The sequence below is a fragment of the Streptomyces sp. NPDC002276 genome, from assembly GCF_053891435.1.
This window is the reverse complement of record NZ_JBSFCQ010000009.1, coordinates 114210-169987: the sequence shown is the minus strand read 5'-3', so window position 1 is coordinate 169987 and position 55778 is coordinate 114210. Positions and strand designations below refer to the sequence as shown.

Below are 55778 nucleotides of genomic sequence, written 5' to 3'. Positions count from 1 at the left end.
TGGCGCGGCCACCGCTGCGGCCCGACATACAAGGGCTGCGCGGCCTCGCCGTCACGCTCGTCGTGCTGGCGCACTCCGGAGTCCGGCACGTCGCCGGCGGCTATGTCGGGGTCGACGTCTTCTTCGTGATCTCCGGATTCCTCATCACCTCGGGCCTGTTGCGCGAGACCGAGCGCTCCGGTTCGCTCTCCCTGCGCCGCTTCTACGCCCGCCGTGCCGTGCGCATCCTCCCGCTGGCGACCCTGGTGTCGCTGGCCGCCATCGTGGGCTGCCGGCTCTTCGCCTCGAAGATCCGCTACGCCGAGTTCATGCACGACGCGACGGCGGGCGCGCTGTACTTCGTGAACGTCGACCTCGCGCGGTCGGGCACCGACTACCTCAAGGAAGGCAGCTCGCCGTCGCCCTTCCAGCACCTGTGGTCGCTGTCCGTGGAGGAGCAGTTCTACCTCCTGTGGCCCGTACTCCTGCTCGTCAGCTGGAAGGTGATCCGGCGCCCGTGGCTGCGGGTGCTGCCGCTCGGCGCGTTGTGCGCGGTGTCGTACGTCCTGGGTGTCCGGGCGACCGAAGTCTCGCCGTCCTGGGCGTACTTCGGTCCGCAGGCGCGGCTGTGGGAGCTGGGCGTCGGAGCCCTGCTGGCCTTCGCCGCCGGGTCACTTGACCGTCTCCCGCGCCAACTGGCCGCCGCCGGTGTCTGGTTGGGGCTGGCCGGCATCGCCGCGGCGGCGACGCTGTACGACGCCGACACCCCGTTCCCCGGCCATTTCGCGCTGCTGCCCGTGCTCGGCGCCGCCCTGGTGATAGCGGGCGGCCGCGGCGGCACCGCCCCGTCCGCCGCGTCCCGGCTGGTCGGGGTGCGCCCCATGGCCCGGCTGGGTGACCTCTCCTACGGCTGGTACCTCTGGCACTGGCCGCTGCTGGTGATCGGCCCCATGGCCCTGGAACGGGCGGCCGGGCCCCGGACGAACCTCGCGCTGTGCGCGGTGGCCCTGGTGCTGGCCTGGGTGAGTCTGCGCCTGGTGGAGAACCCGATCCGGTTCAGCGGCGCGCTGCGTCAACGACCCACGGTGGCCGTGGGGTTGGGTCTCGGTCTGTCCGCGACGGTCGTGTCCGTCGCCGTCGTCTCGGCGTCCTTCCCGCCGGCGATCGGCTCCACCGCCCGCGTGCCCGGGCTGGCCGAGACCCTGACGAAGGCACCGGACCCCCAGGCCCGGCTCGCCGACCTCCTCGCCGGCGCCGAGACCGCGCTGCCGGGCAACCTGTCACCGGAACTCACCGCCATCAAGGCGAAGCGCTCCGCCGTATACCTCGACAGCTGCCACCTCAACTACGTTGTCACCCGCTCACCCGCCTGCGTCTACGGCGACCCTTCGTCCACCAAGGTCGTAGTCCTCTACGGCGACTCCCATGCCGCCCAGTGGTTCCCGGCGCTGGAGAAGCTGAGCCGCCGATACGGCTGGAAACTCGTGTCGTTGACGAAGTCGTCCTGCAAGACGGCCGACATCACGATCGTCAACAACCATGGCCCGTACACCTCGTGCGACACCTGGCGGAAGGACGCGCTGGCGCGGATCGCCGACCTGCACCCGATGCTGGTCGTGGCCTCCTCCTCCGAGGTGGCCGCGCCGTTCAAGCCGATGAAGGACCCGTCGGCCGAGTGGACGGCGGGCTACGCACGCGTCTACGACCGCCTGACCCGAGCCGCGGACCATGTGGCCGTCCTGCTCGACACCCCCTGGCCGCAGGGCGACCCCGTCGAATGCGCGTCGGCCCATCCGCTGCGGCTGGAGAAGTGCGAGCAGGACCAGCGCGACGCGACCAAGAACCGCACCCTCCGCGAGGCCAACCGCCAGGGCGCCCTCAGCGCCGGCGCCACGGTGATCGACCCCAAGCCCTGGCTCTGCCCCACGTCGGGCCGCTGCCCCGTGGCGGTCGGCGACATCTTCGTCTACCGCGACGAGAGCCACATGGCGGAGACCTACGCGGAGGCACTGACCCCGGTGCTGTGGCAGGAGTTGGGGAAGCTGGGGGTAGTCGGGGGGTGACCCCCGGTTCAGGCCAGCAGAGAAGCGAGGGTGCGCCATGCCTCGCGGGGGAGGGACTCGTGTGAGCCGCCGTCCACCACCTGTAGTGCCACGTGGTCCGCGCCCGCCGCGAGGAACTCGTCGATCCGGGACCGGATCCGGGTCTCCTCGCCCCACGCGAACACCGCGTCGACCAGGCGGTCGCTGCCGCCGTCCGTGATGTCGTCCTCGGCGAAGCCGGTGCGCAGGAAGTTGTCGGTGTAGTTGGGGAGCGCGAGGTAGGGGGCGAGGGCCTCGCGGGCCAGGGTGCGGGCGCGGGTCGGGTCCGTCTCCAGGACGACCTTCAACTCCGGTGCCAGCAGCGGGGTTTCGCCCAGGATCTCGCGGGAGCGTGCCGTGTGCTCCGGTGTGATCAGGTAGGGGATCGAGCCCGCCGCGTGGTCCCGGGCCAGCTCGATCGTCCTCGGGCCGAGCGCGGCGAGGAGACGGCGGTCGGCGGGTACGCCTGCCGTGTCCAGGGCGTCCAGATAGGTGACCATGGCCGAGTACGGGCGGCGGTACTCGGCCGTGTTCCTGGCGTGGGCGACCCCGAGGCCGAGCAGGAAGCGGCCCGGGTGGGTCCGCTCCAGTTCGGCGAAGCTCGCCGCGCTCTCGGCCGCCGGGTACTGCCAGATGCTCTGGATGCTGGTCCCGAAGACGATCCGTGACGTCGCCTCGATGAGCGGAACGGCGTTGCGGGCGGCGCTGCTGCCGCCCAACCAGACCGCGCCGTAGCCGAGTTGCTCCAGCTCGGCCGTGGCCTCGGCCAACTCGCCCCGCCGGGACGGCTCTTCGGAGCGCAGACCCACGCTCCAGATGCCGTACCGGCCGACCGTTTCCTTCAGGGTGCTGCTCATCGGTTCCGTTCCCTCCGGTGTCGGACGTGTCGGAGAGTCCCAACCCGAGGGAGCCGCGGGTTCATTCCGTCACTCGCCCAGGAACTGCTCCAGGGCCGCCACCACGAACCGGTGGTCCTGTAGTTGGGGCAGGCCGCTCACCGTCACCGTGCCGATGACGCCGACGCCCTCGACCCTGATCGGGAACGAGCCGCCGTGGGCCGCGTACTCGTCGGGGTCGAGGCGGGAGGAGTCCTCGAAGGTGCTGCCCTTGGCGCGGAAGCGGGTGCCGACCAGGTAGGAGGCGGCGCCGAAGCGCTCGACCACCCTGCGCTTGCGGTCGATCCACGCGTCGTTGTCGGGGGTCGAGCCCGGCAGCGCCGCGTGGAAGAGCTGCTGGCCGGCGCGGCGGATGTCGACGGCGACCGGGGCCTGGCTCTCGCGGGCGAGTTCCACGAGCAGAGAACCGAGCGCCCACGCGTCGTCGTGGGTGAAGTGTTGGAACACCAACCGGCGTTCCTGCGCTTCGAGTTCCTCGACCGTCGGGGTGATCTCGGGGGCGATCCGCTGGGTGATCGCGGGCTTGTTCTGGGTCACAGGGTCACCGTCACTCCGTCGCGGGCGCTGCGGCGCGCGGCTTCCAGTACGTCGAGGGCGGCGGCCGCCTCCAGGGCGGTCACCGGGTTGGGGGCGCCGTCGCGGAGGGCGGCGGCGACGGCCGCGTAGTACGCGGGGTAGTCACCGGGGAGGGTGGGCTCGGGGCGGCCACCGCCGGTGAGGGGGGACTCGCCGGAGCCGATACGGCCGTAGAGGGACTCGGGCTCCTCGCCCCACCCGGCCACCGCGCCCGGGCGCTTGCCGTCCCGCAGGTCCGCCTCCTGGGGGTCGAGGCCGTACTTGACGTAGCCCGCCTTGGAGCCCAACACACGGAAGCGCGGGCCGAGTTGGGCGGTGGTCGCGGAGACGTAGAGGTGCGAGCGGACGCCGTTCGCGTGGGTCAGCGCGATGAACGTGTCGTCGTCCGTCTCCGCGCCCGGCCTGCGGATGTCCGACTCGGCGTACACGGAGGCCACGGGCCCGAAGAGGGTCAGCGCCTGGTCGACGACATGGCTGCCGAGGTCGTAGAGGAGACCTCCGATCTCTGCCGGGTCGCCGGACTCGCGCCAGCCGCCCTTGGGCTGTGGGCGCCAGCGCTCGAAACGGGACTCGAAGCGCCATACGTCGCCCAGTTCGCCCTCGGCCAGGAGCTTGCGCAGGGTCAGGAAGTCGTTGTCCCAGCGGCGGTTCTGGAAGACGGAGAGGAGGAGGGAGTGTTCCTCGGCGATGGCCGCCAGCTCGCGGGCCTCGGCCGCCGTGCCGGCGATCGGCTTGTCCACGACGACCGGCAGGCCGGCCTTCAGGGCGCTGGTCGCGAGCGCGACATGCGTCTTGTTCGGCGACGCGATGACGATCAGGTCCAACTCGTCGGCGCGGTCCAGGAGTTCGTCCGGCGACGCGGCGATGCGGACGTCGGGGAACTCGGCGCGGGCCTGGTCCTGCCGCTCCGGGTTCGAGGTGACGACCGTGTCGAGGGCGAGGCCCTCCGTGGCGGCGATCAGCGGGGCGTGGAAGACGGAGCCCGCGAGGCCGTAGCCGACGAGGCCGACGCGGAGGGGTGTGCGAGTGGTGCGTCCAGTCATGCCCTCCACTTTCGCAACGCTGTTGCCAAAGTGCAAGTGGTGGGGACAATGGGGGAGTGAACAGTGCGCGGAGCGGGAGTGGAGCCGGATCTTCCACGGCGGGTGGGGCGAGTGGGGCGGGTGCGGTGGGTGCCAATCTGCTCGCCGTCCGCAGTCACAACACCGCGCTGGTGCTCGACCTGCTGCGGACCGCGGGACCGGACGGGATCAGCCGGCTCGAACTCGCCGAGCGCACCGGGCTCACCCCCCAGGCCGTCAGCAAGATCACGGCCCGGCTGCGGGGGCCCGGTCTGGTCACGGAGGCCGGGCGCCGCGCCTCCACCGGCGGCAAACCGCGCACGGTGCTGCGCCTGGTCCCGGAGGCCGGCCACGCGGTCGGTGTGCACCTGGACCGGGACGAACTGCGGGTCGTCCTCGTCGATCTCACCGGGACGGTGGTCGGGGAGCGGAGCGCTCCGCTGGACCTGGGGGCGGGTGCCGCGGTGGTCGTGGAGGCGGTGGCCCGGGAGGTCGAGGGGGTGGTGGGCGCCGCCGTGGGCCAGTTGCTCGGCGTGGGCGTGGCCCTGCCCGGTCCCCTCGACCACATCCACGGGGTGCTGCATCGCGTCACCGGATTTCCCGAGTGGGACGGGTTTCCGCTGCGGGACGCGCTCGCGGCCCGGCTCGGGGTGCCGGTCGTCGTCGACAAGGACACGAACGCCGCCGCGCTCGGGCTGGCCGTCGGCGGGGAGGGCGGGGCCTTCGCCTATCTGCATCTCGGTACGGGGCTCGGCGCCGGGCTGGTGATCGGCGGGGGTGTGCACCGGGGGGCGCGCACCGGGGCCGGGGAGTTCGGGCACCAGGTCATCCAGCTGGACGGGCCGCCCTGCGACTGCGGGAACCGGGGCTGCGTCGAGGCCCTGTGCCTGGCCGCCGTAGAACGCGGGGATGTGGGGGAGGCGGCGCGAGTGCTCGGCGCGGGTGCCGCGAACCTCGTGGGGCTGCTCGACATCGACCTCGTGCTGCTGGGCGGCCGTACCGTCGCCGCCGACCCGGAGCCCTTCGTACGCGGAGTCGCCGCCGTCCTCGACGAGCGCGCCCGGCGCGAGGGTGCGGGCGAGGCCGCCGTACCGGTACGGGTCGCCTGCGGCGGAGCGCGGGGTGTCGCGGAGGGGGCGGCGCAGCTGCTGCTCGGACCGCTGTTCGGGCGGGCGGACGGGTAGGCCGGGGGGTGGGGGAGGTGTTCTGAAAAAGTGTGTCACTTTCCACGCGAACTGTGACACTTTCGCGGGGCAGGTGTCCCGCCGCGCCCGTTCGAGGCACACATCCGCGCCCGTTCGAGTCACCCCTCCGGCCGCGTCACCCTCCATCGGCCCCCGCCTCCGGCACGCTCATGTGCTTATGCGACTGCCCCTGAGACCGTGCACCCCACTGCGCACCCCACTGCGCACCCCATCGCGCACAGCCCTGTCCCTCTGCCTCGCCGCAGCCGCCCCCCTCCTCGTCACCGCCCCACCGGCCCACGCGGCCGACCCCACCCCCGGCTGCGCGGCCCCCGGCGCCCGCGCGTTCCCCCTCACCACCCGCATCCACGACGGCCCCGACACCTATGCGGCCGGCGGCGGCTACGGCACCTGGTACCTCGACCTCACCAACACCACCGCCCGCCGCTGCACCGGGATCCACCCGGTCGTCGTCCTCGTCGACCAGCGGCGCGCCCTGAAGCCCGCCCAGCCCAGACTCGACTTCTACGACGGCACCGGCCCGCGCCCCCACCCCGTCCGCTTCGCCCCGACCGACGAGGCCGAACTCGTCGGCGCCTTCGACGACGGCTTCCCGGGCTTCACCGTCGACCCCGGCAGGACCCTCACGGTCAAGGTGCGTCTCGCGCTCGCCCCGGACACCGGACCGAACGAGATCACCGCCAACGCGGCCGTCGTACAACGCCATGCCGACGACGGCGACTGGGTCGGCCAGTCGAACGACTACCGCTTCGACGTCGAAGCGGCACCCCCGGGAGACGGCACACCCACCCCCGCCACAACGGCTCCCTCCGCTACGACCCCGCCCGCCGAGGACCTCTCGTTCACCGACGAACTCGCCCGCACCGGAATCGGCACCGCCCACCTCGTCCTCGCCGCCACCTCCGTCCTCCTCGTCACCACCGGCGCCCTGCTGCTGGCCCGGAGGCGCCGATAAGCGCGGGACGTCGTCTCTGCGACCATCTCCGCGTGGACTACCCGAACGACCAGGCCCCCGGCGCCCCCGTGCGCGACGGCATCCCCGAGCACGGCCGCATCCCCAAGTACTACGCGGTGAAGGCCCAAATCGCCGCGCTCGTCGACGAGTTGGGGGAGGGCGCGGTGATTCCCACCGAGCGCGACCTCACCGAGCGGTACGAGGTCGCCCGCGAGACCGTCCGCCAGGCGCTGCGCGAACTCCTGCTGGAGGGCAGGCTGCGCAGACAGGGCCGGGGCACGGTCGTCGCGGGCCCCAAACTGGAGCAGCCGCTGTCCCTGGCCAGCTACACCGAGGGCGTACGACGACAGGGATGCACCCCGGGCCGCAGCCTTGTCGGCCTCGACCGCTTCCCGTGCCCCGACGCGCTCGCCGCCGAGACCGGACTGACCCGCGGCGAACCCGTCTGGCACCTGGAGCGCGTCCTGCTCGCCGACGACGAGCGGGTCGGCCTCGAAAGCATCTACGTCCCCGTCGCCCGACTCCCGCACCTGGACACGGACTTCGAGCCCGGCTCCTCCTTCTACGGCTACCTCGACGCCCGCGGCATCCGCTTCGGCGACGCCGACGAACGCATCGAGACCGTGCTCGCCACCCCGCGCGAGGCCCTGCTCATCGGCACCCCGCCCGCCCTGCCGATGCTGCTGATCCACCGCGTGTCGAGGGACGCGGAGGGGCAGCCGCTGGAACGGGTCCGGGGCCTGTACCGGGGCGACCGCTTCTCCTTCGTCACCAAGCTAACGAATCAATAACGGGTCTAGCCCAAACATCCCGTGCTGGTTCACGCTCTGGGTGTGAGAGTCATAGTCGTCGGAGGCGGCGTGGTCGGCACCACGCACGCCTGGCAAGCAGTGGAACGCGGCCACGAGGTCGTCCAGATCGAGCGCGAGACGGAGGCGCGCGGCGCGTCGCTGCGCAACTTCGGACTGATCTGGGTGGGCGGCCGGGCGGGCGGCGAGGAAGTCGAAACCGCCCTGCGGGCAAGGGAGTTGTGGGAGGAGATCGGCCGTCGCGTCCCCGGCCTCGGCTTCCGGGCCAGCGGCTCGCTGACCGTGGTGCGCGGCCCGTGTGAACTCGCCGTCGCCGAGGCCGCCGTGGCCCGCGCGGACTCCGCGGCCCGCGGCCACAAGCTCCTCACCCCCGCCGAGGCCCGCGCCCTCAACCCCGCCCTGCGCGGCGACTTCACCGCCGCCCTGTACTGCGAGCGCGACGCGGCCGTGGAGCCCCGCACCGCCCAACTCGCCCTGCGCGCGGAGCTGTCGAAGTCCCCGCGCTACACCTTCCTGCCGGGCCGCGAGGTCCGCGAGGTCGTCGGCGAACACGCGGTACGCGACGACCACGGCGACGTGCACCCCGCCGACGCGGTGATCCTGTGCACGGGCGCCTGGCTCGGCGGACTCGTCCGCGAACTCGCGGGACCCCAACTCCCCGTCCGGCGCGTCCGGTTGCAGATGATGCAGACCGACCCGCTCGGCGAACCGCTCCCCACCCCGGTCGCCGACGCGGACAGCTTCCGCTACTACCCCGCCCACCGAGGCCCCGCCCTCGACCGACTCACCACCCACCAGCCGCAGTCGCCCACCGCGGCCGCGCACGCCATGCAACTCCTCATGGTGCAGCGCGCCGACGGCGGACTGACCATCGGCGACACCCACGAGTACGAGCACCCCTTCGCCTTCGACACCGTCGAGGACCCCTACGACCACCTCGCCGAGGTCGCCGAGTCGCTCCTCGGCCGCCCGCTGCCGAAGATCCGCCGCCGCTGGGCCGGTGTGTACGCCCAGTGCACCGACCCCGCCCGGGTCGTCCACCGCCAACAGGTGCGCGACGGCGTGTGGTTGGTCACCGGCCCCGGCGGACGCGGCATGACCTGCTCCCCGGCGATCGCCGAGACCACCGCGAACGAACTGAATTGGTGAGCGACCGATGAACCAGCACATCAGCCTCGTCGTCCTCGACATGGCCGGCACCACCGTCGCCGACGACGGCCTCGTCGAAGAGGCCTTCACCGCCGCCGCCCGACACCTGGGCGTGGAACCCGCCACGATGCTGGACCACGTCCGCGCCACCATGGGCGAGTCCAAGATCGCCGTCTTCCGGCACCTGTTCGGCGAGGAAGCGAAGGCCCAACAGGCCAACAGGGCCTTCGAGTCGGCCTACGCCGACCTCGTCGACGGCGGCCGGGTCACCGCCCTCCCCGGCGCCCGCGAGACCATCGAGACCCTCAAGTCCCAAGGCCGCACAGTGGTGTTGACGACCGGCTTCGCCCGCCCCACCCAGGACGCGATCCTGGCCGCCCTCGGCTGGCAGGACCTCGCGCACCTCACCCTGTGCCCCGCCGACGCCGGGGGCCGGGGACGCCCGTACCCGGACATGGTCCTCACCGCGTTCCTGCGGACGGCCGCCGCGGACGCCGTAGGACAGGTGGCGGTCGTCGGCGACACCTCGTACGACATGCTCAGCGGCGTCCGCGCCGGGGCGGGCGTGGTCGCCGGTGTGCTCACGGGGGCACACCGGCGGGACGCGCTGAACGGCGCGGGCGCGACGCACGTCCTCGCTTCGGTCGCCGAACTGCCCGCGCTGCTCGCCCGGTCGGAGCCTCAGACGAGGTCGACGATGTCCGCGATGGAGTCCACGACCTTCGTCGGGCGGTAGGGATAACGGTCGAGGTCGGCCCTGGTCGTCAGACCGGTCAGCACCAGGAAGGTCGTCATCCCGGCCTCAAGCCCGGCCAGCACATCGGTGTCCATCCGGTCGCCGATCATGGCGCTCGTCTCCGAGTGCGCGCCGATCGTGTTCAGCGCGCTGCGCATCATCAGAGGGTTCGGCTTGCCGACGAAGTACGGCTCCTTGCCGGTGGCCTTGGTGATCAGCGCGGCGACCGAACCGGTCGCGGGGAGCGCGCCGTCGGGGGAGGGGCCGGTGTTGTCGGGGTTGGTGGCGATGAACCGGGCCCCGTCGTTGATCAGCCGGATCGCCTTGGTCAGCGCCTCGAAGGAGTAGGTCCGGGTCTCGCCCAGGATCACGAAGTCGGGGTCCGAGTCGGTCAGCACGTAACCGGCGTCGTGCAGCGCCGTCGTCAGACCGGCCTCGCCGATGACGTAGGCGGTGCCGCCCGGGTGCTGGTTGTCCAGGAAGGCGGCGGTGGCCAGGGCCGAGGTCCAGATGTTCTCCACCGGCACTTCGAGGCCGATCCGGTTCAGCCGGGCGTGCAGGTCGCGCGCGGTGTAGATCGAGTTGTTGGTGAGGACCAGGAACGGACGCCCGGTCTCCCGCAGCTTCTTGATGAACGCGTCGGCGCCGGGAACCGGGACGCCCTCGTGCATCAACACCCCGTCCATGTCGGTGAGCCACGATTCGATGGGCTTGCGCTCTGTCATGGCGACCATGCTATGCACTCCAGATGTCACCTCCCCCATACGGAGCAATCGGGCCCCGCCAGGGATGCGCGACCGGGTGACCAGGAGGAGTCTCCAGTTATCTGGAGGTTCACGATGGGCTCACTGAAAGTCACTCTCTGTGCAAGTGTCGCGGTCCTGGCGGCGCTCACCCCGACGGCCTACGCGGCGGACGGAGGCACGGTCTCGGTGACCCCCGCGTCCCCCGCCCCCGGCGCCGACGTAGCGCTCAGAATCAGCGGCTGCTCCGGTACGACGGGCTCGGCGGCGTCGGACGCGTTCGTCGCCGACGCGAAACTCGTCGGCACGGCAGGCACCCTCGCCGGCGAGACGCAGGTCCGCTCCGCGCTGGAACCGGGCAGCTACGACGTGAAGATCACCTGCGGGAGCGTGACGGTGAAGGGCGCGATCAAGGTCGTAGCGAATGGATCGGGATCCCCCTCGTCCCAGCCCCCCGCCTCCCCCGTCGCCCCCGTCCACGCGGGCGGTGGCGGCACCGCGCACCTCGCCGCCGTGGACGCCCGCGCGGCCGGTCCCGGCACCGTGCACGCGGTGGTCGGACTGCTGCTGGCCGGTGTCGCCGCGACGGCCGTGGCGCTGCGCAGCGCCCGCAGGAGCCGTAGGCCGTGTCCGCAAAGTCCCGCCTGCCCCGCGACGCCCAGCCGGACGGACTGACCGGCCATGTTCGATCACGACCGGCCCGCCGAGCACGAGCGCTCCACCGGCACCGGACGGCTGCTCACCGGGGTGGCCTGGGCCATGCTGCTGCTCGGGCTCTGGCTGTGGGGCCAGGACCTGACCGACATACGGCAGGGCATATCCGCGCCGACCACCGGCGACGTGGCCGCGGTCGGACGGCCCCCCGAGGCCGAACTGCCGCCCGCCGCGAAGCCGTTGGGCAACGCCCTGCCGCAGCGCATCGACATCCCCGACCTGGCCGTACAGGCACCGGTCGTGAACCGCGGACTCGACGCGCGGGGCGCGATCGACCCACCGTCGTTCGACCAGGCCGGTGTGGTCGGTTGGTACGGCGGCGGGGTGCGGCCGGGCGCCGTCGGTACCGCGCTGATGGTCGGGCACGTCGACACCGAGACCCGGCCCGCCGTCTTCTACAAGCTCAGCACCCTGCGCCCGGGCCGCACCATCCGCGTCGTCCGCGACGACGGCAAGGTCGCCCGGTTCACCGTCGATGACGTACGCGTGCTGACCCGCGCCCACTTCGACGCCCAACAGGCCTACGGCACAAGGCAGTCGGGCCGCGCCGAACTCCGCCTCATCACCTGCGGCGGCACCTTCGACCGCGCCGACCGCAGCTACACGGCGAACGTCATCGTGTCCGCGTACCTCACCGGAACCGGTTTCTGACGGTACCTGGCCCGGCCGACGACCCGCTCCCCCCGAAGCCGCCGACCGGGCTGGTCCTCGACCGCGCGTGCCCGGGCTGCGGGAGTAACCCGGCGAACTACGCGGGAGGCTTGGGAAAACACCGTGGTGGAGGGTGCGCACCGGCCGGGGGCTGGGGCCGTTGGAGTCGACTGTAGAACGAATGAGCGCCCGGGCCTAGAGGGCGAATGACGCCATGTTCATGTGTGGTAGCTCCCTGTCATATGCACTGGTGACCTACGCTGCTACGGACCCCTCAACTCGGCGCCGTCCACGCCCCGTTCGATCACCGACCGCGCCACCCGATCCAGCGGCAGCCGACACCGCCGCGCGCAACGGCGTTCGATCCGTATCCGGCTCGACAACGCCTCCTGCAACTGCCCGGCCAGGGACCGGTATTGGGCGTACGCGCGCTGGTTCTGAAGCCCCAGGCCCGCCGCGTCGGCCAGCGCCTGCGCCACCAGCAGCTCCGAACGGCCGCCGTCCGGACCGCCGTTGGGCAGCGTCGCCACGAACACGTTGAGCGCGCCGAGCAGCGTGTCCCGGCGGCGCACCGACACCGCGAAGGTCGCCACGATCCCGTGCCGCGGCGCCCGCTCGGTGAACTCCGGCCACCGGGCGGCGGAATGGGCCACCCCGATCGACACCGGCGCCACGACGCGCCCGGAGCCGTAGCTCTCCAGACAGGGGCCCGCCACCGTGCTGGGCCGCCAGCAGATCGAGCGCCACCGCCTCCCGATGACTGCTCCCGGCCAGTGACACGGCCTCCCCGCCGTCGATCAGCATCACCCCGGCCGTCCACGCGGACAGCAACTCCACGCAGTGGTCGGACAGTCGCGGCGAGTCGGCCCTCTCGGTTGATTCGGTGCATGACGGCCACCTTCCCCTGCGCCCTGGGACCGGGCGCCTACCCAACGCGGCCGTGCTGTAACAACCGGCCGACAACATCCCGGGCGTTCTCGTGGGCGGCACGCCACGTATGTCACGATTGAGCCTTGGATCGGTACAGCCAAGGGGGAGTTGGATGTACGGCAGCCAGGGGACCCCGGTTCCCTTCGGCACGCGGGCGTCGGCACTGGTCCTGGGGGCGGCACTGCTCCTCGTGGGCTGTTCCTCGGGGGGCGGGGACAAGGAACCCGACGCGGGAGCGAAGATCACCCAACAGCCCGGCGGCGCCGACCCGATCTGGGTCAACCCGGACACCAACGCGGCCCGGCAGTTCGCCGCCTACACCAAGGCGGGCAAGGCCGCCGACGCCGAACAGATCAGGAAGATCGCCGAACAGCCGACCGGCGAGTGGATCGGCCCGGAGAACCCGAAGGCGGAGGCGCAGGGCTTCACCGAGGCCGCCGACCAGGCCGGCCGCACCGCGCTCCTCGTCCTCTACAACATCCCGCACCGCGACTGCGGCCAGTACTCCCAGGGCGGCGCGGGCGACGGCGACGCCTACCGCGCCTGGATCGACGCGGTGGCCCAGGGCATCGCCGACCGTTCCGCCACGGTGATCCTCGAACCGGACGCCCTGCTCCACCTGGTGGACGGCTGCACACCCGCCCAGTTCCAGGACGAGCGCTACGACCTCCTGGACTACGCCATCACCAAGCTCAAGTCCCTCAAGCACACGAAGGTCTACCTGGACGCCGGGAACGCGGGCTGGGGCCACCCCGACGAGATCTACCAGCCCCTCCAGCGAGCGGGCATCGCCAAGGCCGACGGCTTCGCGGTGAACGTCTCCAACTTCTACTCCACGGAAGACTCCATCGCGTACGGCAAACAGCTCTCGGCCAAGGTGGACGCCAAACACTTCGTCATCGACACCAGCCGCAACGGCAACGGACCGTATACGGCAGGCGACGAGGACGAGAACTGGTGCAACCCCCCGGGCAGGTCCCTGGGCGAAACCCCGACCACGAAGACGGCGGACCCCTTGGTGGACGCCTACTTGTGGATCAAACGCCCGGGGGAGTCGGACGGCGAGTGCAAGGGCGGCCCGAAGGCGGGCCAGTGGTGGGCGAGTTACGCACTGGCCCTCGCGAAGTCGAGCAGGTGATCAGGGCACTTCGACCCACACCGCCTTGCTCGGCGTCCCCAGATCGTCATCCACGAACAGCATGTACCACCCGGACTGCACCAGGTTCTTGTCCTTGGGCACAGTCACTGTGATCTTGTTCCCGGCCGTCTTGAAGTCCAGCGCGATGGACCGCTGATCCACATCGGTGACATGCGTGGACGCACTGGGCCGAATCAACCGCACCTTCTTGATCGAGGAAGCGTGCTGCGAGGTGAACGTCCCCGACGAACCCCGCGCGATGCTCGCCGGCCCCCCGGAAATGTCCGGCCGGGAATCCCGGTACAGATACGGCGGCGTATAGATCTCGATCCGCTGCTCGAAGACCCCCGGCTTCGTGTTCGCCTTGTCCGCGTACAACGAGTTGGACCCGAAGAACATCACCCGCCCGTCCGGCAGCAGGATCGACCCGGAGTGGTAGTTCCGCCCCACCAGCGGATCGGCGACCTTGTCGAAGGTGTTCGTGTCGGGGTGGTACAGCCGGGCCTGAAGGATGTCGGAGTCGCCGCGCCCCCGATAGTCCTCGGAACCGCCCGACACCAGCACGGTGTCGTCGGGCAGGATCGACGTCTGCGGATACCGCGTGCCCTTCTCCAGCGAGGGCCCGTCCACGAACTTCGGGTCGGCGTCCTTCAGATCGACCAGCCGCGTCTTGTTCGTCGACAGCTTCGACTCGCCGACACCCCCGCCCCCGATCACCATGTACTTCTCGTCCTGCGCCGGAGCGAGCAGCACGGTCGCCGAGGTCTCCATCATGTTCGGATCGCTCAGCCCCGGAATCTTCGTGAACTGATTCGTGTCGACGTCCCAAATCCCGGGATCGCGGCCCACGTTGTCCGGCCCGTACCCCGCGTTCGACCCCGAGTAGAACAGCTTCCCGTTCTCCGTCAGGAACAGCGCCGGATAGGTCGGGAACTGTCGCTTCGTCTTCGTGTACGTCCACTTCTTCGTCGCCGGATCGAAGACCTCGTTCTTCCCCGGCACCAACTGCCCGATGTCGTCGAGCCCGGAGACGCTGAGCACCTTTCCGTCCGACAGCGTCGTCAGCGTCGGATACCAGCGTGCCTCGTTCATCGGATCGACCTTGATGTACTTCTCGGCGACCGGATCGAACTCGTACGCGTTCTTGATCCCCTCGAAGTCCCGCTTGTCGAGCCCGAACTTGTTCCCGATGCCGTACGTGTTGCGCTCGTCGGCGCCGGTCAGCCCCTGGATGCGGTAGTTGTCCTGGGTGCCGGTCTCGTACTGGGTGCCCTCCTTGGGCGCCTCGACGACGACCCGGGCGTAACCGGGGTTGTTCCGCAGGAACTTGCCGGTCTTCTTGTCGAACACCTTGACCGCGCGCGGGACGATGACGGAGTCCGTGGAGAGGAAGGACTTGCCGTTCGCCTTGCCGGTGAACTTCGTGCCCCGGGGCAGGGTCATCGGCTTGTCGGGGTTCTCGTTGTAGAGAATCATCACGCCCCCGGCCTTCTTCACATCCCCCTTCAGCTTCTCGTACTTCTGGGTGCCGCCCGCGATCAGCAGGTTGCCGTTGGCGAGTTGGGTGTGCCCGGTGCAGAACAGGTCGGCGGGGGTGGGCACTTTCTTGATGGTGCCCTTGACCGGATCCCAGATCCGGGTGTCGAACTTCTTCGCGTCGAAGTTGTCCTGGTTGTTGCCCGACCCGGCGATGAGCAGCACCTTGCCGGTACGCAGCAGCGCCGCGTGGATGGTGTCCTGCCGGTACTTCTTCGGGAACTGGATGATGTCCCAGTGCCCGTTGTCGGCTTTGTACTCGGGCTTGTTGATGACGTACTGGTGGTATCTCTCGGTGCCGAATCTGTACAGCCAGGGCCCGTTCATCCCGGCCAGGGCGATGACGACCACCGTGCTGATCGCGAGTCGACGGGCACGGCGCCGGCCGGCTTCCTTCATTCCTTACGGCCCCCCGTCCCGCCGAGCACGATCTGCATGGTCTGCTCGCTGTTGCCCGCCGCCGCCCAACTGGGCTTCTGCTGCGGGACGGTGGGGGCGGCGACGACGGGCGGCCGCTTCTTCTCCTGGCGCAGCATGTACCGCCAGGCCAGGATCGGCGAGGCGGTGATCAGCAGGGCGAACGTGGCCCAGGTGATCATCGCGGGGTGGGAGTGCCCGTTCTCGAAGCCGGCCATCAGCGAGCCGCCGAAGATCAGGATGAAGAACCAATGGACCCGGAACGTCCCGAACAGCGTGTCGGGGCTGGCCGAGTCGCCCTTCGGCGTCACCACGAACTTGCTCTTCCTGCGCAGTACGGCGTCGAACAGCGAGCGCGCGTATATCGGCGCCGACAGCGCGGACATCACCATGCCGGCGACCCCGCCCGACCCCTCCGGTTCGTGCGGGGAGACGTTGTGCCGCCGGTTCCAGATGTAGAGGCCGATCTGGAGCGCGGACGCGTTGCCGTAGAGCATCAGCCACATCGTCGGGTCGATGTTCACACCCGAGGCGCCCATGCCCAGGAACAGGGCACAACTCAGCGCGGCCAGTATCCAGTTGAGGGCCGACATCGGGTAGAAGATGATCATCATGGTGTAGTTGAAGAGCTTGCCCGGAGGCATCGAGAAGAAGCCCTTCCAGTACTGCTTGAGGATCGTCTCGTACGTCCCGCGCGACCACCGCAGCTGCTGCGTGAAGAAGTCCGTCCAGGCGCTGGGGCCTTCGCCGACCGCGAGCACGTCGGGCGTGTAGACCGACTTCCACTTCTTCCCGGTGGCCGGGTTCTTGGCCCGGTGCATCTCGAAGCCGGTGGCCATGTCCTCGGTGATCGAGTCGTACAGCCCGCCGATCTGCTGAAGTGCCTTGATCCGTACGGCATTCGAGGTCCCGACGAACATCGGTGAGCCGTAGCGGTTGCCGGCCCGCTGGATCAGGGCGTGGAAGAGGAACTGCTGCGACTCGGCGGCCTTGGTGACCGGGGTGTCGTAATTGCCGTACACCTGGGGGCCGATGACGAAGCCGACGTCCGGGTCGCGGAAGAAACCGAGCATCCGCTCCAGGTAGTTGGGCAGCGGCACGTGGTCGGTGTCGACGGAGGCGAAGTAGTCGTACTCGTCGCCGTGCGCCTCAAGCCAGGCGTTGTAGTTGCCGTGCTTGGTCTTCGCGCGGTTGGGCCCCTTGGGCTGGTTCCACTTCTCGACTCCCTTGCGGGAGAAGTGATGTACGCCGAGCCGCCCGCACACCGCCTTGACCTCGGGGTCGTCGCCCTCGTCGAGCAGCCACACGTGCAGAAGCCCCCGGTGGCGCAGCCGTACGGCCGCCTCCAAGGTCTTGGTGACCATCTCCAGGGGCTCCTTGCCGGGCACGAACGTCGTGATGAACGCGACTCTCGTGCCGGTCTCCGGGACCACCGGGATCGGGTCGCGGGCGACCAGCGTGGCGTGCGCGTTGGACAGCACGTTCATGCAGCGGAAGAACTCGATCAGACCGATCGCGACCAGCATCACGATGTCCAGCGCGGGCAGGAAGTCGTAGGCGGGATAGTCGCGTTGGGTCCAGTGCCCCGGCTGGAGCAGCCAGCCCAGCAGGATCAGGGAGAGCAGCGGCGCCGCGCCCAGCATGAGCGCGGCGCGGACGCGGTGCGTCTCCTGCGACAGCAGCGACCGGTACTGGACCTTGTACGGCCGGTCCGGGGCGGGCTGCGTGAGGGGTCCCGCAAGGCGGCTGTAGTGCTCGTAGTCGTATCTCGGAAGTGTGTTCTTGATCCGGCGGAAACTGCCGGTCCGGTGTCCCGGGACTCTGAGTTCGGTGGTTTGTGACGGGTCGAAGCCCTGTCGGGCGCCCGTCGGCGTCGACGTCATGAGTCATCCCCCCACACGCGGAAACGCGCGTGTCTGTTTGTCGCGGCCGCCCGGCAGGGTCCCCCTCGACCCTCGACGGGCGTGTCAGTGGTGGCCACAGTCACCACACAGTCCACTCACAAAGACATGTGACTGCGACCGTCCGGTTGCGCGATGCCCCCTCCGACATCTGTTCCCGGGCGGGGCCCCTCCTCCCCGCGAAACCGCGCAACCGGTTCCGTACCCCCTCAACTGCCGTGTACCGACAGCATCTTCAAAACCAGGGTTCTACGGTGCTCATCTTGATCGCAAGACACGAAACGCGGTGTTTACCGGTCATACGCGTTCATTGGGGTGTGTGTGGGGATCAGGCGGAGTCGTTGTGGACAGTCTCGTGCGCACGTTGTCGAAGTGTTCCCTTATCGCCATCTCGGCGCGCTTCGCATCCCCGGACCGGACCGCGTCGAGGATCTCCCGGTGCTGGCGGCAGGTGACCTCGGGGTCCTGCGGGCCGGTGGCGAGATCGGCGCGGACGCGGTGGAAGGCGTCCCAGAAGGCCTCCAGGACCTCGCTCAGCAGCGCGTTGTCCAGTCCCCGGTAGAGCGTGGCGTGAAAGGCGCGGTCGGTGGCCGCGAGGCCGACTCCCTCGGCCGCCTCCCGCTCCATCCGCCGTACCAGCGCGTCGAGTTCGAGGAGATCCCGCTCGGGCAACCGCCCCGCGAGCCGGGCGACGAGCCCCGACTCGACCGCCTCCCGCAGTTCGAGCAGCTGGAGCAGGCTGTCCTCGCCGCGGTAGTGCCCGACGACGGTACGGAACGCGAGACCCTCGACCATCGGCGCGAGCGACATCGGGCCGACGTACGTCCCGAACCCGTGCCGGATCTCGACGATCCCCATCGCCTGGAGGGCCTTGAGCGCCTCGCGCACCGAGTTCCGGCTCGCGCCGAGGAACACCATCAGCTCGGGCTCGGTCGGCAGCGGCGCCCCCGAGGGCAGCCGACGGTCGAGGATGAGCTTCTTGATCCGCTCCTGAAGGTCACGGGCTGCCATGGCGAGAGGGTAACCGGCCAAACGGGGGGAGAGCTGTGTTCCGCCCGCACGGATGTTCCGGCCGCGCGGCTGCCCCTGCGGTTGCCTCCGTGCCCGCGCGGATCTTCCCTCCGCCCATGCAAAAGGCCCCCCGCAGTGCGGAGGGCCTCGCTGTCTGTGCGCCGCCAGGGACTCGAACCCCGGACCCGCTGATTAAGAGTCAGCTGCTCTAACCAACTGAGCTAGCGGCGCCTGCTGACCTGCATAACTCTACCGGACGCACGGGGGTGCTCCCGACCACCCCCGCAGGCTCCCGGGTGGGCCCTTGTACATCATTCGGACCGTCAACATGCGAGTCCGGAAGACAGTTGAGAAACTGGCGCACGTGCACGAGCGCGGAAATATCCACCTGGAGTGTGAGGGGCATCGCATGGAGACTCCGGTATTCGAGGAATTCGATCCCGCGAGCGATTGCGATTGCCCGGAATGCGTTCACCGGCGGCGCGCCCTGCCGCATTCCCCGACCGTCCGAACCGGCGGTCGCCCCACCGCCCAACGAGTCCTGGTGGTGGCCGCCGCCGCGTCCGCGACCCTCGCCGCAGGGCACGCCGTACCGGCCCTCGCCGCCCCCCACACCCCGGCCCGCCCCGGCGTCCCCGCAGGTGACGCGGGTGACGAACCCGCGACCCCGCAGGGCGGCAAGGCCCCGCTGCACGGCCCGAGCGGGACACCGGCGAAGCCGGCCGGTGTCCTCAAGGCGCCCGCGACCACCCGGGCCGAGATCATCAACCGGGCCAAGACCTGGATCACGGCCGAGGTGCCGTACAGCATGAACGAATACTGGTCGGACGGTTACCGGCAGGACTGCTCGGGGTTCGTCTCGATGGCCTGGGGGCTGCCGGGGAACGAATGGACCGGCAGCCTCGACCAGTACGGGACACGTATTTCCAAGGAGGAACTTCAGCCCGGCGACATTCTGCTGTTCCACAATCCGGAGAATCCCGAGAAGGGCTCCCACGTCGTCATCTTCGGCGGCTGGACCGACTACACGCACACCTACTACATCGCCCTGGAGGAGACTCCCTCGCACGCCCGGCGCCAGTCCACGCCGTATGCGTACTGGAGCCACTCCGCCAACTACGTCCCCTACCGCTACAAGGGCCTGACCCTGAGCGCGGCGGAGGTCAACCCGAAGCCCCCGGCGCCTTCGAAGCCCGCGGTGCCCCCGGTGACCCCGGCCGGCGCGGTCACGCCGAAGACGGCGTACCCGGGAGCGGCGTATTTCGGCCCCGGCGCCAACAACAAGTACGTCACCCAGCTGGGCAAGATGCTCGTCGCCCGTGGCGCCGGCGCCTACTACGCGGCGGGTCCCGGCCCGGTCTGGTCGGACGCGGACCTGCTGGCCACCCAGGCGTTCCAGCAGGCCCAGGGCTGGACCGGCGCGGACGCGGACGGTCTGCCGGGACCGCTGACCTGGGAACTGCTGGTCACGGGGAAGGGCAAGAACATCGGCGGGGCGTTCGTGGGAGCGGCGGGGCCGTCCGGAGCGACGGGCCCGCCCGCTGCCCCGGCCGCCTCGCACGGCGCCCCCGGGTATCCCGGCCGGGGCGTGTTCCGTCCGGGAGCGACCAACAAGTACGTCACCGAACTCGGAAAGCAGCTGGTCAAGAAGGGCTTCGGCAAGTACTACACGACGGGCCCGGGACCGCGCTGGGGCGAGCCGGACCGGCGCAACGTCGAGGCCTTCCAGCGCGCCCAGGGCTGGCGCGGCGGCGCGGCGGACGGCTACCCGGGGCCGGAGACCTGGCGCCGCCTCTTCTCGTAGGTCCGAAAACCCAAGAACTGTCATGGCGTATCTGGCGCGGAGGCTGGAGGCACGCATGAGTACGACGACCACTTCACAGACGCCCGAGAACGAGGAACCCGCGGGACCGCCCGAGGGGCAGACCCGGCCCGCGCGGCTCATCCAGAACGAGGCGACCACCGAGATCCCCGTCCACCTGCTGTTCCGCGACGACCCCGACCCGGTGTCGCTGCCGCTCAGACCCGCCGTCGTAGGGCGCAGGCAGGGCACCGGCGAACAGCCGCGCTTCCGTCGCCCCCTTCCGGCCAAGCCGCGCCCGGCACCGGAGGTCGACCCCGAGCTGGTGGAGCGGCCGGCCCGGGTGCTGCCCGGCACGGCGGGCGTACTCGCCGGTTCCTGCGGACTCGCCGGCTGTCTCGCCGCCTCGTGGTGGGCGGGCGTCCTGCCCCCGCTCGCGGCCGACGCGCTACGGCTGCCGGTCCACGCCGGTGCCGGACTCGGTCCCGCGCAGTGGGCGGCGTACGCGGGGGCCGGCGCGCTCGGGCTGTTCGGCTTCGGCGGTCTTGCCCGGGGCCGTACCGGAGGGGCCTGGGTGCTCGGTCTGTTCGGGCGGTACCGGGGGACGGTCCGGCGCACCGGGCTGATGTGGGTCAACCCGCTGCTGCTGCGCCGCCGGGTCGACGTACGGCTGCGGCACTGGCGCAGCGAGCCGATGCCGGCCGCCGACGCGAACGGGGTCGCGCTGCGGGTCGCCGTGCTCGTGGTGTGGCGGGTGCGGGACACCGCGCGGGCCACGCTCGGGGTCGAGGACCACGAGACGTATCTGCGCGAGTGTGTGGAGGCGGCGCTGACCCGGGTGCCGGTGGAGCCGTCGGGCGGTGGCGCGAAGGGCGCGGCCGACCTCGCCGTCGACGCGCTGACCCGGCTGGTCGCTGCGGACGCGGCGCCGGTCGGCATCGAGGTGTTCTCGGTGCGGCCGCTGCGCGTCGAGTACGCCCCGGAGGTGGCCGCCGCGATGACCCGTCGCCGTATCGCCACGCTGGACGCGCAGCAGCGGGCGACGATGCTCACCTCGGTGGTCGACTCGGTGGAGGACACCGTGACCCGGCTGACCATGCGTGGCCTGGTGGAGCTGGACGACTACGAACGCAAGGCGCTGGTCAAGGACTTGACGGTCGCGTTCTGCTCGGGGCGGGGGGAAGCGAGCCCGTGACTGGTATGGACACAGTCAAGTAGCGGTAATAATCTGGGACTTGGTCTAGACCTGCACGGCTCACGGAACTCCCCACACGTTCTCCTGGAGCGGCAGCATGCGCAAAAAGACCAAGTGGTACGCGGGCGTGCTCGGGCTCACCACGGCCGGGGCCGTCGTGCTCTCGTCCGGGGCCGCGAGCAGCCACGGCTACACCGACCTCCCCATCAGCAGGCAGAAGCTCTGTGCCAACGGCACGGTGACGAACTGCGGTGACATCCAGTACGAGCCGCAGAGCGTCGAGGGCCCCAAGGGCTTCCCGGCCGCCGGTCCCGCCGACGGCCAGATCTGCAACGGCGGCCTGAGCCGCTTCGCACAGCTCAGCGCGCCGAAGACCCCGTCGGGCGCCGCGTGGCCGACGACCAAGGTGACGGGTGGTCAGTCGTACACGTTCCGCTGGCAGTTCACGGCGATCCACGCCACGACGGACTTCAAGTACTACGTCACCAAGGCGGGTTGGAACCAGAACCACAACCTGGCCCGCTCGGACCTCAACACCACCCCGTTCCTCACCGTCCCCTACAACGGCCAGCGCCCCTCGTCGTCCACCATCTCCCACACCGGCACGCTCCCGTCCGGTCTCTCCGGCCACCATGTGATCGTCGCGGTGTGGACGATCGCGGACACGACCAACGCGTTCTACTCCTGCTCGGACGTCACGTTCTGAGCATTGCTTGAGACAGTCCGGTGTTCCCCGGGGGTAGGTTCCCTCCATCAAGCGGTACCTGACCTCGGGGGACACCATGGAAGCGCTGTTCTACGTCATACCTGTGCTCATCATCGTGGTGGTGCTGTGCGGCGCGGTCGCGGTGATCCGCCGCGCGCTGACGACGAGCAGGGCCTGGAACAGCGGTCTCACCGCCGAAGCCCGCTGTCTGCGGACGTACACGACGACCAGCGGCGGCATCGGGGACACCTCGGTGACGACGAGGCTGAACCATGTCTACGAGTTCACGACCCGTGAGGGCCGTGCCGTCCGGTTCGAGGAGCGGGGCGGGTCGGGGACGGTGGTGGAGGGCGACTTCGTCACCGTGTACTACGCGGCCGATCACCCCGAGCGGGCCACCGCCGAGGCTCCGGCCCGCGGGAAGCTCATGCTGGGGACAGGCCTCGCGCTGGTGTTCTTCGGTGCGTTCATCGCCTTCTGCATCGGGTTCATCATCGTGACCCACGAGGCGTCCCCGGCGGCCGGCGACTTCATGACCCCGTAGCCCCTCCACATCTGACGGTACGTCAACTACCGTGCCCTCCCATGGAGTCCAGGAGGCGTACCGTCGCGGAACTCGTACAGGCACGGTGGGACGACCACCGCCCGGGGCTGTGGTGCGAGGAACGGGTGCTCACCCACCACGAGGTGGCGGCCGGTGCCGCGGCCAGGGCGGCGCTCCTCACCGACCTCCTGCCACCCGGCACCGCACCCCATGTCGGCGTGCTGCTCGACAACACCCCCGAATATCCCCTGTGGTTGAGCGCGGCGGCCCTCGCGGGAGCGGCCGTCGCCGGCATCAACCCCACCCGCCGCGGCCCCGAGCTGGCCCGCGACATCCTGCACACCGAATGCCGGATCCTGGTCACCGAGCGCACCCACCTCCCGCTCCTCGACGGCCTCGAACTCCCGGGCGTACAGCTGCTGGTGACGGACACTCAGGCCTACGACGACCTCCTCGCGCCCTACGCGGACGCGAAACCGGACACCTTCACGCGGGCCACCCCCGACGACCGCGTCCTGCTCTACTTCACCTCCGGTTCCACCGGCGCCCCGAAGGCCGCGATCTGCACCCAGGGCCGCCTGGCCGCCGCCGGAAGCTCCCTCGTCGGCAGCTTCGGGGTCCTCCCTGACGATGTGCACTACATCTGCATGCCGATGTTCCACGGCAACGCGGTGATCGCCGACTGGGCACCGGCGCTGGCGGCCGGGGCGGGCGTGGCGCTGCGCCGCCGGTTCTCGGCGTCCCGGTTCCTGGACGACGTACGGGCGTACGGGGCCACGTACTTCACCTACGTCGGCCGGGCCGTGCAGTACATCCTGGCCACGGAAGAACGCCCCGGCGACCGGGACAACCCGCTGCGGATGGGCTTCGGCACGGAGGCGGGGGCGGTGGACGCGGCGGCGTTCGAGCGGCGGTTCGGGGTGCGGCTGGTGGAGGGGTACGGGTCCTCGGAGGGCGGGGCGGCGGTGCAGTGGTCGCCGGGGACACCGTCCGGGGCGGTCGGGAGGGCGGCGCCCGGGCTCGCCGTACTCGATCCGGGGACGCGGGCGGAGTGCCCGCCCGCGGTCTTCGACTCGGCCGGACGGCTGCTCAACGGGGAAGAGGCGATAGGGGAGTTGGTGAACCGAGCCGCCAACCCCTTCGAGGGGTACTGGCGCAACCCGGAGGCGGACGCGGAGCGGCGCCGGGAGGGCTGGTACTGGACCGGTGACCTCTTCTACCGGGACACCGACGGTTACCTCTACTTCGCCGGCCGCACCGACGACCGCCTCCGCGTCGACAGCGAGAACCTCGCCGCCGCGATGATCGAGAACATCCTCGCCCGCTACGAGGGCGCCGACGCCGTGGCGGTCTACGCGGTACCGGACCCGGTCACCGGCGACCAGGTCATGGCCACCGTCGCCGGGCACTTCGACCCGCGCGGCTTCGCCGAATTCCTGCTCGCCCAGCCGGACTTGGGGACGAAGATGGCACCCCGCTTCGTACGGGTGGTACGGCGGATGCCGGTCACGGCGACCAACAAGATCCACCGGGCGGGGCTGCGGCGGGAGGGGATCCGGTGCGCCGATCCGGTGTGGTGGCGGCCACCGGGGGAGGCGGCCTATCGACGGCTCACTCCGCAGGACGCCGTCGTAGCAGTGGGGACCGGCCGGACCGGCCGGACCGGCTGAGGATGTCGGCCCTTGGTTGATCTATGAGGTCCTTGCCGGTTGAATCCTCGAAGCACCGTGGTCGGGTGCTTCGAGGAGGGGGACTCGATGAGCGACTTCGCGGCCGTGGGAATCATCGTCATGGTCATCGGGGCGCTGATGTGCTTCGCGAACTCCGGCGGTCTCGTCAAGTTTCTGAAGCTGCGGAATCTGAAACGGCACGGAGTCCAGGGTGAGGCCGTCTCCACACTCCAGGAGTGGATCAGCAGCGGGCATCGCGTCTACTACCTCGTCCTCCTGCCCGAGGCCCCGTCCAGGAGTCGGCAGCCCCACTTCATCGAGGTCGGGGTGGCACCCCGCGGGCCGGTGGGCACCGTCGTACCGGTGGTGTACGACCGGAGGAAGCCGGACCGGGCCAGAACGGGAACGCTCGCGGACATCGCCGACCTCGATCTGTCCGACGACCGGCGCTTCGTGAAGCTGTTCTGGGTGCCGGGGCTGACGCTTGTGGCGCTGGGCGCGCTGCTGGCGGTCACGATGTCCGTCATCTGACGAACGACCAAGGGCACCCTTCCGAAGAAGGATGCCCTTGGTCACTCACAGTGCGCCGCCAGGGACTCGAACCCCGGACCCGCTGATTAAGAGTCAGCTGCTCTAACCAACTGAGCTAGCGGCGCATGACTCACGCCTTCCGCTGGATCTGAGTCTCGCGGAGGGCGACGAGAAAATACTACCTGGTCCGGAGGGGTGCTCCGGACCAGGTCCGGGACAGGCCCTAGATCGCGAGGGACAGCAGTACAGGGCCCGCTTCGCGGTTCAGGGTGTCCGCCGCCTGGCGGAGGCGGTGGGCGTGTTCGACCGGGAGGGACAGGGCCAGGCAGCCCACCGAGGAACCGGCCGTGATCGGGACGGCCGCGCAGACCGTGCCCACCGCGTACTCCTGGAGGTCGAGGTGGGGAACGGTCGGCGGCTGGGTCTCCAGGCGGGAGAGCAGCAGCTTGTCGCTGGTGATGGTGCGCGAGGTGAGGCGGGCCATCTTGTGCCGGGAGAGGTGGTCGCGGCGGCCGTTGTGGTCGAGCTGGCCCAGCAGGCTCTTGCCGAGCGCGGTCGCGTGCGCGGAGACGCGGAAGTCGACCCACTCGTTGACCGCCGGGGTGGTGGGCCCGGCCGCGTACTGGGTGATCGTGACCTCGCCGTCGACGTACCGGCTGACGTAGACCGCCGCGCCCAGGGAGTCGCGCAGCCGGTCCAGGGTCCGCTGGATCTGTGCGCGCACCGCCTGGTCGCGGCCGGCCGCGGAGCCGAGCCGGCCCAGGGCCTCGCCGGTGACGTAGGCGCCGTCGGTGAGCTGCTCGACGTAGCCCTCGCGGCGCAGGGTCCGCAGCAGTATGGTCAGGCGCTCGACGCCGAGGCCGGTGCGGCGGGCCAGTTCGGTGTCGGTGACACCGGTGGTGTGTCCCGCGACGGTCTCCAGGATGCGCAGTGCGTCCTGTACCGAGTGGTAGGGAGCGGTCGGCTCGTGCATCAGCGCCACGGTGTTTCTCCCTGCGCTCGCTTTTTGGGCCGTGATACCGGACAGCGAATCCTCTCCACGATAGCTGTCAAACGGCCGATGTGGAGCGGCTGTTGGCGAGATTGTGGCCCTGCTCATGCCCTCCCAACTGGGGCGCGGGACCTTTGGCATATGCCTACGGCACGCCACGTGGCGTAGACCTTGGGTGTTCGGTTGTTCACTTGGCGTAGTTGAACGAACGTCAAAGAATCGCGCCGAGAAATTCCCGGGTCCGCCGATGTTCCGGATCGCCGAAGATCCGCTCCGGCGGGCCCGATTCGATGACCTTGCCCGCGTCGAACATCAGGACCTGGTCCGAGATGTCCCGGGCGAAATTCATCTCGTGGGTCACACAGAGCATGGTGATGTCGGTGGTGCGGGCGATGTCCCTGAGCACGTCGAGCACGCCCGCGACCAGCTCCGGGTCCAGTGCGGAGGTCACTTCGTCCAGGAGCAGCACCCGCGGGCGCATCGCCAGCGCCCGCGCGATCGCCACGCGCTGCTGCTGGCCGCCGGACAGCTGGGTCGGGCGGGCGCCGGTCTTGTCGGCGAGGCCGACCAGGTCCAGCAACTCCAGGGCGCGCGCTTCCGCTTCGTCCTTGGGCAGGCCCAGGACGGTGACCGGTGCCTCGGTGATGTTGCGCAGCACGGTCATGTTCGGGAACAGGTTGAACTGCTGGAACACCATCCCGATCTTCTTGCGGATCTCGCGGACCCGCTTCTCGGGCGCGGGGAAGAGCCGCTCCCCGTCGACGGTGATCGTCCCCTCGTCCGGCTCGGTCAGGGTCATCAGCAGTCGCAGGATCGTGGTCTTGCCCGAACCGGAGGGCCCGATCAGGGTGACGTGCCTGCCGGACTCGACGGAGAAGTCGAGGTTGTCGAGGACGGTGTTGGACCCGAAGCGCTTCGTGACGTGGTCCAGGCGGATCAACTCGCCGCCGTCCACCGGGGGGTTGGCGCCCGCGTCGGGATCGTTCATCAGGGGAGTGTCAGTGGACAAGGCGTCGCTCCAGGGCTCGGATCAGCAGAGAGGCGGGGTAGGAGACGAGGACGAAGGCGACCCCGATCACGGTGACGGGCTCGGTGAACTGGTAGTGCTCCTGGGAGAACAGCCGGGCCCGGCCCATCAGTTCGAGCACGGTGATCACCATCAGGATCGGGGTGTCCTTGAGCATCGCGATCACGTAGTTGCCCAGCGCAGGGACCACCCGGCGGATCGCCTGCGGCAGGATCACGGCCGTCCAGGTCCGGCGCACCGGCAGATTCAGCGCGGTCGCCGCCTCCCACTGGCCGGCGGGCACCGCCTCGATACCGGCGCGGTAGACCTGCATCGTGTACGTCGAGTAGTGCAGCCCGATCGCGAGGACACCGGTGGTCAGCGCGGAGAGGGTCAGCCCCCACTCCGGCAGCACGTAGAAGAGGAAGAACAGCTGCACCAGCAGCGGGGTGTCCCGCACGAACTCGGTGACGGCCCCGACCGGCCAGCGCACCCAGCGAGTCGGGGCCCGCATCAGCAGCGCCCACACCAGCCCGAGCCCGAACGAGAGCAACGACCCGAGAAGCAGGATGCGAAGGGTGACTTTCAGGCCGTCCCAGAAGTACGGCATGAAGTCGCCCACGGCGTTCCAGTCCCAGTTCACGCGACCTCACCTCCGATGCCGATCCCGGCCCTCAGCCGCTTCTCCAGCCCGCGCATCAGCCGGGTGAGGGTGAAGGCGATCACGAAGTAGATCAGCAGGATGTACGTGTAGATCTCCGCGCTCTGCTGGAGCGCGAGCCGCACCAGGTTGGCGCTGAAGGTCAGATCGCCCATGCCCATCACCGACACCAGGGCGGTGCCCTTGAGCAGTTCGATCAGCAGGTTGCAGAAGGGCGGGATCATCTCCGGCACCGCCTGCGGCAGCAGGATCAGCCGCATCCGCTGCCAGGGCGTGAAGCTCAGCGCGACCCCGCCCTCCTGCTGCGCCGGGTCGACCGCTCCGAGCGCCCCGCGCACGATCTCCGAGCCGTACGCGCCGTAGGTCAGCCCGAGTGCGAGGGTGCCCGCCCACAGCGGGACGAGCTGCCAGCCGAAGGCGACCGGCAGCACGAAGAACACCCAGAAGATCATGACGAGGGCGGAGGTGCCGCGGAACACCTCGGTGTAGAAACCGGCGAGGAAGCGGACGACCCACAGCCGGTGGGTGCGGGCGACGCCGACGACGAACGACACGGCGGTCGCCAACAGCGCGCTGAGGACGAGGAGTTGGACGGTGGTCCAGATCCCCTTGAGGACGAGTTCCCAGAGTCCTGAGGTCATGCGCCGCAGAGCTCCTTCGCGGTGAGGTCCGTCATCTCGGCCTCGGTGAACCCGAAGGGCCGCAGGACGCGGAACAGTTCCCCGCTCTTCTTGAGCTTGTGCAGCTCGACGTTGAAGGCGTCGCGCAGCTTCGTCTCGGTCGGCCGGAACGCGAACGCGCCCCCGTCGATCCGCGGTCTCCCGTCGACGAGCGGTGCGAAGGGCCGGGTCGACTCGGCCTTCGCCGACTTCCGCACGACCGCGCGGGTGGTGAGCGCCGTACCGGCGAAGACGTCGACTCGCCCTGCCTCCACGGCGTTCAGCCCGGCGACCTGGTCCGGGACGATCAGGATGTCGCCCTGCTCGTACCCGGCGTCGACGGCGTGCTGGATCTGCGCGTACCCGGTGCCGGTGGCGAACCTCGCCCTCTTCGCGACGACGTCCTTGTAGTCGTGCAGCCCCTTCGGATTGCCCTTGCGGACGACGAAGGAGTCGAGCACCTGGTAGTCCGGGTCGGCGAAGATGACCTGCTCACAGCGTTCCGGGGTCACATACATCCCGGCGGCGACGACGTCGAACTGCTGAGAGTTCAGCCCCGGGATGAGCGAGCCGAACTCGGTGGGCACGGGCTGCACCCTGTCGACGCCGAGCCGCTTGAAGATTGCTTTCGCCAACTGCGGTGCCTCACCGGTCAGTTGGCCGTCCTTGTCGATGTACCCGAACGGGATCTCCCCCGCTATCCCCAGCCGTACGACGCCCTGCGCCTTCAGCCGGTCGAGGAGATCGCCGCCGCCCGCGGCCGACGCGGTGGCCACGCGGCTACAGCCGACCGCGCCCAGCGCACCGGCCGCCGCCACCCCGGCGAGCAGTGCCCGACGGGTGTGACCCGGCGTAGGACCGGGTGTGTGTCTGTCGTTCCCATGTGGTGGAGCCATGGCCGCGCGGCTACCCGATCGCAAACGGGTTATGCGCCCCGGATTCCGAACAGCGCGTGCGCCGCCCGCAGCACCAGGTCGTCCCGGTGCCGGGCCGCCACGATCTGCATCCCGATCGGCAGCCCGTCCCCGTCGCTCCCCACGGGGACGGTGGCGGCGGGCTGCTGGGTCAGGTTGAAGGGGTACGTGAACGGGGTCCAGCCGGTCCAGCGGCGGTACCCGGAACCCTTCGGGACCTCGGCTCCCGCCTCGAACGCGGTGATGGGGAGGGTCGGCGTGACGAGGAGGTCGTAGCGCTCGTGGAACAGGCCCATGCGGCGGCCGAGTTCCGCGCGGACGTCCACCGCCGCCAGATAGTCCAGCGCGGAGAGGCGGGACCCCGCGGCGGAGATCTCCCGCAGTCCCGGGTCGAGCAACTCCCTTTGCCGAGCGGCGAGTTTCCGCGTCACGTGGGCCGCCCCGCTGGACCACAGGGTGTGGAAGGCGTCCACCGGGTCCGTGAAGTCGGGGTCGGTCTCCTCGACGTACGCGCCGAGCGCGGCCAGCCGCTCCACGCCCCGCCGTACCGCCGCCGCGACCGCCGGACGGACCGCGACCTGGCCGCCGAGGGACGGGGAGTACGCGATCCGCAGGCCCTTGATGCCATGCGCGAGCACCTCCGTGAAGGATCCCGACGGGCGGTCCAGGCCCGACCAGTCGCGGGCGTCCGGGACGCCGATCACGTCCAGCAGCAGCGCCGCGTCCGCCGCGTCCCGGGTCATCGGGCCGACGTGCGACAGCGTGCCGAACGCGCTCGCCGGGTACAGCGGCACCCTGCCGTACGTCGGCTTCAGTCCGAGGATCCCGCAGAAGGACGCGGGGATACGGACGCTGCCGCCGCCGTCCGTGCCCAGCGACAGCGGGCCCGCGCCGAGGGCAACGGCCGCCGCGCTCCCGCCACTTGAACCGCCGGACGTGCGCGAGGGGTCGTGCGGGTTGCGGGTGGTGCCGGACAGCGGGGAGTCGGTGACGCCCTTCCAGCCGAACTCCGGGGTCGTGGTCTTGCCGATGAACACCGCGCCGTGTTCGCGGAGTCGGGCCACCGAGGGCGCGTCCTCGTCCCAACGGCCTTGTTCCGCGATGGTCTTGGAGCCGCGCAGGGTCGGAGCGCCGCGCTGGAGCAGGATGTCCTTCACGGTGACCGGCACCCCGTCCACCAGCCCCGACGGCTCGCCGCGCCGCCAGCGCTCCGTCGACTCGGCCGCCCGCGCCAACGCGCCCTCCGTGTCGAGCCGTACGAACGCGTTCACGACGGGCTGGATCTCCTCGGCCCGCTCCAGGGTCGCGCGGGTCGCCTCCACGGGGCTGAACTCCCGTCTGCGGTAGCCGTCCAGGAGTTCCACGGCGGTCAGCTCGGTGAGTTCGGTCGTCATCCGGCCCTCCAGGCTTGGGAGTTCAGTGACCCGGTACGTACCCACGCTTCTTGTCGACCACGTTCCGCAGCGGTTTGCCCGCCGCCCAGCGCTCGTACAACTCCACGAACTGCGCGCCGAGTTCGTCCCGCCAGCCGACCGTGTCGCCGCTCATGTGCGGGGAGACGATCAGCCCCGGGACCTGCCACAACGGGCTGTCCGGGGTGAGGGGTTCGGTCTCGAAGACGTCCAGCGCGGCGCCCGCGATCCAGTGCTTGGTGAGTGCCTCCGCGAGCGCGTTCTCCACGACGAGCTGTCCGCGTCCCACGTTGATGAAACGGGCCGAGGGCTGCATACAGCCGAACCGGCGGGCGTCGAACATGCCCCGTGTCTCGTCGGTGAGCGGGGCCGCCGAGACCACCCAGTCGGCGCGGGCCATCAAACGGTCGAGTTCGCCGGGGCCGTGGATCCCGGTGCGCGGGGTGCGGCCCACGAGCGCGGTCGTCACGCCAAGTGCCTTGAGAACGCGGACGATCGCCCGCCCGATCGGCCCGGAGCCGACCACACAGGCCCGGGTTCCGGCCACCCGCTGCGCCTCGCGGTGCCGCCAGGTCCGCTCGCGCTGGAGGTCCAGTGTCCTCGGCAGGTCCTTGGCCATCGCGAGGACGAGGGCGGCGACGTACTCGGCGATCGGATCGTCGAAGATCCCGCGCGCGTTCGTCACCACCGTGCCGGAGTCGGCGAGTTCGGGGCACATCAGGTGGTCCACGCCCGCGCTCGCGGTGTGCACCCAGCGCGGGCGCGGGCCCTCGCCCGGCCAGGCGGAGCGCACCGCGCGCGAGGCGAAGTCCCACACCAACAGGACGTCGGCGGACGGCAGTTGCTCCGCGAGTGTCGACGCGTCGGCGTGCTTCACGCGCACCCGGCCGGTGAGCTTTCCGAGGCGGGGGAGCGGGTCGGCGTCCAGGACGAGAAGGGTGGGCAGGGCGGCGGGAGTCGCGGTCATCGCACTCGAACCTACCTTCGCCGCGGGGCGGGGTCGATGCCCCGGCGGGGGTACCCCTCCAAAAAAGTGTGTCACTTCTGCCCGGAAGTGTCACACTTTTTCGCGGAGTACCCCGCACCCCGCACCCCACCCGCCCCGACCTCCCGGGAATAAAGCGGAGACAGCCTCCTGTTAGCCCGTGAAGACACCGCACAGCTCACACCAGGAGGCACCCACCGTGGCGACAGACGACGAGATCCGGGGCACGGCGCAGGGCACCGCCCCCGTCCCCCTCTCCGTGCTGGACCTGGTGACCGTGGGCGCCGGCCGCACCGCCACCGACGCGCTCCGTACCAGCGTGCGCATCGCGAAGCTCGCCGAGGCCCGCGGCTTCCACCGCTACTGGGTCGCCGAGCACCACTCGATGCCGGGCGTCGCCTCCTCCTCACCGGCCGTGATCCTGGCCCACCTCGCCGCCCACACGGACCGCATCCGCCTCGGCTCCGGCGGCGTCATGCTCCCGAACCACGCGCCGCTCGTCATCGCGGAACAGTTCGGCACCCTGGAGGCGCTCGCCCCCAACCGCGTCGACCTCGGCCTCGGCCGCGCCCCCGGCACCGACGGCGCCACCGCCGCCGCCCTGCGCCGCACGGACCGCCTGAACGAAGGCGCCGACGACTTCCCCGAGCAACTCGCCGAGCTGACCCGCTTCCTGGACGACGACTTCCCGAGCGGCCACCCCTACGCCCGCATCCACGCGGTCCCCGGCCCGATCCAGGCCACCTCGCCCGGCGGCGTGCAGTCCCCGCACCGCCCCCCGATCTGGCTGCTCGGCTCCTCCGGCTTCAGCGCCCGGCTGGCCGGCATGCTCGGCCTGCCCTTCGCCTTCGCCCACCACTTCTCCGCGCAGAACACCGTCCCGGCCCTCGACCTCTACCGCGAGTCGTTCCGGCCGAGCGCGGTGCTCGACGCGCCGTACGCCCTGATCGGTGTCTCCGCCCTCGCCACCGACGACGAGAAGGAGGCCCGCCGCCAGGTGCTGGCCGCCGCCCTCAACATGGTCCGGCTGCGCACCGGCCGCCCGGGACTCGTGCCCACCCCGGAAGAGGCCGAGGCGTACGAATTCAGCCCCATGGAGCGGGAATTCATCACCTCCTGGAACGCCAACGTCATCCACGGCACGGTCGACGAGGTCCGCACCGGCCTCGACGATCTGCAAAAGCGCACGGGCGCCGACGAGTTGATGCTCACGTCCCACGCCCACAACGCCGACCTGCGGCTGCGCTCGTACGAACTGATCGCCGACGCCTATGAGTTGACGGCCACTCAGGAAGCCTGATTGCAGGCCTTCGTCCCCAGCAGTTCGGAGATACGATCCGGCGCCACCGGGCGGGAGTAGAGCCACCCCTGTCCGGTGTCGCAGCCGATCCTGCGCAACCGGGACGCCTGCGCCGAGGTCTCCACGCACTCGGCGGTCACCGACAGCCCCAGCCGGTGGGCGAGTTGGATCATCGCCTCGACGATGACCTCGTCCGCCGGGTTCGGCGCGACGCCCTCCCCCTCGTACTGGAAGCCCCGTACGAAGGAGCCGTCCAGCTTCAGGACGGAGACCGGAAGCCGGCTCAGGTACGCCAGGTTCGAGTAGCCGGTGCCGAAGTCGTCGATGGCGATCTGCACGCCCATGTCGCTGAGCGCCTGGAGCGCCTGCAACGGCCGCCCCGCCGACCCCATCACCGCCGACTCGGTCAGCTCCAACTGGAGCAGCCGCGGGGCGAGTCCGGTCTCGGCCAGGACCTCCGCCACATCCGCGACCAGGTCCGAGTCCCACACCTGGCGCACGGCCACGTTGACGCTCACGAAGATCGGCGGCTCGTCCGGGTGGTCGAGCTGCCAACGGCGGGCCTGACGGCAGGCGGTGACCAGCACCCAGCGGCCGAGCTGCACGATCGAGCCGTCCTCCTCGGCCAGTCCGATGAACCGATTCGGCGTCAGCATGCCGAACTGCGGGTGGTTCCAGCGCACCAACGCCTCGACCCCGCGCAGCCGTCCGTTCTCCATGCCCACCAACGGCTGGTACTCCAGGGTGAATTCACCCCGCTCGATGGCCGGGCGGAGGGTGGAGGCCAGCGCCTGGCGGGTCATGCGGTGAGCGTTGCGCTCCGGATCGAACAGCGTCCAGCGGGACTTGCCGTCGGCCTTCGCCCAGTACAGCGTGGTGTCGGCGGCCTGCATCAGACCGGTGGCCGTCGTACCGGCCGCCTGCCGCTCCACCACCCCGATCGACGCCGACAGCGACAGCCGCTGCCCGGACAGGTCGAACGGCGCCTGGAGCGCCTTCAGCACCGACTCGGCGAGATCGGCCAGTTGGTCGGTGCCGGTCGAGTCCTCGACGAGCAGCGCGAACTCGTCGCCGCCGAGCCGCGCCACCAGCGGGGCGGTGGCCCGGGCCAGGCCCGCCTCGTCCGCGCACCGCGTCAGCCGCTCCGCCACGGCGGCCAGCAACCGGTCGCCGACCCGGTGGCCGAGGGTGTCGTTGACCGCCTTGAAGCCGTCCAGGTCCAGATAGCACAGGCCGATCCGCCCGGTGCCGCCCTGCTCGTACGACTCCGCCTCCAGCGCGGCCGAGAGCCGCTCGAAGAACAGGGTGCGGTTGGGCAGCCGGGTCACCGCGTCGTGCATCTCCAAGTGCCGTAGCCGCGCCTGGAGTTCACGGCGGTCGCTGATGTCGGTGAGTGACAGCAGCACACCGTGCTCGGCGGCCGGCAGCGGCGCCGCGGTCACCTGCACCCACAGACAGTGCCCGTCGGGGTGCTTGACCCGGCGGGTGCGGCTCAGCTTGGCCTGCCGGCCACGCAGCACCTCGCGATAGGCGTGCCAGGTACGGGCGTCCGACCTCAGGTCCACCAGATCGGCCGCGACCAGCCCCGCGAGGGCCGCACCGCCCTTGCCGAGCAGCGCGCCGAACATGTCGTTGGCGCTCACCACCAGCCCGTCGCGGTCCACGACGGCCATGGCGAGGGGGGACGCGGAGAAGGCGGACCCGAGCCTGCCGTCCGCGGGAAGACTGACACCGGGCGATGCCTCGCCCTTACTCTCTGTTACGGCCGGCCGGATGAGGTCTGCCGCGGGCGCCGGCCCTTCGGACGTTCCGCTCACCGCTCGCTCCCGCAGTGCACTCGATCTTCGGATGGGTCTCGTCGGGATGGCCGACCGGGTGGGAGGCCGCCGTGCCGTGTCCGTGCAGGAAAGTGTGCCGATCATAGAGGTTGGCCCCCGGCCCTTCCAGCCACTCTCCAGTGTCCCGGAACAACGGCCTGTTCCGGCAGATCGATTCCGCCCGCACCTGGACGGGTTCGCCAAAAGGCCGACCACATGTGACGTTCCGTGAGTGTTTCCGGATGTCGGCCCGGGCGTGTCTCAGCCGTCCCGGGCGTCCCCCTCACTCATCTGGTGCAGATAAACGAGGCATACCCCAACAAACCATCACAGGCTGGGTGTCGGTGTCCCGCGAACCGCTCCCGGAGGTCCAACGTGCCGTGTCAGCTCCCCCTCAAGGGGCTCTCCCGTACGGCGCTCAAGGGGCTCGGTCAGTGGCGGACGCGCCCCCGGCTGCGCAGCACCGCGGCCGTGTTCACCACGATGTCCGCGCTCGCCGCGACCTCCATCATGTCCAGCCAGTCGGTCGCCGAGCCCTTCTCCTCCACCCCGTGCGCCCTCAAGCGCACCGACGCCCACCACTCCGAGGGCCTCGACACCTGGAACGCCGCCTACCCGCGCCCGGTCCGCCCGCTCGACGCGGTGATGATCTTCCTCTCCTTCCCCGACGCGACCCCGCGCACCACCCCCGCCGAACTGGCCGCCGACCACTTCCCGGCCACCACCCGCTTCTACGAACGCGCCTCCTACGGCAGGTTCACGCTCCGCCCGCACCCGCTGCGGAACTGGATCCGCATGCCGAAGCCGTCGACGTCGTACGCCATACAACGCGACTGGAACCCGGTGAACCGCGCCGCGTACCTCCGCGACGCACTCGCCGCCGCCGACCCCGAGGTCGACTTCTCCCGCTACGACGTCGTCTACTTCGTGGCCGATCCGGACGCGCCCGGGGTGGACTCGGACGCGACGAAGGTCGTCAACCTGGACACCCCGCTGCGGGCCGACGGCACGGACATCCGCCGGGTCGTCACCGTGTTCGAGAAGCATCCGCCGGACCGGCTCGTCCTCGCCCACGAGACGGGCCATGTCTTCGACCTGCCCGACCTCTACCACCGGCCGGTCGACGGCAAGGGCGACTGGGACACGTATGTCGGCGACTGGGATCTGATGGGCAGTCAATTCGGCCTGGCCCCCGACCTGTTCGCCTGGCACAAGTGGAAGCTCGGCTGGCTGGACCCGCGCCAGGTCGTGTGCGTACGGGGGGCCGGTCCGACCCGGCTGACCCTGGAACCGCTGGCCGCCGAGCCGCCGACGGCCGGCAACGCCGGATCGCCCGCGTTCGGACTCGGCCTCGGCGTCAAGCTGGCCGTCGTGCGCACCGGCACCGACAGCGCGCTGGCTTTCGAGGCCCGCAGCCCCGTCGGCAACGACAGCACCGCCTGCAAACAGGGCATCCTCGTCTACCGGGTACGCGACGGCGCGGCCTCCGGAAACGGCCCGATCGAGGTCGTCGACGCCCACCCCCGCACCGAGGCCTGCTGGGAGACCTCGGTCTACCCACCCCTCGCCGACGCCCCGGTCGCCCTCGGCGAGACCTTCACCGTGCCCGGCGACGACGTACGGGTGACGGTGGAGGGGCGCACGGACGCGGGGGGCTGGACGGTGGCGATCACGCCGGGGGACAGCCCCTGACTACCGGGAACGTCAAAGGGCCTCTCGCTCTCGCGAGAGGCCCTTCACAGGTGCGCCGCCAGGGACTCGAACCCCGGACCCGCTGATTAAGAGTCAGCTGCTCTAACCAACTGAGCTAGCGGCGCCTGCTGACGTCGTAGACCTTAGCATCCTGATCGGCGGGAGGAAAAATCGATATGCGCACGGTCGCACGGGCGGCGCGCACGGCCGCCCAGAGCAGGATTTCCGCGCCGGGGAGCCAGGGTCGGCGGGTGTCGGGTGCGACCAGCCAGCGGGAGTCGAACGGCGCCGGATCGGCCGCGCCGACCAGCGCCGGGACGGTCACCGCGTCGCCCTTGCCGTGGCACAGCAGCGGCGGAACGGACTCCGTACGACCGCGCTCCGCGGCGGCCGCGCCCCACTCCTCCCAGCCCAGCAGCGAGGGCAGCCGCTGAGCCGTCCCGGCGGTGGCGAACAGGAGCATCCGGCCCCGGTACGTCGCGACCGGCCCGGAGCCGGGACCCTCGTCCCATAAGCGGTCGACCATGCGGCGGCCGAAGACCGCCGGAGCGTTCACCACGTCGAAGGCGGAGCCGCAGGGCAGCACGACCGGGGCGTCCGGCCGCTCCCGCCACAGGGCGAGCGTGCTCCGCGGATACGTTCCTGCCGAGGCGAGCCAGGCGGCACCGTCCGGGGTCACGCCCGAGATGTCGAAGCGGTCGGCGAAAGGGTCGTCCTGAGTGCGGCTCATGGCGAACAGGTCTACCGGCTGTGAGCGCGCGCTCTCCGAGAGTTGCCCGAAATCGGGACAGGAGGGGGCGGGAGGGAGTATCTTGCCCGCCGGGCATATGCCAAACGCGATGCCGAGAACTCCCGCGTCCCTCGGGTCACACGGGGTCGGCGCCCCCGCTGTCCCGCCCCTCGGTGCCGCGCAGCAGATCCCGCCCGAACTCGACCATCTTCTTCGCGTAGTCCTCGGTCCACTCGGCCCGCTCCGCGATGTCCGCCGGCGTCAGCCGGTCGAACCGGCGCGGGTCGGCCAACTGGGCCGCCGCGATCGCCTGGAACTCCACCGCGCGGTCCGTCGCGGCGCGGAACGCGTGCGTCAGCTCCGTCGCCCGCGCCAGCAGCGCGCGCGGGTCGTCCATCGACTCCAGGTCGAAGAAGTGCTCCGGGTCCTCGGCCGCCTGCGCGGGCTCGAAGAGCAGGGGCGCGGGGCGTAGCCGCGATTCGTTGCGACGCGGCGTGTGCTCCGCCATGTCTTCTCCTCCTCGTACGTCACGGATGACCCGCCTCACGAGCCGGACCACCGTCCATTGTCTCCCGACCGCGCAAGAGGCCCCGGGCATACCACCGAGGCACAGGATCCGATGCCTGAAAGGGGCTTCCCAGCGGTCAGGGTCTCCACACCACCCGGTGTTCCGCCAGGTGTGCGAGCACCGCGTGATTCGCCTCCCACCCATCAGGAAACTTCACCGTCACGCCCAGCTGCACCGGCTCCGTCGACGGGTGGTCGTCCAGGAGTTCGCTCACCCCGGCCCGGCAGACCACGATGCACGCGTGCCGATGCCGGGAGGCCAGGACGCACAGGCGGCCCGTCTCCAGGTGGAAGGCGGTGGCGTCCGGGCGGCCCGAGAGGGGGTGGAGGACCACCGTGACGTCGAACTCCCGGCCCTGGAGCCGGTTCGCCGTGTCCACGGTGACGTCCGTGACGCCCAGTTCCGTCAGCGCCGCGCGGACCGCCGCCGCCTGGTCCCGGTGCGCGGTGCCGACCGCGATCCGGTCGGCGGTCAGGGGCGTGGGGTCGGGCGAGCGCTCCGACGTGGCCGCGCCGCCCCGGTCCAGCAGCCGTCGTACGACCGTCGCCACCGCGCGTACCGCCTCCGGGTCCGTGCGGGGCGTGTGGCGGGCGGGGAGTTCCAGCAGGCCCCAGCCCGACTCGGCGGCCTCGTCGATCACCCGGTCCGGGCCCGAACCGTCCGACGGGACACCGAAGTTCAGCCGCCGGTCCCCGTGGTCCGTGCCGCTGCGGAAACGGGTGTACGGGTAGAACGCGTTCGAGACGAGGGGTGCCGCCGACGCCGGGAGGCGCCAGGACACCGGCAGGCGGTGCTGCGGCAGTTCGGGGTTGTGCGCCAGCAGGGTCGTCACCGCCGAGGCCGAGGGGTCGTACGACAGGCCCGCCCACTGCTCCGCGCCGACGATCGCGAACGGGTCCAACTGCCCCGGGTCGCCCACGAACAGCGCCCGCTCGAACAGCCCGGCCACGGCCAGCAGCGAGTCCGAGCGCATCTGGTACGCCTCGTCGACGATCGCGTGCCGCCACGGCTCGTCCACCTTGACGTGCGCCCACTTGGCCGCCGTCGAGATGACCACCGGGAGCCCGGCCAGCTCACCCGCCTTCGCCGACTTCCGTACGTTCGGCAGCTCGTCCAGCGCCTTGTCGTACGGGTCCGCGTCACTGCTGTGCAGGCGGCCCACGGCCAGCTCGCCGTTCTTCTCGGCGAGCCGTACGACGAGGTCGTCGACCTGCGCGTTGGTCTGCGCGACCACCATCAACGGGCGCCCCGCGTCGGCCAGTTCGAGCGCCGCGCGGACGACGAGCGTGGACTTTCCGGCGCCGGGCGGTGAGTCGACGACGACACCGCGCGCGGTGCCGTGCAAGGTGTCACGGAGGATCGCGTCCGTCGCGCGGCCGGCCTCGGCGCCGGGGTCGAACACGGCGGTCACAGCACGTCCTCCTCGGTCACCGGATCCGCCGACTCCTGTACGGCGGTCTCCTCGCCCGGCGGGCCGCCGTGCGTCCACGGTGTGTCCTCCTGGTCGGGCAGTTTCGCCCCGCCCCGCTGCTCGTGCTCGAAGAGCGTGAAGCAGATCCGGTCGCCCTTCTCCGGCACCGAACCGACCTCCGGCTCCTTGCCCCGGCCCATCTTGTCGACGACCCGGAGGACGACGAGGGCGCCCTCCTCCTCATGGCCCACGAACTCCGCCGACTGCGGCTTGCCGCCCAGCGACCGGAACACCTTCACCCGCTCCCCGAGATGCGGCCGGTCGTCCGTGCGCACGGTCACCAGCGGGCGCGGACGGGGACTCTTGCCCTCGCTGTACGACATCACCACATCCGTGACCTCGCCCGCGAAGGCCTCCCCGGCGAGCCGCCGCCCGGCCATCACCAGCGGGTCGTCCAGGGCCTCCTGGGCGTCCAGCCGGGCCTGTTCACGCTCACGCGTGGCGAGCTTGTTGGCCGCGGTCACCGCGTCGTCGCGACGCGGCTGCGGCGGCTCACCGGCGGTGATCCGGTCGCGGTGCCCGGTGAACGACCAGCGGTCGCGCGTCCACCGGTCGACGGCGTGCGCGCCCTCCGGCAGCGCCCGCAACAGGTCGAGCCCGTGCCACACCGCGTCCCAGGTGGGCCGGGTACGGCTCTCGACGAGGGCCCTGATCTCCCGCTCGGCGGCGGTGAGTTCACCGAGCCGGTCGTCGGCCTCCAGGCCGTCCTCGGCGGCGGCGAGGGCGGTACGCGCGCGGTCGTAGCGCTCGATCGCCGGGGCGAGCAGCTTGTTGTCGAACGCCGGGTCCGTGGCCGGGCCGGCCGGCGGGCACACCAACTGACCCTGCGCGTCCCGCCGCAGCTCCGCCTCCAACGCGGCCTCGGCACCGGAGACACCGTCCGGCGGGTCGATCCAGGCGAGCAGCGCGCCCAGGTGCTGGTCCTCCAGGCTGGACTGACCGGTCGCCCAGTGCCGGCCGAGCACCTCGGTGAGCGCGAGCAGCAGCGCGGAGCCGGGCACCCGGGCCCGCTCCCCGAAGTGGGTCAGCCAGCGCCCGAGCAACGGCACGTGCGGGGGCGCGGGATGCGGGGTCTCCGGGTCCTGCTCGGCCGTACGGCGAAAGCGCATCGAGCGGCCCAGCAGCCGGACCAGCTCGATGCCCGGGCGGCTCGGCACGATCAACTGCGGGGCGTCCGCGCACAGTTCGACCTCTACCTTGACCCGCTTGCCGGTCTCCGGATCCGTCTCGTTGCGCTCCGCGGCCTCCACGTCGTCCGCGAACGTGTCGATGTACGGCAGGACCACGTCCGCGAGTTCGGCAAGGAACGCGAACCTGAGGTCACGGTCGCGCGGCTGCGGTACGACGAGCAGCCGCGGCGCGTCCCGGTCCGTACCGACGAGCGCACCGAGGGGCGCGCCGGCCTCACCGGCCGTGGTGAGCGGCACGAGGACCAGCGGGTGCTCGGAGATATGCCGGTGGCGGACGGTCGCGGTGGCCTGGGCGCGGCCCGAACTGACGGCCTCCAGGCGGGCGAGGGTGGTGATCAGTGACATACGGCACCCTCCGGGGCAGGCGCCGACACGTCCGCCAGCGCCTCGGCCCGCAACTCGGCCGCTCTGCGGAGTGCCGCCACCGCCGGGTCGTCCGGGTCGCCGGACTCGCCGTGGGCCGCCGCCAGGACCTCGTCGATCGTGGTCAGGTCGCCCAACTCGGCGCGCAGGGAACGGCCCAGAGCGGTGACCGCGCCGGACGCGCGGGAGCGGTCGCGGCAGTGGAAGGCCAGCTCGCAGGCGGCCAGGCACTCGGGGGCGTAGGTCGCCGGGACCGACTCGACGGCCGCGGTGAGTTCGGCGGTCGGGCGGTCGGGGGCGAAACAGGTGCCCTCGGGGAGGGTGTCGGCGATGTCCTCGATGCGGGTGAGACGGGCCAGCTGGCGACTGGTGACCGCACGCTGCTTGCGGACGTCGACGGCCGACGCGGTCGGCAGGTTCGAGAAGTCCTTCGGGCAGACGAGCAGCACGCGCGTGCGTACCCGGGCGACAGGGTCGAGCCGGGCGGCGACCTCCTCCAGTGCCAGCACGTACACCGCCGACTGACGGGCCGCCGCGCCGACCTTCGCCGGGTCCGCCGAACCGTCCAGCATCGGGAAGGACTTGATCTCCACGACCGTCCAACTGCCGTCCGGGTGCACGACCACCGCGTCCGGCTCCAGGAACGCGGGGGAGCCCGCCACGTCCAGGGCGAGCATCGGGTGGTCCAGCAGGGTCCAGGCGGCGGCCTCGGTCGCCTCGCGCAGCGCCAGCGCCGTACGCGCCGCGCGTCCCTCGGGGCCGACCGCCGACAGCTCGGGCACCCGCGCGCGGGTCGGCGGTTCGGCGCCCGGGTCCAGCTTCTCGTGCACCAGCCGCAGCAGCTCCGCGCCGCCGTCCGCCTTCACCCGGGCCTCGAACGCGTTGCCCCGCATGAAGGCGAACTGGGACTGCCCGAAGGCGGACGGCGAGCCGAGCGCGTCGGCCAGCACCGCCTTGTTCACCCCCGCGCCGTCCAGGATCGCCCGCCGCTCGCAGCCCGGGTTCGCGGCCAGGGCCGCCAGGGCGCGCGCGTCCAGCGCCTTGGCCGGGACGTCCGGGCCGCGCAGCTCAGCGAGCCGGTGCCGGAGCGCCGTCCCCCGCGTCCGTGGGGGAGGCACCAGGCTCGGCTCCGGTACCGAGCTGCGACTCGCGCTGCCGTGGAATTCGTTCACCCGGGGAAGTCTGGCATCCACCACTGACAATTGAGGTTTCTGAGCCCACAGAGGCGCCCGGAGCGGCGTCACGGGAACTGGCCGCGACGAGCGAACCACGCTCCTCGAACCGCGCCCTGATCCGGTCCGCGGCCTTCATGACCTGCGGCGCGAGCAGGAACCCGAGGCCCATCACGACCACACCCGCGACCGCGTCGAGGAGGTAGTGGTTCGCGGTGCCCATGACCACGATCGCCGTCAGCAGCGGATAGGCGACACCGAGGACCTTGGTGAGCCGCGTGCCGCCGTAGCGCCACAGCATCACTCCGCACCACAGCGCCCAGCCGCAGTGCAGGCTCGGCATCGCCGCGTACTGGTTGGTCATCCCGCCGAGGCCGCGCGGCGCGCTCGCGTCGCCGCCCCACCAGCCGTACGAGCTGTACTTGGCCATCGTGTCGACGAAGCCGTAGTCCGGGGAGAGGAGCCGGGGCGGGCAGGTCGGGAGCAGGGTGAAGCCGATCAGGCCGATGAACGTGGACGTCATCAGCCAGGTGCGGGCCGCCCGGTAGACCTGTGCACGTGACCGGAACAGCCAGATCAGGATCGCGGGTGTGACCAGGTAGTGCAGCGACGCGTACCAGAAGTCGGCCGGGATGCCGAGCCAGGCCTCGCGCGTGAAGAGCCGGTTCAGCGGGTGCTCGGCGTTGATGTGCAGGAACTTCTCGATACGCAGGACCGCCAGCCCGTGGTCCACGGCGCTGGCCGTGTCGCCCCTGGCCAGCAGGCGGCCCGCCGAGTACGAGGCGTACACCATGAGGATCAGCGGCAGCTCGGTCCACCAGCGCAGCCGGCTTCGCCGGTCCGCCTCGATGCCTGGTGTCTCGGTCTGCGGCATCCGATCGCCCTCCCCCTTCTCTCCTGGTGCGGTGCCCGGTGCTCCGGCTCGCCGGTGTTCGGTCGGGACACTTTACGGCGTATGCGGGCGCCCCGTTTCGGGTGCCCCGGACCTCAAAGACGCAGAGATCGCCCCCCGGGTTGCCCTTCTCCAGGGTGCGCGATGATGGAATGACCCGCCTCTGGTTATCTCCCGGAAAGGTTCCCCATGGCACCGCGCATCCTGCTGGCCCGGCACGGACAGACGGCTTGGTCGCTGTCCGGGAAGCACACCGGCAGGACCGACGTCCCGCTCCTCGAAGAGGGCCGACGCGGCGCCAAGCTGCTCGGCGAGCGACTGCACCGGCCCCCACTGGACGGCCTTCCCGGGGTCGAGGTGCGCACCAGCCCGCTGGCACGCGCGCGTGAGACCTGCGAACTCGCCGGCTTCGGCGACCGCGCCACGGACTGGGACACCCTCATGGAGTGGGACTACGGCGCCTACGAGGGCCTCACCCCGCAGGAGATCGCGGCCCGGCGCCCGGGCTGGCTGATCTGGCGCGACGGCGTCCCCGAAGGGGAGACCATCGCGGAAGTGACCGCCCGCGCGGACGAGGTCGTCGCCTGGGCGCGTTCCGAGGACCGTGACGTCCTGGTGTTCGCCCACGGCCACATCCTCCGCTCGATCGGCGCGCGCTGGCTGGGCCTGCCGATCGACTTCGCGGCGCGGATACGCCTCAACCCGACGTCGTTGTCGATCCTCGGGTGGGCCTACGGCGAACCGGCGATCGAGAGCTGGAACGACCTAGGACATCTAGCCGCGTAAGAGCAAGCTTTTAGGGGCGCGGGGAACTGCGCGACCAGCCCCCACCGGCCCGCGGTCAAAAAACTACGCAGCAGTACGAGGCAAACTCGAATGCCTCTCCAAAAACGCAGACACCCCCGAAGCCCGCCGATGAGGCAACAGCACCCGCGCGGTCCCGGCCAGCATCGTCTGAATCCGCGACGACTGCACCAGGTCCAAAAGATCAAGCACCCGCATCCCCGCGGTCGCCGCCTCGTCGGGCCGCCCCCCGCGCGCGAGATCGTCCGCCAGCTCGGCCGTGTACAGCGCGATGTTCCGCGTGAAGTGCGGATCCTGGAGCCGGGCGGCCCGCCGAGCGTGGCGCGCAGCCCGCGGCCAGTCGCCCAGCGTCGACCAGCACTGCGCCTCAAGCCCCTCCAACTCGGCCTCTCCGTAGAAGCTCATCCACTCGGGGTCGGCGTCCGAGTGGCCCCGCTCGTAGAGGGCCTGCGCGCGGGCCAGCGCCTGTTCGCAGCCGGTGCGGTCGGCGAGGCCCGCCCAGCCGCCCGCCTCGCGCAGCGCGAGCAGTGACATCAGGCGGGCGGAGCCCACCGCGCGGGCGACGCGCTGCGCGGCCTGTGCGGCGCGTACCGCCTCGCGCGGGCGTCCGGCGTCCCGCGCGAGGAACGCCGTATTGCAGAAGGCGTGTGCCTCAAGGCCCGCGTCGCCGGTCATGCGGGCGGTGGCGAGGGCTTCCGCGTAGTGCGAGCGGGCGTCGTCGAAGCGGCCGGAGTCGTGGGCCAGCCAGCCCACCGAGATGGCGAGTTCACCGGCTCCGGAGTGCAGTCGCTCGGCGACGGACTGCCGGGTGGTGCCCGCGTCGAGCAGGGCGTAGGCGGCGCGCAGCGGGGCCGCCGCGCGCCGGTAGAGGCCGTCGGCGCCGTGCCGGTCGTCGAGCAGCCGGATTCTGCGGACGGCCTCTTCCAGGGCGCCCGCCTCGCTCGTACCGGGGCGGCGGACGGAACGTTCCGCTGCCACGGCGTCCAAAGTGAGCCCCAGCGGGCCCAGGGTGCCGGCGGCCACCGTGACGGTGCCGCCCCTCATGAATGCGCGACGCAGCACGTCGCTCTCCTCGTGGTTCTCGTGGTTCTCGTGCGTGTCGTACGGGTCCGGTGTGTCATACGGCTCGTACGCCCCCCGCGTCTCATCGGTCCCACCCGTCTCGCCCGGGGTGCAGGCCAGGCTCGTGGGGTGTGCGGGGGGCGTGTCCTCGGCGGTGCGCGCCCCGCGTCCGCGTACGGATGAGCGGGGCGCGAAGCCGAGATCGGCGAGCGTGCGGCCGGGGAACATGTGCAGGAACACCCGTTCGTACGCGTAGTTGGGGCAACGGATCTCACCGGCCTCGACGCGGCCGACGTAGCGCGCGTCGCAGCTGACCCGCTCGCCGATCTCGCGGGCGGACCGGCGTACGGCCGCGGCGAACTCCGCCGGTGAGCGCTGTCCGCGCAGCCGCCGGAAGGCGAGATTGGGTCTCGGTGGTTGGGGGAACGGGGACGGGGTCACCATTGACGACGCCATGGCCGGGTCCTCTCGTGCGAACCGTCGAACCATGCCGGATTCAGGGCGACTTGTTGAGTGACGCCCTGTTTCCAGCGGGCAAGAACGTACCTGCTGTGCACGACCCGCCACGCAGTGTTTGGCTACAAACCGGATATCTCATCCGAGATCTGCCATGAACTGCCATCCTTTGCGGCTGACTTGGGCCGTAGCCGTTGACGCCTCGACGCGTTGAACTCCATGGACCCGGGAGCCACCCGACTCCCGACCCGCTCGTCCAAGGAGGGGTTCCGTGGTGGAGACCGGGATGGAGACCAGTCAGAGCGTCGATCCTCGAATGCCGAGCGCGGAGTGCAGCGCGCCACCTTTCGCGGACTCCGCCTGCGATCTGGTGACCGTGCCGACGCGGCAGGGGCTTGAGGCCGTCGACATCCTGCGGCGCGGCGCGAGCGACGGGGTCGGCCCCGTCCTGCACGACGACGGCGGCGACACCCTCGGCTTCCTGGTCCCGCCGGGCACGGCGGCGGCCTGGGACGTCCCCGGCAGCATCTGTACGGAGACCAACGGCCGGGGCCTGAGCCTCGCCCCCGACCCCGAGCCCCCGGTCGAGGGCTCCGACTGGCTGCTGCCCCCCGGCGACGCCGACCTCGCGACCGACCCGGCGGTCCTGCGGGCCGCGCTGGGCGAGGCGGCCCGCCTGATCGAGGCGGCGGACGGCTGTCGCTGAGCGCCGACCACCGCACGCCGAGGCCGGACGCGCCGGACCACCCCCGCCCCCCGATAATGGGCCAATGGGAAAGTCCAGGAACACCCGGCGAGGTGGTGCCGGTGCCCCCGAGGCCGTCGTCGAGGCGGTCGACGGCGGGCTGGCCGAGCTGATACCCGACCGGGACCGCGCACGGGCCTGGACCCTGCTGATCGACGGGGCACCGCAGTCCTACGTCGACCTCGACGACCCGGCGTATCTGTCCTTCGAGTACCAGCGCCGCCTCGGCCATGTCATCGACCTCGCCGCACCGGCCGGCAAGCCGATCCAGGCGGTGCACCTCGGCGGTGGCGCCCTCACACTCGCCCGGTACGTCGCCGCCACCCGCCCCCGATCCACCCAGCAGGTCGTCGAGTTCGACGCGGCGCTCGTCCAACTGGTCCGCCGCGAGCTGCCGTTGGACCCGAACGCACGGATCAGGGTGCGCTCCGCCGACGCCCGCGCGGGACTCGCGAAACTGCCCGAGGGCTGGGCGGACCTCGTCGTGGCGGACGTCTTCAGCGGGGCCAGGACACCCGCCCACCTCACCTCCACCGAGTTCCTCGACGAGGTGCGCCGGGCGCTGCGACCGGGCGGGATCTACGCCGCGAACCTCGCCGACGGCCCCCCGCTCACCCACCTGCGGGGCCAAATCGCCACCGTGGCAGCCAGGTTCACGGAACTCGCGCTGATCGCCGACCCGACCGTGCTGCGCGGCAAACGGTTCGGCAACGCCGTCCTCGTCGCCTCCGACCACCCGCTGTCGCTCGCCGAACTCACCCGGCGCGCCGCCTCCGACCCGCACCCCGGCCGGGTCCAACACGGCCGCGAACTCACCGACTTCACAGGCGGCGCCGTACCGGTGACGGACGCGGCAGCGGTCGCCTCACCGGCCCCGCCGCCGTCGGTGTTCCGCTAGCCCGGCACAACTCGCCTCAAAAACCTCAGTAGTTACCCACATCCACCCGCGGCGCCCCGTCGTGCCACGTGCAGATCACCGACACCTTGCCCGTGCCCTTGGTGAACTCCACCCGGAGCCACGAGTCCGTCTTCCACACCTGCATCGACCAGCCCGTACCCGGCGTCGCCGACACGAGCGTCACATAGGCCGGCGCGTAGTCGAGTTCGAGCACCACCCGCCCGCCGTCGGTGTCGTAGCTCTTGACCTGGCCGGAGGTGGCGACGGAGGGGGAGGGCGACGGGCTCGCGGTCGCCGTCTCCGTGGGGGTCGGACTCGGGGTGCGGGTCGGCGTCGGGGTGCTCGACGGGCTCGGGTCCGACTCGGCCCGAACCGTCGGCTCGGCGGGCGGTGTCGCCTCCTGCGCGGTCGCGCCGGCCGCCGCGATGGGCAGGGCGCGCGGGGGGTCGTAGGCCGTGCCCGTCATGACCGTGTGGACGCCCCACCAGGTCAGCGTGACCGCCGCGCCGGTGGCGAGCGACCAGGCCAGCACGTGCACGAATCCGTTGACGAGTCCTCTGGGCATCACGGCCATACTGCCTCACGCGCCCCACGGGTGTCCCAGTGATGGCCATGGCTTTGTCCGCAAGCGGGAGTTGTCCACAGGCCCGGATACGGTTCGCCCGCATGGGCTACGGTGCGGCGCATGGCAAGTGTGCTCGTGGTCGAGGACGACCAGTTCGTGCGCTCCGCCCTCATTCGGCATCTGACCGACGCCGCACACACGGTGCGCAGTGTCGGTACGGCGCTTGAGGCGCTGCGCGAGGTCGCCCATTTCCGTTTCGACGTGGTCATCCTGGACCTCGGACTGCCCGACCTGGACGGGTCCGAGGCGCTGAAGATGCTGCGCGGGATCACCGACGTCCCCGTGATCATCGCCACCGCCCGGGACGACGAGACGGAGATCGTCCGCCTGCTCAACGCGGGCGCGGACGACTACCTCACCAAGCCCTTCTCGGTCGACCACCTGTCCGCCCGCATGTCCGCCGTTCTACGACGCTCCCGCGCCACCTCCGGTGAGGCACCCCCGTCCTCGGTCCTCCGCGTCGGCGGACTGACCGTCGACCCCCTGCGCCGCCAGGCCGACCTGGACGGCGTCCGACTCGACCTCACCCGCCGCGAGTTCGACCTCCTCGCTTTCCTGGCCGGCCGTCCTGGTGTGGTCGTCCCGCGCAAGGAACTCCTCGCCGAGGTCTGGCAGCAGTCCTACGGCGACGACCAGACCATCGACGTCCATCTGTCCTGGCTGCGCCGGAAGTTGGGGGAGACGGCGGCCCGGCCGCGCTATCTGCACACCCTGCGCGGTGTCGGCGTGAAGCTGGAGCCACCGGGAGCGGAGCCGCCGCGATGAGGTGGGCACTGGTCAGGGTCTGTCTGGCGATCGCGGCCATGGTCGTCGTCGCCTTCGCGGTGCCGCTGGGCCTGGTCATCAAGGAGATGGCCCGCGACCGCGCCTTTTCGAACGCCGAGCGGGAGGCCGCCGCCGTCGCCCCCGCGCTGTCCATCACCACCGACCGGGACCAGTTGGAGAAGGTCGTCGCCTCGGCGGGCGCGGACTCCGGGATGGCCGTCCACATACCGGCGGGAGAGGGCAAGGCCGCCCTCGACATCGGGCGGCAGCGCGCCGCGGGCAAGGACATCGCGACCGTACGGAGACTGGGCCGTGCCTCCACCACCGAGGTGCCCGGCGGCTCCGTCCTGCTCCAGCCGGTCGCGCTCAGCTCCGGCGAGATATCCGTCGTCGAGGTCTACGTCCCGGAGTCCGAGGTCAGCAACGGCGTCGGCACGGCCTGGGCGGTGCTCGCCGGGGTCGGCATCGCGCTGATCGTCGGTTCCGTCGCGGTCGCCGACCGGCTGGGCGTACGGATGGTGCAGCCCGCGCAGCGCCTGGTCGAGGGCGCGCACGAACTGGGGGAGGGGAAGCTGGGTTCGCGGGTGCCCGAGGAGGGACCGACCGAACTGCGGCTGGCGGCGGTCGCGTTCAACTCCATGGCCGACCAGGTCGTACAACTGCTCGCGAACGAAAGGGAGTTGGCGGCCGATCTGTCGCACCGCCTCCGCACCCCCCTCACCGTGCTGCGGCTCAACGCGGCCTCGCTCGGGGACGGTCCGGCCGCCGAGCAGACGCGGACCGCGGTCGCGCAGTTGGAGCGCGAGGTCGACACGATCATCCGGACCGCGCGCGAGGCCAAGCCGCAGACCGTGGCGGCCGGGCCCGGCGCGGGGTGCGACGCGGCCGAGGTGGTGCGTGAGCGGATGCGGTTCTGGTCCGCGCTCGCCGAGGACGAGAGCCGCAAGGTGCGGGTGGCCGGGGTGGAGCGCCCGGTGCGGATACCCGTGGCCCGCGCCGACCTGGTCGCCGCCCTCGACGCCCTGTTGGGCAATGTGTTCCGGCACACGCCCGAGGGCACGGCCTTCGCGGTCGACGTGCACAACAGCGAGGACGCGGTGATCGTGCTCGTCTCGGACGCGGGCTCCGGCATACGCGACCCCGAGGCGGCGATGGCCCGCGGGCGCGGCTCCGGCAGCGACGGGTCGACCGGGCTCGGCCTGGACATCGTGCGCAGGCTCGCCGAGTCGACCGGCGGGGACGTCCGGATCGGCTCCTCGATGCTCGGTGGCACGGAGGTGCGGATCTGGATCCAGCTGGACGGGCGGGAGCCGGAGCGCAAGGGGCACCGAGGGGCCGTACGACGGCGTCGGCCCGGCAGATTGGTCTCGACCTTTAACCGGTCCCGATCCCTCCCTTAAGCGCGCCCTAAGATCGCCAACTCCCGTCCGGATCACGCGCTTTGCCCGATTCCGGATCGCTAGCGTGCTGCCGCACCCCACCCCCGTACGGCGAAGGCAGGCACGCGATGAGCACCCACCGGCGCAGGATCAGCAACAGGAACAAGGTGATCGGCGGCGCGGTCGCTGCGGCGGTGGTCGGCGGCGGCGCGATCCTGCTGACCGGCGTCGCCCAGGCGGCGAGTGTCGGCGCGGCCTACACCAGGACCAGTGAGTGGTCGACGGGGTACACCGCCCAGTACGTCGTCACCAACACCACCGGTGCCAGGAAGGCGGACTGGACGCTGGAGTTCGACCTGCCGTCCGGTTCGAAGCTCGGCTCGCTGTGGAACGCCGAGTCGAGCGTGAGCGGGCGGCACGTCACCGTGAAGCCGCCGAGGTGGGACACGGACGGACTCGCGGCGGGCGAGTCGGTCACGGTCGGCTTCGTGGTCAACGGCACGGGCCAGCCGACGAGTTGTCTGATCGACAAGGCCAAGTGCTCGGCCGACGGCACCGCGACCCCCGAGCCGACCGGCCGCCCGACGACATCGACGCCCACACCCACGCCGACCGCCACGCCCACCCCCACCGCGAAGCCGACGCCCACGCCCACCCCGACCCCCACCGCCTCGCCCTCCCAGAGCGGCGGCACCGGCACGACCGCCGCCGGAGGCTTCGCCCCCTACGTCGACACCTCCCTCTACCCGGCCTTCGACCTCCTGGGGAACGTCACCGCGACCGGCGTGAAGAACTACAACCTCGCCTTCGTCCTGGACGGCGGCGGCTGCACCCCGAAGTGGGGCGGGGTGACGGACCTCGCGAGCGACGGCGTGGCCTCCCAGATCGGCGCGCTGCGCGCCAAGGGCGGCGACGTGCGGGTCTCCTTCGGCGGCGCGGCGGGCTCCGAGCTGGCGACGACGTGCGGTTCGGCGAGCGCGCTGGCGAGCGCCTACGGCAAGGTCGTGGACGCGTACGGCCTCACCAAGGTCGACTTCGACATCGAGGGCGCCGCGCTGCCCAACGCGGCGGCGAACACCATCCGCGCCCAGGCGATAGCGAAACTCCAGCAGCAGCACCCGAATCTGGACGTCTCCTACACCCTCCCGGTGATGCCCGAGGGGCTCACCCAGGACGGTGTGAACCTGCTTTCCAACGCCAAGTCCAACGGCGTGGAAATCAGCACGGTCAACATCATGGCGATGGACTACGGACCGGCTTACAGCGGCGATATGGGAACGTACTCAGAGCAAGCGGCTACAGCGACTCAGGCCCAAGTCAAGAGTGTTCTCGGGCTCTCTGAAAGCGCTGCATGGAAAGCGGTTTCCGTCACGCCGATGATCGGCGTGAACGACGTGTCATCGGAGGTCTTCAAGGTCGACGACGCGACCCAACTCGTCGCTTTCGCCGAGGCGAAGGGGCTCGGCGGTATCTCGATGTGGTCCGCGGCCCGCGACAAGCAGTGCGCCGGCGGAACCAGGCCCACCGCCGACGCGACGTGCAGTTCGATCGCGCAGGCTCCGTCCGCGTTCTCCAAGGCCTTCTCCGCCTTGCGGTAGTCGCCCCATGTGCCCCGGGAGCCCCTCGCGCCTCCCGTGGCCCCAGTCGCCCCACAGCGGACGTATGGCCACTCGGCTGTACGTCCGCTTCTCTTGCCGGGGCATGTCGATTACGTTTCGACAAATGAAGGCGGCGGGTGTTGACGCATGACCAGACATGGGACTGTTATTACGCCACCGTGTTTGGTCGCGTTGGTTTCTGGTCGGTTACGAAGACCTGGGGCGTGGCGCATTCCGGCCGAACCCTGTCCGTCAGGAGCCGTTCATGCCCGACTTCTCCCTCCCCGCCGCGAGCCGCCGTTCCGTCCTGCGCGGCATAGGCGGCGCCGCCGTCCTCGGAGCCGGTATACCCCTGCTGAGCGCGTGTGGCAGCAGCGGCAGCGGGTCCGACTCGAAGACCGTGACGCTCGGGTCCAACGCGTCCGACGCCGTGCCGAAGAAGGCGTTCGCGAGCGTCTACGCGGACTTCAAGAAGACCTCCGGCGTTACCGTCAAGGTCAACACGAAGGACCACAACACCTTCCAGGAGCAGATCAACTCCTACCTCCAGGGCACCCCGGACGACGTGTTCAACTGGTTCGCCGGGTACCGGATGCAGTTCTTCGCGGCCAAGAAGCTCGCCACCCCCATCGACGACGTGTGGGCGAAGATCGGGGACAACTTCCCCGACGCCATGAAGAAGCTCAGCAAGGGCGAGGACGGCAAGTACTACTTCGTGCCGATCACCACCTACCCGTGGGCGATCTTCTACCGCAAGAGCCTCTTCGCGGCGAAGGGCTACACCGTCCCCACCACCTGGGACGAACTGGTCGCCCTCTGCAAGAAGATGAAGAGCGACGGCCTGGTCCCGATCGCCTTCGGCGACAAGGACGCCTGGCCGGCGATGGGCACCTTCGACCAGATCAACTTCCGCCTCAACGGCTACGACTTCCACAAGTCCCTGATGGCGGGCACCGAGGCGTGGACCGACCCCAAGGTCAAGGCGGTCTTCGACCACTGGGCCGAGCTGCTCCCGTACCACCAGGACGGCTTCATGGGCCGCACCTGGCAGGACGCGGCCCAGGGCATCGTGGCGAAGAAGTCCGGCATGTACCTGCTGGGTTCCTTCGTGGCGCAGCAGTTCACCGTCAAGGCCGACCTCGACGATCTCGACTTCTTCGCCTTCCCGGAGATCAACTCCGCGTACGGCCAGGACACCGTCGAGGCGCCCACCGACGGCTTCATGGTCAGCAAGGCCCCGAAGAACCACGACGGTGTCGTGAAGCTCCTGGAGTACCTGGGCACCCCGGCCGCCGAGGAGTTGTACCTCAAGACCGACCCGAGCGTGGTCGCCGCCTCCAGCAAGGCCTCCACCGCCGCGTACTCGCCGCTTCAGAAGAAGGCGTTCGACATGATCGGCGCCGCCAAGAGCCTCACCCAGTTCATGGACCGTGACTCCCGCCCGGACTTCACCTCGACGGTGATGCAGCCCGGACTCCAGAAGTTCCTCCAGAACCCCAAGGGCGTCGACAGTCTGCTGTCCTCGATCGAGCGCCAGAAGAAGACGATCTTCGCCTCCTCATGATCTCCGAGACGACTACGACGAGCCCGGAGGCGGACGCCGTTCCGCCTCCGGGCCCCGCGCCTGCCGAGAAGCGGGTCCCGCAGGGCGCCAAGCGCCTGCTGACCCGCCGTGACCGCATCACGCTCGCCTTCATGGCGGGCGTGCCGACGGTCCTGCACGTGGCCCTGGTCTGGGTCACCGCCCTCGCCTCGATCGCCCTGGCCTTCACCAGCTGGGACGGCATCGGCTTCGACTCGATCAAGTGGGTCGGGCTGGACAACTTCCGCCAGTTGTTCACCGACAACCCGCAGTTCTGGCCCGCCCTTGAGCACAACGTCATCTGGTTCGTCGTGCTCATCCTGCTGCCGACGCCCTTCGGCCTGTTCCTGGCCGTGCAGCTGGACAAGAACATCCGCTTCAGCCGCGTCTACCAGACCGCGTTCTTCCTGCCGGTCGTCATGTCCCTGGCGGTCACCGGCTTCGTCTGGCAGCTGATCTACAACCCCGACACCGGCCTGATCAACAGCCTCATCGGGGCCAACAAGCCCGGCCACTACATCGACTGGATCGGCGACCCCAAGCTCAACCTGTGGGCCGTCCTGATCGCCGCCTCCTGGCGGCACGCCGGCTACATGATGATCCTGTACCTGGCCGGCCTCAAGGGCGTCGACCCGTCCCTGCGGGAGGCCTCCGCACTGGACGGCGCGAACGAGTGGCAGACGTTCAAGAACGTCATCTTCCCGACGCTGCGCCCCACCAACACGGTCGTCCTGGTCGTCACCATCATCGAGTCGCTGCGCGCCTTCGACCTGGTCTACGTCTTCAACAAGGGCGCCCAGGGCACCGAGTTGCTGTCGATCCTGATCACCAACAACATCATCGGCGAGTCCAGCCGGATCGGTTACGGGTCGGCGATCGCCGTCGTCCTGCTGGTCATCTCCCTCGCGGTCATCATTCCGTACCTGATCGCGACCTTCCGGAAGGAGCGGCGCGCATGACCACCCCCACCGCCGCGCTCGGCGTGAAGCAGCGCACCCCGCTCCGCCCCGCCCGGGTCCTGCTGCACACGTTCCTCGTCGTCACCTCGCTGGCCTGGCTCGCCCCGCTCCTGTGGGCGGTCTACGCGGCCCTGCGCCCGTACTCGGAGACCAGCAACAAGGGCTATGTCTCCTGGCCGGACACGCTGAACTTCGACAACTTCAAGAACGCGTTCCAGCAGTCCGACATGACGCACTACTTCGTCAACACGGTGATCATCGCGGTCCCGGCCGTGCTGCTCACGCTGCTGCTGGCGTCGATGGTCGCGTTCTACGTCAGCCGGTTCGACTTCCGGTGGAACATCGCCCTGCTGCTGGTGTTCACGGCCGGCAACCTGCTGCCCCAGCAGGTCATCATCACCCCGCTGTACCGCCTGTACCTGCTGATCGACCTGCCCGGCATCACGATGAGCGGCAAGCTCTACGACTCCGCGCTGGGCCTGGTCCTCATCCATGTGGCGTTCCAGTCCGGCTTCTGCGCCTTCGTGCTCAGCAACTACATGCGGATGCTGCCGCACGAGCTGACCGAGGCGGCCCTCGTGGACGGCGCGTCCGTGTGGCGCCAGTACTGGCAGATCGTGCTGCCGCTGTGCAAGCCGGCGATGGCGGCCCTGGGCACCCTGCTCTCCATCTGGATCTACAACGACTTCTTCTGGGCGATCGTGCTGATCTCGACCGGCGAGAACATGCCGATCACCTCCGCCCTGAACAACCTCTCCGGCCAGTACTTCACCGACCCCAACCTGGTCGCGGCCGGCGCCCTGCTCACCGCGATCCCGACCCTGATCGTGTACTTCGCGCTCCAGCGCCAGTTCGTCAGCGGTCTCACGCTGGGCGCCAACAAGGGCTGACGCCAGTCCGGTTCGGCCCTTCCCGTCGAAAGAGAACCACCGTGCACGACCACCCCTTCACCGCGCTGGCCTCCGTCCCCGTGAACCCGCGCACCGCCCGGGTCCACGAGGAGGGCTGGCAGTCCTGGAGCCCGAGCGGCGCCTACCCCCTCGGGGCGCGGCCCCACCGGCCGGCCAACGCCAACTGGGCGACGGTCTGCTACCGCCCAGGCGCCACCGTCCCGGCCGATGTCTTCCAGGGTGAGGGTCTGCTCGCCCTCGACCCCGGCGACGGCTCACCGGCCCGTCTGTGGGCGGCGGTCGACCCCACGGGATCGGTCCCGTCGATCCGGCTGTCGGTACGGGACGGGGTGGCCGAGCTCGCCGCCGACGGTCCGGTGAAGGAGTGGACGGGCACCACCGTCCAGTCCGTCCTGGGGGACTGGGCCGACAGCCTGGCCCTGCCGTCCCCCCGCCCCGCGCCCACGGTCTGGTGCTCCTGGTACGAGTACTTCACCGCCGTCACCGAGGAGGACATCCACGAGAACCTGCGCGCGATGGACACCCTCGACCTCCCGATCGACGTCGTCCAGATCGACGACGGCTACCAGAAGGCCCTGGGCGACTGGCTGACCCTCTCCGGCCGCTTCCGCTCCCGGGCCGCCATCGCCGACACCATCCGCGCGCGTGGCCGCAGGCCGGGCATCTGGACGGCCCCCTTCCTGGTCGACCCGGCCAGCGACCTGGCCGCCGAACACCCCGAGTGGCTGGTCCGCGACCCGGACGGCGGCTTCGCCCACGCCGGCCGCAACTGGGGCCACGACCTCTGCGTCCTGGACCCCACCCACCCCGGCGCGGCGGCCTGGCTGACCGAGGTCTACGCCACCCTCCGCACCGAGGGCTACGACTACTTCAAGACCGACTTCCTCTACGCCGGCGCCCTGGACGGCGTACGCCACAAGGGAGTTGACGCCATCGAGGCCTACCGGGCCGGGATCGCCCTGATCCGCGAGGCGATCGGCCCCGACGCCTACCTCCTGGGCTGCGGAGCGCCGATCCTCCCCTCCCTCGGCCTGTTCGACGCGATGCGGATCAGCCCCGACACGGCACCGCACCGCCGCCCCGAGGCCGACGACCACTCCCAACCCGGCCAGGACTCCGCCGAGTTCACGGGATTCGCCCGCCAGTGGCAGCACGGCCGCCTCTGGACCAACGACCCCGACTGCCTCATGGCCCGCCCGGCCGTGGAGACCCGCGAACGCTGGGCCGCCCATGTCG

The 55778-nt window shown here is 70.7% G+C and carries 51 protein-coding genes and 3 tRNA genes (2 of these 54 cut by a window edge); 27 read left to right on the top strand and 27 right to left on the bottom strand.

Features of this window, described 5'->3' with window-relative positions:
• Positions 1-2042, top strand: partial view of an acyltransferase family protein gene (locus ACWIHT_RS23790; RefSeq protein ID WP_456170219.1) — the 3' portion only. 70 nt of this gene lie to the left of the window's left edge; the window shows 2042 of its 2112 coding nt (coding positions 71-2112); the start codon falls outside the window, past its left edge; the stop codon is at positions 2040-2042.
• Positions 2043-2050: 8 nt separating this feature from the next.
• On the opposite strand, the gene ACWIHT_RS23785 is transcribed toward ACWIHT_RS23790, so the two are convergent.
• The 3 genes from ACWIHT_RS23785 to ACWIHT_RS23775 all read right to left on the bottom strand — a co-directional run bounded on the left by ACWIHT_RS23785 (position 2051) and on the right by ACWIHT_RS23775 (position 4575).
• A complete protein-coding gene (locus ACWIHT_RS23785; RefSeq protein ID WP_456170218.1) occupies positions 2051-2917 on the bottom strand; it encodes an LLM class F420-dependent oxidoreductase in 867 nt (288 codons plus the stop codon).
• Positions 2918-2986: 69 nt separating this feature from the next.
• The gene (locus ACWIHT_RS23780) at positions 2987-3493 is read right to left on the bottom strand and encodes a heme-degrading domain-containing protein (protein ID WP_456170217.1); all 507 of its coding nucleotides are present in this window, start codon (positions 3491-3493) and stop codon (positions 2987-2989) included.
• A complete protein-coding gene (locus ACWIHT_RS23775; RefSeq protein WP_456170216.1) occupies positions 3490-4575 on the bottom strand; it encodes a Gfo/Idh/MocA family protein in 1086 nt (361 codons plus the stop codon). Before ACWIHT_RS23775 ends, ACWIHT_RS23780 begins: the two co-directional genes overlap by 4 nt.
• A gap of 125 nt (positions 4576-4700) precedes the next feature.
• Between ACWIHT_RS23775 and ACWIHT_RS23770 the strand changes: the two genes are divergently transcribed.
• The 5 genes from ACWIHT_RS23770 (at position 4701) to ACWIHT_RS23750 (ending at position 9447) form a co-directional block, all read left to right on the top strand.
• On the top strand, positions 4701-5777 hold the full coding sequence (locus tag ACWIHT_RS23770) for an ROK family transcriptional regulator (protein ID WP_456170215.1): 1077 nt from the start codon (positions 4701-4703) through the stop codon (positions 5775-5777).
• A gap of 178 nt (positions 5778-5955) precedes the next feature.
• Positions 5956-6753, top strand: a complete 798-nt coding sequence (locus tag ACWIHT_RS23765) for a hypothetical protein (RefSeq protein WP_456170213.1) — start codon at positions 5956-5958, stop codon at positions 6751-6753.
• Between the two features lie 32 nt (positions 6754-6785).
• Positions 6786-7544, top strand: a complete 759-nt coding sequence (locus ACWIHT_RS23760; protein ID WP_456170212.1) for a GntR family transcriptional regulator — start codon at positions 6786-6788, stop codon at positions 7542-7544.
• Between the two features lie 42 nt (positions 7545-7586).
• A complete protein-coding gene (locus ACWIHT_RS23755; RefSeq protein ID WP_456170211.1) occupies positions 7587-8711 on the top strand; it encodes a TIGR03364 family FAD-dependent oxidoreductase in 1125 nt (374 codons plus the stop codon).
• A gap of 7 nt (positions 8712-8718) precedes the next feature.
• On the top strand, positions 8719-9447 hold the full coding sequence (locus ACWIHT_RS23750; RefSeq protein ID WP_456170210.1) for a phosphonatase-like hydrolase: 729 nt from the start codon (positions 8719-8721) through the stop codon (positions 9445-9447).
• Here ACWIHT_RS23750 and ACWIHT_RS23745 read toward each other — a convergent pair.
• Positions 9393-10172: an HAD-IIA family hydrolase gene (locus ACWIHT_RS23745; RefSeq protein WP_456170209.1), complete on the bottom strand. Its 780-nt coding sequence runs from the start codon at positions 10170-10172 to the stop codon at positions 9393-9395. The genes ACWIHT_RS23750 and ACWIHT_RS23745 overlap by 55 nt on opposite strands.
• Positions 10173-10286: 114 nt before the next feature.
• Between ACWIHT_RS23745 and ACWIHT_RS23740 the strand changes: the two genes are divergently transcribed.
• Both ACWIHT_RS23740 and ACWIHT_RS23735 read left to right on the top strand, forming a co-directional pair.
• Entirely contained in the window at positions 10287-10865 is a 579-nt protein-coding gene (locus tag ACWIHT_RS23740) for a hypothetical protein (RefSeq protein ID WP_456170208.1), read from the top strand.
• A 6-nt stretch (positions 10866-10871) separates the two neighbouring features.
• Positions 10872-11555 carry a class F sortase gene (locus ACWIHT_RS23735; RefSeq protein WP_456170207.1) on the top strand — a complete coding sequence of 228 codons (684 nt, stop codon included), beginning with the start codon at positions 10872-10874 and terminating at the stop codon, positions 11553-11555.
• 263 nt (positions 11556-11818) lie between these two features.
• Here the strand turns inward: ACWIHT_RS23735 and ACWIHT_RS23730 are convergent, their stop codons facing one another.
• A complete protein-coding gene (locus ACWIHT_RS23730; protein ID WP_456170206.1) occupies positions 11819-12271 on the bottom strand; it encodes a hypothetical protein in 453 nt (150 codons plus the stop codon).
• Between the two features lie 326 nt (positions 12272-12597).
• Here ACWIHT_RS23730 and ACWIHT_RS23725 point away from each other — a divergent pair, with 326 nt between their 5' ends.
• Positions 12598-13623: a glycoside hydrolase family 6 protein gene (locus ACWIHT_RS23725; RefSeq protein WP_456170205.1), complete on the top strand. Its 1026-nt coding sequence runs from the start codon at positions 12598-12600 to the stop codon at positions 13621-13623.
• On the opposite strand, the gene glxA is transcribed toward ACWIHT_RS23725, so the two are convergent.
• The 4 genes from glxA to ACWIHT_RS23705 form a co-directional block, all read right to left on the bottom strand.
• On the bottom strand, positions 13624-15558 hold the full coding sequence (gene glxA / locus ACWIHT_RS23720; RefSeq protein WP_456170204.1) for a radical copper oxidase GlxA: 1935 nt from the start codon (positions 15556-15558) through the stop codon (positions 13624-13626). It lies immediately after the preceding gene.
• Positions 15555-17459 carry a glycosyltransferase family 2 protein gene (locus ACWIHT_RS23715; RefSeq protein WP_456170203.1) on the bottom strand — a complete coding sequence of 635 codons (1905 nt, stop codon included), beginning with the start codon at positions 17457-17459 and terminating at the stop codon, positions 15555-15557. The genes glxA and ACWIHT_RS23715 overlap by 4 nt, the downstream gene beginning before the upstream one ends.
• 315 nt (positions 17460-17774) lie before the next feature.
• Positions 17775-18488 (bottom strand): FadR/GntR family transcriptional regulator, encoded by a 714-nt coding sequence (locus ACWIHT_RS23710; protein WP_456170202.1) that lies wholly within the window; start codon positions 18486-18488, stop codon positions 17775-17777.
• Between the two features lie 157 nt (positions 18489-18645).
• A tRNA-Lys gene (locus ACWIHT_RS23705) sits at positions 18646-18719 on the bottom strand.
• Positions 18720-18897: 178 nt separating this feature from the next.
• Between ACWIHT_RS23705 and ACWIHT_RS23700 the strand changes: the two genes are divergently transcribed.
• From ACWIHT_RS23700 to ACWIHT_RS23675, 6 genes are all read left to right on the top strand, one after another.
• Positions 18898-20292 carry a peptidoglycan-binding protein gene (locus ACWIHT_RS23700; protein ID WP_456170201.1) on the top strand — a complete coding sequence of 465 codons (1395 nt, stop codon included), beginning with the start codon at positions 18898-18900 and terminating at the stop codon, positions 20290-20292.
• A gap of 55 nt (positions 20293-20347) precedes the next feature.
• Entirely contained in the window at positions 20348-21484 is a 1137-nt protein-coding gene (locus ACWIHT_RS23695; protein WP_456170200.1) for an SPFH domain-containing protein, read from the top strand.
• Positions 21485-21581: 97 nt separating this feature from the next.
• Positions 21582-22190, top strand: coding sequence for a lytic polysaccharide monooxygenase auxiliary activity family 9 protein (locus ACWIHT_RS23690; protein ID WP_456170199.1), 609 nt, complete (start codon positions 21582-21584; stop codon positions 22188-22190).
• Between the two features lie 76 nt (positions 22191-22266).
• On the top strand, positions 22267-22734 hold the full coding sequence (locus tag ACWIHT_RS23685; protein ID WP_456170197.1) for a hypothetical protein: 468 nt from the start codon (positions 22267-22269) through the stop codon (positions 22732-22734).
• A 41-nt stretch (positions 22735-22775) separates the two neighbouring features.
• Positions 22776-24404 (top strand): long-chain-fatty-acid--CoA ligase, encoded by a 1629-nt coding sequence (locus tag ACWIHT_RS23680; protein ID WP_456170196.1) that lies wholly within the window; start codon positions 22776-22778, stop codon positions 24402-24404.
• Positions 24405-24491: 87 nt separating this feature from the next.
• Positions 24492-24935 (top strand): hypothetical protein, encoded by a 444-nt coding sequence (locus tag ACWIHT_RS23675; protein ID WP_456170195.1) that lies wholly within the window; start codon positions 24492-24494, stop codon positions 24933-24935.
• 51 nt (positions 24936-24986) lie between these two features.
• On the opposite strand, the gene ACWIHT_RS23670 is transcribed toward ACWIHT_RS23675, so the two are convergent.
• From ACWIHT_RS23670 to ACWIHT_RS23635, 8 genes are all read right to left on the bottom strand, one after another.
• Positions 24987-25060 (bottom strand) — tRNA-Lys (locus ACWIHT_RS23670).
• Between the two features lie 98 nt (positions 25061-25158).
• A complete protein-coding gene (locus ACWIHT_RS23665; RefSeq protein WP_456170194.1) occupies positions 25159-25917 on the bottom strand; it encodes an IclR family transcriptional regulator in 759 nt (252 codons plus the stop codon).
• Positions 25918-26137: 220 nt separating this feature from the next.
• The gene (gene ehuA / locus ACWIHT_RS23660) at positions 26138-26914 is read right to left on the bottom strand and encodes an ectoine/hydroxyectoine ABC transporter ATP-binding protein EhuA (RefSeq protein ID WP_456170192.1); all 777 of its coding nucleotides are present in this window, start codon (positions 26912-26914) and stop codon (positions 26138-26140) included.
• Between the two features lie 10 nt (positions 26915-26924).
• Positions 26925-27575, bottom strand: coding sequence for an ectoine/hydroxyectoine ABC transporter permease subunit EhuD (ehuD, locus tag ACWIHT_RS23655; RefSeq protein ID WP_456170190.1), 651 nt, complete (start codon positions 27573-27575; stop codon positions 26925-26927).
• The gene (ehuC, locus tag ACWIHT_RS23650) at positions 27572-28234 is read right to left on the bottom strand and encodes an ectoine/hydroxyectoine ABC transporter permease subunit EhuC (protein ID WP_456170189.1); all 663 of its coding nucleotides are present in this window, start codon (positions 28232-28234) and stop codon (positions 27572-27574) included. Before ehuC ends, ehuD begins: the two co-directional genes overlap by 4 nt.
• On the bottom strand, positions 28231-29148 hold the full coding sequence (gene ehuB, locus ACWIHT_RS23645; RefSeq protein ID WP_456170187.1) for an ectoine/hydroxyectoine ABC transporter substrate-binding protein EhuB: 918 nt from the start codon (positions 29146-29148) through the stop codon (positions 28231-28233). Before ehuB ends, ehuC begins: the two co-directional genes overlap by 4 nt.
• Positions 29149-29177: 29 nt before the next feature.
• Positions 29178-30560, bottom strand: coding sequence for an amidase (locus ACWIHT_RS23640; RefSeq protein ID WP_456170186.1), 1383 nt, complete (start codon positions 30558-30560; stop codon positions 29178-29180).
• 22 nt (positions 30561-30582) lie between these two features.
• Positions 30583-31545, bottom strand: coding sequence for a D-2-hydroxyacid dehydrogenase (locus ACWIHT_RS23635; RefSeq protein ID WP_456170185.1), 963 nt, complete (start codon positions 31543-31545; stop codon positions 30583-30585).
• A gap of 217 nt (positions 31546-31762) precedes the next feature.
• Here ACWIHT_RS23635 and ACWIHT_RS23630 point away from each other — a divergent pair, with 217 nt between their 5' ends.
• On the top strand, positions 31763-32863 hold the full coding sequence (locus tag ACWIHT_RS23630; protein WP_456170184.1) for an LLM class flavin-dependent oxidoreductase: 1101 nt from the start codon (positions 31763-31765) through the stop codon (positions 32861-32863).
• Here the strand turns inward: ACWIHT_RS23630 and ACWIHT_RS23625 are convergent.
• The gene (locus tag ACWIHT_RS23625) at positions 32851-34680 is read right to left on the bottom strand and encodes a putative bifunctional diguanylate cyclase/phosphodiesterase (protein WP_456170183.1); all 1830 of its coding nucleotides are present in this window, start codon (positions 34678-34680) and stop codon (positions 32851-32853) included. The two genes, ACWIHT_RS23630 and ACWIHT_RS23625, sit on opposite strands and share 13 nt — an antisense overlap.
• A 375-nt stretch (positions 34681-35055) precedes the next feature.
• On the opposite strand from ACWIHT_RS23625, the gene ACWIHT_RS23620 reads away from it, so the two are divergent.
• Positions 35056-36372, top strand: coding sequence for a M6 family metalloprotease domain-containing protein (locus ACWIHT_RS23620; protein WP_456170182.1), 1317 nt, complete (start codon positions 35056-35058; stop codon positions 36370-36372).
• Positions 36373-36423: 51 nt separating this feature from the next.
• On the opposite strand, the gene ACWIHT_RS23615 is transcribed toward ACWIHT_RS23620, so the two are convergent.
• The 7 genes from ACWIHT_RS23615 to ACWIHT_RS23585 all read right to left on the bottom strand — a co-directional run bounded on the left by ACWIHT_RS23615 (position 36424) and on the right by ACWIHT_RS23585 (position 42740).
• A tRNA-Lys gene (locus ACWIHT_RS23615) sits at positions 36424-36497 on the bottom strand.
• Positions 36488-37102 carry a bifunctional DNA primase/polymerase gene (locus ACWIHT_RS23610; RefSeq protein ID WP_456170181.1) on the bottom strand — a complete coding sequence of 205 codons (615 nt, stop codon included), beginning with the start codon at positions 37100-37102 and terminating at the stop codon, positions 36488-36490. Before ACWIHT_RS23610 ends, ACWIHT_RS23615 begins: the two co-directional genes overlap by 10 nt.
• A gap of 136 nt (positions 37103-37238) precedes the next feature.
• The gene (locus ACWIHT_RS23605; RefSeq protein WP_033283808.1) at positions 37239-37610 is read right to left on the bottom strand and encodes a hypothetical protein; all 372 of its coding nucleotides are present in this window, start codon (positions 37608-37610) and stop codon (positions 37239-37241) included.
• Between the two features lie 136 nt (positions 37611-37746).
• Positions 37747-39081 carry an AAA domain-containing protein gene (locus tag ACWIHT_RS23600; protein ID WP_456170179.1) on the bottom strand — a complete coding sequence of 445 codons (1335 nt, stop codon included), beginning with the start codon at positions 39079-39081 and terminating at the stop codon, positions 37747-37749.
• Positions 39078-40676 (bottom strand): hypothetical protein, encoded by a 1599-nt coding sequence (locus ACWIHT_RS23595; RefSeq protein WP_456170178.1) that lies wholly within the window; start codon positions 40674-40676, stop codon positions 39078-39080. The genes ACWIHT_RS23600 and ACWIHT_RS23595 overlap by 4 nt, the downstream gene beginning before the upstream one ends.
• On the bottom strand, positions 40667-41812 hold the full coding sequence (locus ACWIHT_RS23590; RefSeq protein ID WP_456170177.1) for a hypothetical protein: 1146 nt from the start codon (positions 41810-41812) through the stop codon (positions 40667-40669). Before ACWIHT_RS23590 ends, ACWIHT_RS23595 begins: the two co-directional genes overlap by 10 nt.
• Positions 41763-42740: a phosphatase PAP2 family protein gene (locus tag ACWIHT_RS23585; protein WP_456170176.1), complete on the bottom strand. Its 978-nt coding sequence runs from the start codon at positions 42738-42740 to the stop codon at positions 41763-41765. Before ACWIHT_RS23585 ends, ACWIHT_RS23590 begins: the two co-directional genes overlap by 50 nt.
• 207 nt (positions 42741-42947) lie before the next feature.
• Between ACWIHT_RS23585 and ACWIHT_RS23580 the strand changes: the two genes are divergently transcribed.
• Positions 42948-43544, top strand: a complete 597-nt coding sequence (locus tag ACWIHT_RS23580; protein ID WP_456170175.1) for a histidine phosphatase family protein — start codon at positions 42948-42950, stop codon at positions 43542-43544.
• Positions 43545-43607: 63 nt separating this feature from the next.
• Here ACWIHT_RS23580 and ACWIHT_RS23575 read toward each other — a convergent pair whose 3' ends face one another.
• Positions 43608-45080, bottom strand: a complete 1473-nt coding sequence (locus tag ACWIHT_RS23575) for a hypothetical protein (protein WP_456170174.1) — start codon at positions 45078-45080, stop codon at positions 43608-43610.
• 271 nt (positions 45081-45351) lie between these two features.
• Between ACWIHT_RS23575 and ACWIHT_RS23570 the strand changes: the two genes are divergently transcribed.
• Complete coding sequence (locus ACWIHT_RS23570) at positions 45352-45786, top strand: hypothetical protein (protein ID WP_456170173.1); 435 nt, start codon at positions 45352-45354, stop codon at positions 45784-45786.
• Positions 45787-45850: 64 nt separating this feature from the next.
• Positions 45851-46723, top strand: coding sequence for a spermidine synthase (locus ACWIHT_RS23565; protein WP_456170172.1), 873 nt, complete (start codon positions 45851-45853; stop codon positions 46721-46723).
• A gap of 25 nt (positions 46724-46748) precedes the next feature.
• On the opposite strand, the gene ACWIHT_RS23560 is transcribed toward ACWIHT_RS23565, so the two are convergent.
• Positions 46749-47297, bottom strand: a complete 549-nt coding sequence (locus tag ACWIHT_RS23560; protein ID WP_456170171.1) for a hypothetical protein — start codon at positions 47295-47297, stop codon at positions 46749-46751.
• 111 nt (positions 47298-47408) lie between these two features.
• Between ACWIHT_RS23560 and ACWIHT_RS23555 the strand changes: the two genes are divergently transcribed.
• From ACWIHT_RS23555 to ACWIHT_RS23525, 7 genes are all read left to right on the top strand, one after another.
• The gene (locus ACWIHT_RS23555) at positions 47409-48113 is read left to right on the top strand and encodes a response regulator transcription factor (protein WP_456170170.1); all 705 of its coding nucleotides are present in this window, start codon (positions 47409-47411) and stop codon (positions 48111-48113) included.
• Positions 48110-49513 carry an ATP-binding protein gene (locus ACWIHT_RS23550; protein WP_456170169.1) on the top strand — a complete coding sequence of 468 codons (1404 nt, stop codon included), beginning with the start codon at positions 48110-48112 and terminating at the stop codon, positions 49511-49513. Before ACWIHT_RS23555 ends, ACWIHT_RS23550 begins: the two co-directional genes overlap by 4 nt.
• A gap of 107 nt (positions 49514-49620) precedes the next feature.
• Entirely contained in the window at positions 49621-51090 is a 1470-nt protein-coding gene (locus ACWIHT_RS23545) for a glycoside hydrolase family 18 protein (RefSeq protein WP_456170167.1), read from the top strand.
• Positions 51091-51355: 265 nt separating this feature from the next.
• Positions 51356-52654: an ABC transporter substrate-binding protein gene (locus ACWIHT_RS23540; protein WP_456170166.1), complete on the top strand. Its 1299-nt coding sequence runs from the start codon at positions 51356-51358 to the stop codon at positions 52652-52654.
• Positions 52651-53631 (top strand): carbohydrate ABC transporter permease, encoded by a 981-nt coding sequence (locus ACWIHT_RS23535; protein ID WP_456170165.1) that lies wholly within the window; start codon positions 52651-52653, stop codon positions 53629-53631. Before ACWIHT_RS23540 ends, ACWIHT_RS23535 begins: the two co-directional genes overlap by 4 nt.
• Positions 53628-54521, top strand: coding sequence for a carbohydrate ABC transporter permease (locus tag ACWIHT_RS23530; protein WP_456170164.1), 894 nt, complete (start codon positions 53628-53630; stop codon positions 54519-54521). The genes ACWIHT_RS23535 and ACWIHT_RS23530 overlap by 4 nt, the downstream gene beginning before the upstream one ends.
• A gap of 41 nt (positions 54522-54562) precedes the next feature.
• A protein-coding gene (locus ACWIHT_RS23525; protein WP_456170163.1) for a glycoside hydrolase family 36 protein crosses the window boundary here: on the top strand, positions 54563-55778 show its 5' portion. The gene runs 101 nt beyond the window's last position; 1216 of the gene's 1317 nt are visible here — the first part of the coding sequence; the start codon lies at positions 54563-54565; its stop codon lies beyond the right edge, outside the window.

What these genes read in the sequence shown, in the direction of transcription:
- ACWIHT_RS23785 (WP_456170218.1), bottom strand. Translation starts at nt 2,917, where the DNA reads ATGAGCAGCACCCTGAAGGAAACGGTCGGCCGGTACGGCATCTGGAGC.
- ACWIHT_RS23775 (WP_456170216.1), bottom strand. Translation starts at nt 4,575, where the DNA reads ATGACTGGACGCACCACTCGCACACCCCTCCGCGTCGGCCTCGTCGGC.
- ACWIHT_RS23765 (WP_456170213.1), top strand. Translation starts at nt 5,956, where the DNA reads ATGCGACTGCCCCTGAGACCGTGCACCCCACTGCGCACCCCACTGCGC.
- ACWIHT_RS23750 (WP_456170210.1), top strand. Translation starts at nt 8,719, where the DNA reads ATGAACCAGCACATCAGCCTCGTCGTCCTCGACATGGCCGGCACCACC.
- ACWIHT_RS23745 (WP_456170209.1), bottom strand. Translation starts at nt 10,172, where the DNA reads ATGACAGAGCGCAAGCCCATCGAATCGTGGCTCACCGACATGGACGGG.
- ACWIHT_RS23740 (WP_456170208.1), top strand. Translation starts at nt 10,287, where the DNA reads ATGGGCTCACTGAAAGTCACTCTCTGTGCAAGTGTCGCGGTCCTGGCG.
- ACWIHT_RS23735 (WP_456170207.1), top strand. Translation starts at nt 10,872, where the DNA reads ATGTTCGATCACGACCGGCCCGCCGAGCACGAGCGCTCCACCGGCACC.
- ACWIHT_RS23725 (WP_456170205.1), top strand. Translation starts at nt 12,598, where the DNA reads ATGTACGGCAGCCAGGGGACCCCGGTTCCCTTCGGCACGCGGGCGTCG.
- glxA (WP_456170204.1), bottom strand. Translation starts at nt 15,558, where the DNA reads ATGAAGGAAGCCGGCCGGCGCCGTGCCCGTCGACTCGCGATCAGCACG.
- ACWIHT_RS23715 (WP_456170203.1), bottom strand. Translation starts at nt 17,459, where the DNA reads ATGACGTCGACGCCGACGGGCGCCCGACAGGGCTTCGACCCGTCACAA.
- ACWIHT_RS23710 (WP_456170202.1), bottom strand. Translation starts at nt 18,488, where the DNA reads ATGGCAGCCCGTGACCTTCAGGAGCGGATCAAGAAGCTCATCCTCGAC.
- ACWIHT_RS23700 (WP_456170201.1), top strand. Translation starts at nt 18,898, where the DNA reads ATGGAGACTCCGGTATTCGAGGAATTCGATCCCGCGAGCGATTGCGAT.
- ACWIHT_RS23695 (WP_456170200.1), top strand. Translation starts at nt 20,348, where the DNA reads ATGAGTACGACGACCACTTCACAGACGCCCGAGAACGAGGAACCCGCG.
- ACWIHT_RS23690 (WP_456170199.1), top strand. Translation starts at nt 21,582, where the DNA reads ATGCGCAAAAAGACCAAGTGGTACGCGGGCGTGCTCGGGCTCACCACG.
- ACWIHT_RS23685 (WP_456170197.1), top strand. Translation starts at nt 22,267, where the DNA reads ATGGAAGCGCTGTTCTACGTCATACCTGTGCTCATCATCGTGGTGGTG.
- ACWIHT_RS23680 (WP_456170196.1), top strand. Translation starts at nt 22,776, where the DNA reads ATGGAGTCCAGGAGGCGTACCGTCGCGGAACTCGTACAGGCACGGTGG.
- ACWIHT_RS23675 (WP_456170195.1), top strand. Translation starts at nt 24,492, where the DNA reads ATGAGCGACTTCGCGGCCGTGGGAATCATCGTCATGGTCATCGGGGCG.
- ehuA (WP_456170192.1), bottom strand. Translation starts at nt 26,914, where the DNA reads ATGAACGATCCCGACGCGGGCGCCAACCCCCCGGTGGACGGCGGCGAG.
- ehuC (WP_456170189.1), bottom strand. Translation starts at nt 28,234, where the DNA reads ATGACCTCAGGACTCTGGGAACTCGTCCTCAAGGGGATCTGGACCACC.
- ehuB (WP_456170187.1), bottom strand. Translation starts at nt 29,148, where the DNA reads ATGGCTCCACCACATGGGAACGACAGACACACACCCGGTCCTACGCCG.
- ACWIHT_RS23640 (WP_456170186.1), bottom strand. Translation starts at nt 30,560, where the DNA reads ATGACGACCGAACTCACCGAGCTGACCGCCGTGGAACTCCTGGACGGC.
- ACWIHT_RS23635 (WP_456170185.1), bottom strand. Translation starts at nt 31,545, where the DNA reads ATGACCGCGACTCCCGCCGCCCTGCCCACCCTTCTCGTCCTGGACGCC.
- ACWIHT_RS23610 (WP_456170181.1), bottom strand. Translation starts at nt 37,102, where the DNA reads ATGAGCCGCACTCAGGACGACCCTTTCGCCGACCGCTTCGACATCTCG.
- ACWIHT_RS23605 (WP_033283808.1), bottom strand. Translation starts at nt 37,610, where the DNA reads ATGGCGGAGCACACGCCGCGTCGCAACGAATCGCGGCTACGCCCCGCG.
- ACWIHT_RS23595 (WP_456170178.1), bottom strand. Translation starts at nt 40,676, where the DNA reads ATGTCACTGATCACCACCCTCGCCCGCCTGGAGGCCGTCAGTTCGGGC.
- ACWIHT_RS23585 (WP_456170176.1), bottom strand. Translation starts at nt 42,740, where the DNA reads ATGCCGCAGACCGAGACACCAGGCATCGAGGCGGACCGGCGAAGCCGG.
- ACWIHT_RS23580 (WP_456170175.1), top strand. Translation starts at nt 42,948, where the DNA reads ATGGCACCGCGCATCCTGCTGGCCCGGCACGGACAGACGGCTTGGTCG.
- ACWIHT_RS23575 (WP_456170174.1), bottom strand. Translation starts at nt 45,080, where the DNA reads ATGGCGTCGTCAATGGTGACCCCGTCCCCGTTCCCCCAACCACCGAGA.
- ACWIHT_RS23565 (WP_456170172.1), top strand. Translation starts at nt 45,851, where the DNA reads ATGGGAAAGTCCAGGAACACCCGGCGAGGTGGTGCCGGTGCCCCCGAG.
- ACWIHT_RS23560 (WP_456170171.1), bottom strand. Translation starts at nt 47,297, where the DNA reads ATGGCCGTGATGCCCAGAGGACTCGTCAACGGATTCGTGCACGTGCTG.
- ACWIHT_RS23555 (WP_456170170.1), top strand. Translation starts at nt 47,409, where the DNA reads ATGGCAAGTGTGCTCGTGGTCGAGGACGACCAGTTCGTGCGCTCCGCC.
- ACWIHT_RS23550 (WP_456170169.1), top strand. Translation starts at nt 48,110, where the DNA reads ATGAGGTGGGCACTGGTCAGGGTCTGTCTGGCGATCGCGGCCATGGTC.
- ACWIHT_RS23545 (WP_456170167.1), top strand. Translation starts at nt 49,621, where the DNA reads ATGAGCACCCACCGGCGCAGGATCAGCAACAGGAACAAGGTGATCGGC.
- ACWIHT_RS23540 (WP_456170166.1), top strand. Translation starts at nt 51,356, where the DNA reads ATGCCCGACTTCTCCCTCCCCGCCGCGAGCCGCCGTTCCGTCCTGCGC.
- ACWIHT_RS23535 (WP_456170165.1), top strand. Translation starts at nt 52,651, where the DNA reads ATGATCTCCGAGACGACTACGACGAGCCCGGAGGCGGACGCCGTTCCG.
- ACWIHT_RS23530 (WP_456170164.1), top strand. Translation starts at nt 53,628, where the DNA reads ATGACCACCCCCACCGCCGCGCTCGGCGTGAAGCAGCGCACCCCGCTC.